53 protein-coding genes, 1 tRNA gene and 2 pseudogenes (2 of these 56 running past the window's edge) are annotated in these 56,944 nt (G+C 70.4%); 29 read left to right on the top strand and 27 right to left on the bottom strand.

Features of this window, described 5'->3' with window-relative positions; genetic code table 11:
- The 3 genes from ABZU25_RS10005 to ABZU25_RS10015 all read left to right on the top strand — a co-directional run.
- Positions 1–566: the 3' portion of a lysophospholipid acyltransferase family protein gene (locus tag ABZU25_RS10005; RefSeq protein ID WP_355028967.1), read on the top strand. The gene continues 190 nt to the left of window position 1, outside the view; only the last 566 of its 756 coding nucleotides appear in the window; its start codon lies beyond the left edge, outside the window; its stop codon occupies positions 564–566.
- Between the two features lie 81 nt (positions 567–647).
- The gene (locus ABZU25_RS10010) at positions 648–1,256 is read left to right on the top strand and encodes an isochorismatase family protein (RefSeq protein ID WP_355028968.1); all 609 of its coding nucleotides are present in this window, start codon (positions 648–650) and stop codon (positions 1,254–1,256) included.
- Between the two features lie 4 nt (positions 1,257–1,260).
- Positions 1,261–2,241 carry a DJ-1/PfpI family protein gene (locus tag ABZU25_RS10015; protein ID WP_355028969.1) on the top strand — a complete coding sequence of 327 codons (981 nt, stop codon included), beginning with the start codon at positions 1,261–1,263 and terminating at the stop codon, positions 2,239–2,241.
- Here ABZU25_RS10015 and ABZU25_RS10020 read toward each other — a convergent pair.
- The 5 genes from ABZU25_RS10020 to ABZU25_RS10040 form a co-directional block, all read right to left on the bottom strand.
- The gene (locus ABZU25_RS10020) at positions 2,123–2,845 is read right to left on the bottom strand and encodes a hypothetical protein (RefSeq protein ID WP_355028970.1); all 723 of its coding nucleotides are present in this window, start codon (positions 2,843–2,845) and stop codon (positions 2,123–2,125) included. The two genes, ABZU25_RS10015 and ABZU25_RS10020, sit on opposite strands and share 119 nt — an antisense overlap.
- 72 nt (positions 2,846–2,917) lie before the next feature.
- Positions 2,918–3,631 carry a response regulator transcription factor gene (locus tag ABZU25_RS10025; RefSeq protein ID WP_355028971.1) on the bottom strand — a complete coding sequence of 238 codons (714 nt, stop codon included), beginning with the start codon at positions 3,629–3,631 and terminating at the stop codon, positions 2,918–2,920.
- Positions 3,604–4,746 (bottom strand): hypothetical protein, encoded by a 1,143-nt coding sequence (locus tag ABZU25_RS10030; RefSeq protein ID WP_355029037.1) that lies wholly within the window; start codon positions 4,744–4,746, stop codon positions 3,604–3,606. The genes ABZU25_RS10025 and ABZU25_RS10030 overlap by 28 nt, the downstream gene beginning before the upstream one ends.
- Positions 4,747–4,801: 55 nt before the next feature.
- Positions 4,802–5,977 carry an ATP-binding protein gene (locus tag ABZU25_RS10035; RefSeq protein ID WP_355028972.1) on the bottom strand — a complete coding sequence of 392 codons (1,176 nt, stop codon included), beginning with the start codon at positions 5,975–5,977 and terminating at the stop codon, positions 4,802–4,804.
- Positions 5,978–6,176: 199 nt separating this feature from the next.
- Positions 6,177–6,647 (bottom strand): hypothetical protein, encoded by a 471-nt coding sequence (locus ABZU25_RS10040; protein ID WP_355028973.1) that lies wholly within the window; start codon positions 6,645–6,647, stop codon positions 6,177–6,179.
- Positions 6,648–6,746: 99 nt separating this feature from the next.
- Here ABZU25_RS10040 and ABZU25_RS10045 point away from each other — a divergent pair, with 99 nt between their 5' ends.
- The 4 genes from ABZU25_RS10045 to ABZU25_RS10060 all read left to right on the top strand — a co-directional run bounded on the left by ABZU25_RS10045 (position 6,747) and on the right by ABZU25_RS10060 (position 9,920).
- Positions 6,747–7,748 carry a hypothetical protein gene (locus tag ABZU25_RS10045; protein ID WP_355028974.1) on the top strand — a complete coding sequence of 334 codons (1,002 nt, stop codon included), beginning with the start codon at positions 6,747–6,749 and terminating at the stop codon, positions 7,746–7,748.
- Positions 7,749–7,895: 147 nt separating this feature from the next.
- Entirely contained in the window at positions 7,896–8,387 is a 492-nt protein-coding gene (locus tag ABZU25_RS10050) for an STAS domain-containing protein (RefSeq protein ID WP_355028975.1), read from the top strand.
- A gap of 78 nt (positions 8,388–8,465) precedes the next feature.
- The gene (locus tag ABZU25_RS10055; protein WP_355028976.1) at positions 8,466–8,864 is read left to right on the top strand and encodes a nuclear transport factor 2 family protein; all 399 of its coding nucleotides are present in this window, start codon (positions 8,466–8,468) and stop codon (positions 8,862–8,864) included.
- 753 nt (positions 8,865–9,617) lie between these two features.
- Entirely contained in the window at positions 9,618–9,920 is a 303-nt protein-coding gene (locus ABZU25_RS10060) for a MerR family transcriptional regulator (protein ID WP_355028977.1), read from the top strand.
- 57 nt (positions 9,921–9,977) lie between these two features.
- On the opposite strand, the gene ABZU25_RS10065 is transcribed toward ABZU25_RS10060, so the two are convergent.
- Entirely contained in the window at positions 9,978–10,499 is a 522-nt protein-coding gene (locus tag ABZU25_RS10065; RefSeq protein ID WP_355028978.1) for a hypothetical protein, read from the bottom strand.
- A gap of 174 nt (positions 10,500–10,673) precedes the next feature.
- Here ABZU25_RS10065 and ABZU25_RS10070 point away from each other — a divergent pair, with 174 nt between their 5' ends.
- Together ABZU25_RS10070 and ABZU25_RS10075 are read left to right on the top strand one after the other, a co-directional pair.
- Positions 10,674–10,907 carry a GntR family transcriptional regulator gene (locus tag ABZU25_RS10070; protein ID WP_247661853.1) on the top strand — a complete coding sequence of 78 codons (234 nt, stop codon included), beginning with the start codon at positions 10,674–10,676 and terminating at the stop codon, positions 10,905–10,907.
- Between the two features lie 140 nt (positions 10,908–11,047).
- Positions 11,048–11,629, top strand: coding sequence for a GIY-YIG nuclease family protein (locus ABZU25_RS10075; protein WP_355028979.1), 582 nt, complete (start codon positions 11,048–11,050; stop codon positions 11,627–11,629).
- 310 nt (positions 11,630–11,939) lie between these two features.
- Here ABZU25_RS10075 and ABZU25_RS10080 read toward each other — a convergent pair whose 3' ends face one another.
- Together ABZU25_RS10080 and ABZU25_RS10085 are read right to left on the bottom strand one after the other, a co-directional pair.
- Entirely contained in the window at positions 11,940–12,734 is a 795-nt protein-coding gene (locus ABZU25_RS10080; RefSeq protein ID WP_355028980.1) for a hypothetical protein, read from the bottom strand.
- Between the two features lie 21 nt (positions 12,735–12,755).
- The gene (locus ABZU25_RS10085; RefSeq protein WP_355028981.1) at positions 12,756–13,337 is read right to left on the bottom strand and encodes a hypothetical protein; all 582 of its coding nucleotides are present in this window, start codon (positions 13,335–13,337) and stop codon (positions 12,756–12,758) included.
- Between the two features lie 347 nt (positions 13,338–13,684).
- Here ABZU25_RS10085 and ABZU25_RS10090 point away from each other — a divergent pair, with 347 nt between their 5' ends.
- Entirely contained in the window at positions 13,685–14,227 is a 543-nt protein-coding gene (locus tag ABZU25_RS10090; RefSeq protein WP_355028982.1) for a hypothetical protein, read from the top strand.
- Between the two features lie 206 nt (positions 14,228–14,433).
- Here the strand turns inward: ABZU25_RS10090 and ABZU25_RS10095 are convergent, their stop codons facing one another.
- Complete coding sequence (locus ABZU25_RS10095) at positions 14,434–14,928, bottom strand: SAM-dependent methyltransferase (RefSeq protein ID WP_355028983.1); 495 nt, start codon at positions 14,926–14,928, stop codon at positions 14,434–14,436.
- 30 nt (positions 14,929–14,958) lie between these two features.
- Complete coding sequence (locus ABZU25_RS10100; protein WP_355028984.1) at positions 14,959–16,314, bottom strand: Tat pathway signal protein; 1,356 nt, start codon at positions 16,312–16,314, stop codon at positions 14,959–14,961.
- Positions 16,315–17,317: 1,003 nt separating this feature from the next.
- Between ABZU25_RS10100 and murC the strand changes: the two genes are divergently transcribed.
- Complete coding sequence (murC, locus tag ABZU25_RS10105; RefSeq protein ID WP_355028985.1) at positions 17,318–18,763, top strand: UDP-N-acetylmuramate--L-alanine ligase; 1,446 nt, start codon at positions 17,318–17,320, stop codon at positions 18,761–18,763.
- Positions 18,764–18,766: 3 nt separating this feature from the next.
- On the opposite strand, the gene murF is transcribed toward murC, so the two are convergent.
- The 5 genes and pseudogenes from murF to ABZU25_RS10130 form a co-directional block, all read right to left on the bottom strand.
- Positions 18,767–20,164 (bottom strand): UDP-N-acetylmuramoyl-tripeptide--D-alanyl-D-alanine ligase, encoded by a 1,398-nt coding sequence (murF, locus tag ABZU25_RS10110; protein ID WP_355028986.1) that lies wholly within the window; start codon positions 20,162–20,164, stop codon positions 18,767–18,769.
- A gap of 227 nt (positions 20,165–20,391) precedes the next feature.
- Positions 20,392–20,817 (bottom strand): hypothetical protein, encoded by a 426-nt coding sequence (locus ABZU25_RS10115; RefSeq protein ID WP_355028987.1) that lies wholly within the window; start codon positions 20,815–20,817, stop codon positions 20,392–20,394.
- 42 nt (positions 20,818–20,859) lie between these two features.
- Positions 20,860–21,444, bottom strand: coding sequence for a hypothetical protein (locus ABZU25_RS10120; RefSeq protein WP_355028988.1), 585 nt, complete (start codon positions 21,442–21,444; stop codon positions 20,860–20,862).
- Between the two features lie 247 nt (positions 21,445–21,691).
- Positions 21,692–22,658, bottom strand: a pseudogene (locus ABZU25_RS10125) (tyrosine-type recombinase/integrase); the annotation flags it as partial.
- 115 nt (positions 22,659–22,773) lie between these two features.
- Positions 22,774–22,846, bottom strand: a tRNA-Arg gene (locus ABZU25_RS10130).
- 160 nt (positions 22,847–23,006) lie between these two features.
- On the opposite strand from ABZU25_RS10130, the gene ABZU25_RS10135 reads away from it, so the two are divergent.
- Positions 23,007–23,702: a hypothetical protein gene (locus tag ABZU25_RS10135; protein ID WP_355028989.1), complete on the top strand. Its 696-nt coding sequence runs from the start codon at positions 23,007–23,009 to the stop codon at positions 23,700–23,702.
- Between the two features lie 335 nt (positions 23,703–24,037).
- Here the strand turns inward: ABZU25_RS10135 and ABZU25_RS10140 are convergent.
- Positions 24,038–24,976 (bottom strand): annotated as a pseudogene (locus tag ABZU25_RS10140) (alpha/beta hydrolase); the annotation flags it as partial.
- Between the two features lie 134 nt (positions 24,977–25,110).
- Entirely contained in the window at positions 25,111–25,551 is a 441-nt protein-coding gene (locus ABZU25_RS10145) for an HPF/RaiA family ribosome-associated protein (RefSeq protein ID WP_355028990.1), read from the bottom strand.
- 303 nt (positions 25,552–25,854) lie between these two features.
- Here ABZU25_RS10145 and ABZU25_RS10150 point away from each other — a divergent pair, with 303 nt between their 5' ends.
- The 3 genes from ABZU25_RS10150 (at position 25,855) to ABZU25_RS10160 (ending at position 29,722) form a co-directional block, all read left to right on the top strand.
- Entirely contained in the window at positions 25,855–26,688 is an 834-nt protein-coding gene (locus ABZU25_RS10150) for a single-stranded DNA-binding protein (RefSeq protein ID WP_355028991.1), read from the top strand.
- 326 nt (positions 26,689–27,014) lie between these two features.
- Positions 27,015–28,184, top strand: a complete 1,170-nt coding sequence (locus tag ABZU25_RS10155) for a cobalamin biosynthesis protein (RefSeq protein WP_355029038.1) — start codon at positions 27,015–27,017, stop codon at positions 28,182–28,184.
- A complete protein-coding gene (locus ABZU25_RS10160; protein ID WP_355028992.1) occupies positions 28,181–29,722 on the top strand; it encodes a cobyric acid synthase in 1,542 nt (513 codons plus the stop codon). The genes ABZU25_RS10155 and ABZU25_RS10160 overlap by 4 nt, the downstream gene beginning before the upstream one ends.
- A gap of 415 nt (positions 29,723–30,137) precedes the next feature.
- On the opposite strand, the gene ABZU25_RS10165 is transcribed toward ABZU25_RS10160, so the two are convergent.
- Positions 30,138–30,539 carry a rhodanese-like domain-containing protein gene (locus ABZU25_RS10165; protein WP_088949799.1) on the bottom strand — a complete coding sequence of 134 codons (402 nt, stop codon included), beginning with the start codon at positions 30,537–30,539 and terminating at the stop codon, positions 30,138–30,140.
- 294 nt (positions 30,540–30,833) lie between these two features.
- Between ABZU25_RS10165 and ABZU25_RS10170 the strand changes: the two genes are divergently transcribed.
- The 5 genes from ABZU25_RS10170 (at position 30,834) to ABZU25_RS10190 (ending at position 36,277) form a co-directional block, all read left to right on the top strand.
- Complete coding sequence (locus ABZU25_RS10170; RefSeq protein WP_355028993.1) at positions 30,834–31,562, top strand: hypothetical protein; 729 nt, start codon at positions 30,834–30,836, stop codon at positions 31,560–31,562.
- Between the two features lie 140 nt (positions 31,563–31,702).
- Positions 31,703–32,836, top strand: coding sequence for a M48 family metallopeptidase (locus tag ABZU25_RS10175; RefSeq protein WP_355028994.1), 1,134 nt, complete (start codon positions 31,703–31,705; stop codon positions 32,834–32,836).
- A 36-nt stretch (positions 32,837–32,872) separates the two neighbouring features.
- Entirely contained in the window at positions 32,873–34,216 is a 1,344-nt protein-coding gene (locus tag ABZU25_RS10180; protein WP_355029039.1) for a dipeptidase, read from the top strand.
- 78 nt (positions 34,217–34,294) lie between these two features.
- The gene (locus tag ABZU25_RS10185) at positions 34,295–34,501 is read left to right on the top strand and encodes a hypothetical protein (RefSeq protein ID WP_030333429.1); all 207 of its coding nucleotides are present in this window, start codon (positions 34,295–34,297) and stop codon (positions 34,499–34,501) included.
- A 183-nt stretch (positions 34,502–34,684) separates the two neighbouring features.
- Complete coding sequence (locus ABZU25_RS10190; protein WP_355029040.1) at positions 34,685–36,277, top strand: ATP-dependent DNA ligase; 1,593 nt, start codon at positions 34,685–34,687, stop codon at positions 36,275–36,277.
- A 43-nt stretch (positions 36,278–36,320) separates the two neighbouring features.
- On the opposite strand, the gene ABZU25_RS10195 is transcribed toward ABZU25_RS10190, so the two are convergent.
- Positions 36,321–37,142: an SURF1 family protein gene (locus ABZU25_RS10195; protein WP_355028995.1), complete on the bottom strand. Its 822-nt coding sequence runs from the start codon at positions 37,140–37,142 to the stop codon at positions 36,321–36,323.
- 171 nt (positions 37,143–37,313) lie between these two features.
- On the opposite strand from ABZU25_RS10195, the gene ABZU25_RS10200 reads away from it, so the two are divergent.
- On the top strand, positions 37,314–38,717 hold the full coding sequence (locus tag ABZU25_RS10200; protein ID WP_355028996.1) for a cobyrinate a,c-diamide synthase: 1,404 nt from the start codon (positions 37,314–37,316) through the stop codon (positions 38,715–38,717).
- Positions 38,718–38,751: 34 nt separating this feature from the next.
- Here the strand turns inward: ABZU25_RS10200 and ABZU25_RS10205 are convergent, their stop codons facing one another.
- Positions 38,752–40,881 carry a transglycosylase domain-containing protein gene (locus ABZU25_RS10205; RefSeq protein ID WP_355028997.1) on the bottom strand — a complete coding sequence of 710 codons (2,130 nt, stop codon included), beginning with the start codon at positions 40,879–40,881 and terminating at the stop codon, positions 38,752–38,754.
- 121 nt (positions 40,882–41,002) lie between these two features.
- Between ABZU25_RS10205 and cobC the strand changes: the two genes are divergently transcribed.
- From cobC to ABZU25_RS10225, 4 genes are all read left to right on the top strand, one after another.
- Positions 41,003–42,088, top strand: coding sequence for an Rv2231c family pyridoxal phosphate-dependent protein CobC (cobC, locus tag ABZU25_RS10210; protein ID WP_355028998.1), 1,086 nt, complete (start codon positions 41,003–41,005; stop codon positions 42,086–42,088).
- Entirely contained in the window at positions 42,088–43,233 is a 1,146-nt protein-coding gene (locus ABZU25_RS10215) for a nicotinate-nucleotide--dimethylbenzimidazole phosphoribosyltransferase (protein ID WP_355029041.1), read from the top strand. Before cobC ends, ABZU25_RS10215 begins: the two co-directional genes overlap by 1 nt.
- Positions 43,234–43,273: 40 nt before the next feature.
- The gene (gene cobA, locus ABZU25_RS10220; RefSeq protein WP_355028999.1) at positions 43,274–44,524 is read left to right on the top strand and encodes a uroporphyrinogen-III C-methyltransferase; all 1,251 of its coding nucleotides are present in this window, start codon (positions 43,274–43,276) and stop codon (positions 44,522–44,524) included.
- A gap of 86 nt (positions 44,525–44,610) precedes the next feature.
- On the top strand, positions 44,611–45,831 hold the full coding sequence (locus ABZU25_RS10225; protein ID WP_355029000.1) for an MFS transporter: 1,221 nt from the start codon (positions 44,611–44,613) through the stop codon (positions 45,829–45,831).
- Here the strand turns inward: ABZU25_RS10225 and ABZU25_RS10230 are convergent.
- From ABZU25_RS10230 to ABZU25_RS10250, 5 genes are all read right to left on the bottom strand, one after another.
- Complete coding sequence (locus ABZU25_RS10230; protein WP_355029001.1) at positions 45,828–46,025, bottom strand: hypothetical protein; 198 nt, start codon at positions 46,023–46,025, stop codon at positions 45,828–45,830. The two genes, ABZU25_RS10225 and ABZU25_RS10230, sit on opposite strands and share 4 nt — an antisense overlap.
- A 1,006-nt stretch (positions 46,026–47,031) precedes the next feature.
- Positions 47,032–49,593 (bottom strand): trehalose-phosphatase, encoded by a 2,562-nt coding sequence (gene otsB / locus ABZU25_RS10235; RefSeq protein WP_355029042.1) that lies wholly within the window; start codon positions 49,591–49,593, stop codon positions 47,032–47,034.
- 41 nt (positions 49,594–49,634) lie between these two features.
- Entirely contained in the window at positions 49,635–51,035 is a 1,401-nt protein-coding gene (locus ABZU25_RS10240; protein WP_355029002.1) for a trehalose-6-phosphate synthase, read from the bottom strand.
- A 141-nt stretch (positions 51,036–51,176) separates the two neighbouring features.
- A complete protein-coding gene (locus ABZU25_RS10245; RefSeq protein ID WP_355029003.1) occupies positions 51,177–51,569 on the bottom strand; it encodes a hypothetical protein in 393 nt (130 codons plus the stop codon).
- Positions 51,566–51,871, bottom strand: a complete 306-nt coding sequence (locus ABZU25_RS10250) for a hypothetical protein (protein ID WP_355029004.1) — start codon at positions 51,869–51,871, stop codon at positions 51,566–51,568. Before ABZU25_RS10250 ends, ABZU25_RS10245 begins: the two co-directional genes overlap by 4 nt.
- Before the next feature lie 209 nt (positions 51,872–52,080).
- On the opposite strand from ABZU25_RS10250, the gene ettA reads away from it, so the two are divergent.
- The 4 genes from ettA to ABZU25_RS10270 all read left to right on the top strand — a co-directional run bounded on the left by ettA (position 52,081) and on the right by ABZU25_RS10270 (position 55,663).
- A complete protein-coding gene (ettA, locus tag ABZU25_RS10255) occupies positions 52,081–53,757 on the top strand; it encodes an energy-dependent translational throttle protein EttA (protein WP_355029005.1) in 1,677 nt (558 codons plus the stop codon).
- A gap of 12 nt (positions 53,758–53,769) precedes the next feature.
- Positions 53,770–54,216 (top strand): thioesterase family protein, encoded by a 447-nt coding sequence (locus ABZU25_RS10260; RefSeq protein WP_355029006.1) that lies wholly within the window; start codon positions 53,770–53,772, stop codon positions 54,214–54,216.
- On the top strand, positions 54,213–54,947 hold the full coding sequence (locus ABZU25_RS10265; RefSeq protein ID WP_355029007.1) for a hypothetical protein: 735 nt from the start codon (positions 54,213–54,215) through the stop codon (positions 54,945–54,947). The genes ABZU25_RS10260 and ABZU25_RS10265 overlap by 4 nt, the downstream gene beginning before the upstream one ends.
- Before the next feature lie 131 nt (positions 54,948–55,078).
- A complete protein-coding gene (locus ABZU25_RS10270) occupies positions 55,079–55,663 on the top strand; it encodes a YbjN domain-containing protein (RefSeq protein WP_355029008.1) in 585 nt (194 codons plus the stop codon).
- Between the two features lie 19 nt (positions 55,664–55,682).
- On the opposite strand, the gene ABZU25_RS10275 is transcribed toward ABZU25_RS10270, so the two are convergent.
- Complete coding sequence (locus ABZU25_RS10275; protein WP_355029009.1) at positions 55,683–56,111, bottom strand: globin; 429 nt, start codon at positions 56,109–56,111, stop codon at positions 55,683–55,685.
- A 114-nt stretch (positions 56,112–56,225) separates the two neighbouring features.
- Positions 56,226–56,944: the 3' portion of an MFS transporter gene (locus tag ABZU25_RS10280; protein ID WP_355029010.1), read on the bottom strand. It continues 667 nt past the right edge of the window; only the last 719 of its 1,386 coding nucleotides appear in the window; its start codon lies off the right edge, out of view; it ends in the stop codon at positions 56,226–56,228.

A 56,944-nucleotide genomic window follows, 5' to 3' on the forward strand; every position in this document is an offset into this window, starting at 1 on the left:
TTCGGTTCATGGCCAAGAAGTCGGTCTTCACGCACAAGATCTCCGGCCCGCTGATGCGGGGGATGCGGCACATCGAGGTGGACCGGGACGCCGGCGCGGCCTCGTTCCGCACCGCCGTCGCCGCCCTCAAGCGCGGCGAGATCGTCGGCGTCTTCCCGGAGGCGACGATCAGCCAGTCGTTCACCGTCAAGGAGTTGAAGAGCGGCACGGTCCGGATGGCCCGCTCGGCGAAGGTCCCGGTGTTGCCTGTCGCGCTGTGGGGGACCCAGCGGCTCTGGACCAAGGGCCGCCCGCGCACCCTCACCCGCCGGCACACGCCGATCACCATCCTGATCGGTGAGCCGATCGACCCGGCGGATTTCCCGGACCCGAACCTGCTGGCCGCCGAGCTGAACACCAGGCTCAGCGCGCTCGTCGACAGGGCCCAGCGGGACTACCCGGACGCGCCGGCCGGCCCGGACGACACCTGGTGGCTGCCCGCGCACCTGGGCGGCAGCGCCCCCACGCCGGAGGAAGCCGCCGCCCTGGACGCCGCCGAGGAGCAGCAACGCGAGCCCAGCGTCTGACGTCGAGTTGACCGGATCGTTCCGCACCCGGGCATGATGGTGTCTGCCGGAGCGGACGCCGTCCGGTCAGGATCTTCAGACATGAGCAGAGCAGCCCTCGTCGTGATCGACGTCCAGGAATCCTTCCGGCAGCGCCCGATCTGGGCGTACGGCTCCAACCCCGACCTGGTCCGGCAGGTCGAACGGCTGGTCGCCGCCGCCCGCGAGCGCGGCGACCTGGTGGTCTGGGTGCTGCACTCCGAGCCCGGCACGGGCGGCTTGTTCGACCCCGCCGTCGGGCACGTGCGGCTGATCGACGGGCTGGCGCCGGCCGGGGACGAGCCGACGCTGGTCAAGACCGCGCACAACGCCTTCACCACCACCAATCTCCAACAGCTGCTCACCCGGGCCGGCATCCACGACATCACGGTCTGCGGCATCCGCACCGAACAGTGCGTGGAGACCACCACCCGGGTCGGCGCGGACCTCGGTTACCGGATGACCTTTGTCACCGACGCCACATTGACCTTCCCCATCCCACATTGGGACCTGCCGGAGACCGCCACGGTCGCGGAGATCCTCGCCGACCCGCGCACGCTGACCAACGAGGAGATCGTCATCCGCACCGAGTACGCGTTGGCCGGTCGCTTCGCGACCATCCGCACCGTCGACGAGGTGACCGGCGCAGCCTTCGCCGGCACCCGGAGCTGACCCGATGACCCGGGTCGTGTTCCTGCTGGTCCCACAGCTGCACCTGCTGGACCTCGCCGGGCCGGCCCAGGTCTTCTCCAGCGCCGCGGACCTCGGGTACGACTATCAGCTGCACTACGTCGCCGAGCGGGACCAGGTGCCCACCGTGCAGGGCGTACCGCTGGTCGCCGACACCCGGTGGCCCGAGCTGGCCCCGGACGACCTGGTGATCGTGCCGGGTTGGCGGCCGGCGGCGCACGGCCCCCAGGGGCCGGTGTCGCCCGTCGACCTGCGGCGACTGGCCGAGCAACACGTGGCGGGCGGCACGGTGGCCAGCGTCTGCGCCGGCGCGTACGCCCTCGGGCGTGCCGGGCTGCTCGACGGCAGACGGTGCACCACCCACCACGAGGTGCAGGACGACCTGGCCCGCCGTCATCCGAAGGCCCGGGTCATCCGCGACGTGCTGTACGTGGTCGACGATCGGGTGGTCACCTCGGCCGGCATCGCCAGTGGCATCGACGTGGCGCTGCACCTGGTGGCCACCCGGCACGGCCCGGCGGTCGCGGCGAAGATCGCCCGCACCCTTGTCGTCTACGCGCGCCGCAACGGGCACGAGCAGCAGGCCAGCGCGCTGATGCGGCACCGATCCCACCTGTCCGACTCCGTGCACCGGGTGCAGGATCTGATCGACGGTCGGTACGCCGAGCCACTGCCACTTGCCGAGCTGGCCGCCGCCGGGGGCGTGGCCGAACGCACGCTGACCCGGCTGTTCCGGGCGCTGACCGGGCTCACCCCACTCGGCTACCAGCAACAGCTGCGGGTGGAGCGGGCCGAGCACCTGATCGGGCACGGCGCGACGGTGGAAGCCGCGGCGCGGGCCGTCGGCTTCACCGATGCCCGGATGCTGCGCCGCCTGCGAGCCCGCCCCACGGGGTCGGCTCCGGCCCCGAGCGGTAGTAGTCATCCCGGGAGTGGAACTCCACCGGCAGCGAACCGGGCAGCGTGACCCGGGTGTCCCCGGCGAGCAGGCCGGGGCCGGCCCGCAGCAGCAGCACGTCGCGCTCCTGAGCCGAGAGGTCGACCAGTTGGGGGCGGGTGAGCCGGAACATGGCCACCGCCCGGCGGACCTGCCGGGCGAGCGTCGCCACCGCGGCGGACGACCCACCCAGGGCCAGCGCCGGCTGCTGGATGGTGCGCAACGCGTCGCAGACGATCAACAACTGCGTCGGCGCGTCCCGCTCGGCCGCCGGCAACTCCAACCGGGACGGCCACTGCCAGCGGATCTGCCCGCTCATCAGGCCGTTCAGCCGCGCGGGCGGCCGTGCCCGGGGCGTGCCGTCGACGACAAGCGACAGCTGCGCGCCGCCGCCCACCCAGCAGATCCGCTGGTCGGTGACCGTAACCGAGACCGGCCCGGGTAGCTGCCAGCGATGCCGTGCCTCGCTCGGCCCGAGCAGGTAGCCCGCGACCATCAGCCGGTGCCGCCCGAGCACCCGCTCACCGGGCGCCGGACGCAGGTTGTAGTGGCGATCCAGGGTTGGCCCCACGTCGTCATCCGGAGCATCGAACCGGTGGGGACCGATGAAGAAGGGGGACGTGTCGGCGTGCATCGTCACTACCTTCCGGTCAGCTGGCTTGTACGTGCAGCCTGGCGGATCGGAGGGGCGCTGTCATGACGCCTGTTAGGGGGTCGGCCGGTCGTGTGTCGCGTGTGACCGGTAGATGCCGATCTCCTCCGGGCGGACGAGGCCGTCCTCGATCGCGCGGGCGAGCAGTGCCGACTTCGTGGCGGCTGGCCGCCCCGCCCGGGTGTACTTGATCCGTGCCCGGTCGACGTACTGCTTGACGGTGTGCTCGCTGATCTGCATCCGGCGGGCCACCGACGCCTTGGACATCGACTGGAACCAGAGCAGCAGCGCCTCACGCTCCTTGTCGGACAGCATCGGCCGGTCCGGCCGTGGGTCGCCGACCATCGCCCCGGCCAGCGCGGGCGGCACGTACGGGCGGTCGCTCGCAGCGGCCAGCACTGTCGCCACGCAGTGCTCCCGGCCCTCGTGCTTGGCCAGGAACGCCACCGCCCCGGCGTCCAGGGCGGCGAGCATGGTCGGCGGGTCGGTGTGCTCCGAATAGACCACCACCCGCCGCCCGGCGGCGCTCAGCTCGGCCAGCTTGTCCAGCGCCATCCGTCCGTGCAGCCGTAGGTCGAGCAGGACGACGTCGGCATCCGGCGCCGTCCGCAGCACCTCGTCCGGGTCGTCCCCGGTGGCCAGTACGGTCAGCCGCGGCTCGGTGGCGAGCCAGGCGCGGACCCCCTCGACCACCACCGGGTGGTCGTCGACGATGGCCACCCCGATCGGCCGGTCACCGGTCACCGCCGCCACTGGGTCTGCGCCCATCTGATGCTTCCGTCCCGTTCGTAGAGGTGCTCCACCTGCCCGTCGTCGTGCTTCCCCGGGGGTGGGCCGGTGGCGTCCGGACCCTCCCGGTCCGGTGTGACCAGGCTGACCACCACCTCGTCCGGACCGGAGACCACTGTCAACCGGGCCCAGTCCCGGGCGTCGGCGAGGACGCCGGTGAGCGGGTCGGCCAGCCGACGTCGGATCTCCACCGGCAGCGGTGGAGGCGTGCCGATGGTGACCAGGTCGATCGGCAGGCCGCTGCGTTCGGCGAGGTCGGCGGCTGCCCGCAACTCGTGCAGCAGCGGGTCGGGCACGTCGTCGGACTCGGCGATCAGCCGGCGCAGCCGGGCGGCGGCCAACACGCAGCGCCGCTGCACCTCCGGGTCGTCCGGGTCGGCCTGGCCGGCGGCCAACTCCCCGAGCACGCGCCCGGCTGTGGAGCTGACCAGGGCGAGCCGGTCCCGGCGTTCCTGACGACCACGCTCGGCGGCATCGCGCTCCGCCGCCAACACGTGGCCGGCAGCGGAGACGGCGGCCCGCTCGCGAGCCAGGCTCACGACTGTCGCGCCGCCCACGAACACCGCCACCGGGAGGGAGAACGTGCCGTAGACGTACATCACGTAGCGGGCCACGTCGGCCGGATCGGGGCCGTGCCCGAGCACGGCGAGCAGCGCGATCGCCGCGTGCGTGCTCAGCAGCGCGATCAGCCCCACCACCCGCCGGCCCCAGAGCGCCAGCACGAAGAACCAGCCGAGCGTGCCCCACACCCAGTTGGCGGCGGTGAACAACTGCCCCTCGCCGACCGCGGCGAAGACGGCCACGTCGACGGTCAGCAGCAGCCCGGCCAGCGGCCACGGCGGCAGCGGCGAGCCGCGCAGCAGCCGCGCTCCGGCCACCGCGCCGGCCACCGCGACCACCGCCCAGGCACCGAGCACCACCGTCGGCGCGGTGAACTCCGCGCGGGCGGCCAGCACCGCCGGCAGCCCGATCGCGACGTGCCAGGCCAGTGCGATGGCCACGGCGGCGATCCGGGCACCCCGGTCGGACGCCTGCGCCACGGCAGCCGGCGCGGCGAGCCTCACCGTGGACGCCGGCTCCCGGGGTGCGGGCACACTGGTCCGGTCCGGGGACTCGGTCGTGACGGTGGGGGGCGCCGGAGCGCCGAGATCAGCCGACACCGGGCCACTCCAGTCGGATCCGGGTGCCAGCCCCGGGTGCCGATCGCACCTCGGCCCGTCCGCCGATCGAGGCCATCCGCCCGTGGATCGACTCGCGCAACCCGTACCGGTGGGGTGGGACGGTGGCCGGGTCGAAGCCGGGTCCGTCGTCGGCGACCTCGGCCGCGACGCCGATCGCGTCTCGGCTCAGCCGCAGCGTTACCCGCGCGCCCGGCGCGTGACGGACCACGTTGGACAGCGCCGCGTAGGCGCTCTCGCTGATCGCGTCCGCCACCCCGGCGGGAACCGCGCACGGCGTCAGGTCCAGGTGCGCGGGAAGCTCGGGCAGTCGGCCCGCCACCGCCCGCAACCGCTCGTCCAGCGGCACCGGGCCGTCGCCGGCCACCGGGCCGACGTCGCTGAGCGCCACGAGGGTACGCAGGTCCCCGCCGCACCGGTCGCGGAAGGTGGTCGAGGATCCGGCCACCGCGCCGAGCCCCACCATGGTGAGTGTGCCGAGCACTGTGTCGTGCAGGTCGCGGTTCTGCTGGCGTTCGGCGTCGCGGGCGGCGCGTGCGAGAAGTGTCTCCCGGGTCAGCCGCTGGTGCTCGACGAATGCCCGGTCGGCACGACCGATGCGTCGACGCATCACCGCCGCCATCATCGCCGTGCAGGCGGTCTGCACCAGCAGAGTGGCCGCGTGCGCCCGAGCCTCGGTGGGACTACCGGCCGCCTGCGCGCCCGTCGCGTAGGTGGCGGTGACGAGCAGCCCGGCCGGGATCGACAAGCGCGCCGGGGCGGTGGCCTGTGCGTTGATCACCGTGGTGCTGGCCAGCACGGCGATCCAACTGCCCTCGCCGGGCAGCACGTCGGGTGCGACAAGCACGGGAATCAGAAGGCAGGCCACCGCGGTGAGCGCGACGTCGGCGGCGACCAGGTTCGGGGTGATGCCGTGGCGTATCGCCCGGTAGGCGTACCAGAGGGACCAGCCGGTGAGCGTGGCCACCACGGGTAGCAACACGGCTGGCTCGACCGGCGGGGCCTGCACCGACAGCGCCACCGCCCCGCCGACCACACCGCAGGTCAGACGCAGCAACGCCGGGATGGTGGTGAAGATGAGGCCGAGTGCGCCACCAGCCGGATTGTCCAGCGTGGGCGGCACGGTGGGGGCGGCAACGGCCGGCATCGGGAAGTGTCCTTCCGACAACGACCCGGTGGGGGTCCGCGCGGCAGAAATCGACATCGGAGAATAGCATGGGCTACGGTGAGCGTAACCCACTGTACGTGCGATATCGCCGATGCGTCACGGCGTGCTGCGGGGTTGCAGCAGGTCCCACCGATTGCCGTGGAGATCTGCCAGTCACTCGCGTCATGCCGTCGCTCGCTCAGGCGAACGCGATCGGGGTGGACCGGATCAGCCAGTTGACGTGCCGCCCACCCTCGTCCACGGCGTTCCCGTAGTCGACCGCCGCGTACTGGCGCTCGGCCTCGGGCATCGTGAAGGTCTTTTGGATCTCGACTCCCGTGCCCGAGACGACGCGCACCACATGGCGACCCGGTGGGACCTGCACCGGAAACAGGACCCAGTTGTGCTGGTGCTCGACCGCGAAGTGCCGATCGACGATCTCGGTGCCGTCGATGCTGACAGTGAGAACGACCGGGTCGTCCGCGAACGACTGGTTGCTCACCCAGAGGTGCAGGTCGGCGCTGTCCTCCTCGACAAGGCGCACGGCGGGCGCCGCTGGGCTCAGCGGTGCGGTCCGGCCTGCCGTCGGAGACTTCGGCACCGGGCCGGTGCACCCCACCGTGGCGAGCAACGCGGTCATGCTGAGGATCGCGGCACGCAGTCTGTCCATCCCACTGTGACGCCCGACGGCGGGTGCCGGTTCCCGTCCTGCCGGAACCGAGGGTGGCCGTCGTCCGTCCCATCCTCGGGTGGAAAGGTGGTGAGCCGGATGCGCTCGTTTCGGACGGTACTGGCGTTCGCACTGCTCGGCGTGGCGCTGGGCGGCTGCGGTGGCACGACCATCGAGCCGGGAGGGGGCGACGAGCCCGGCCCGGCGCAGATCGTCGATTCGTGGACCTCCTGCGCCAAAGCGGCACCAGGGGCCGGCGCGGTGTTGTCGGTGCCGAACACGGCGACACCGACACCGACCCCGCCCGAGCCGACGATCGGGCGCATCGGCTCCGGGTTCACCCCGGTAGCCGCCCTGCTGTGCGGGCGGGAGATCCGGCCGGGCGCCAACGGAGGTCAGGAGCAGACCGCCACGGAACGACGAGCCGAGGAGATCGCACCGCTGCTCGCCGCACTGCGCCTGCCCAACGAACAGGCCGACGGGGAGATCGCCTGCACCCTCGACATGGTCATCCCGCCCTGGTTGGCCCTGCTCGATGACAAAGGGCGCTGGCTGCGGCCGTACCTGCCGAGGAACGTCTGCGGCAGGCCGCGCGCCGAGGTGAGCGCCGCACTGGCCGGGCTGTCCTGGACGACGGTGGCCACCCGTACCGTCGGGCAGGTCGAATCCCCGGCGGCCGAGGCGGCCGGATGCGCGCAACGGTGGACGGACCTGGTGTGGGTGGAGACCACCAACGGGCGCCCCGGGCCCCCCGCGCCGGCCACGTCTCCGGCCGCCGGGCCGCTGCGCCTCTGTGTCTACCAGGTGCCCCCGTCGCAACAGGGTGGCGGCAAACCGGCTGGCGATTTCGTGTACGGCGGGCCGCTGCCGCCCGAGCGTCAGGCGGGCGTGCTCCGGGGCCTGGCCAACCGTCGAGCGGTGGCCGACTGTAAGACCCCGGCGTCGCGCTTCGCGGTGCTGCGCCCGCTGGACGGCGCTGGCGGACCCGACAGGTACGTGGAACTCGACGGCTGCCGACGCTTCCTGGTCGCGCCACCGACGGGTGGAGCGCAGCTCGGCCAGGGCGATGACGCACTGGCCGCCCTGCTGGGGCCCGTCTGAGCCGGTGGCACGGCAGCGCACCTCCGGCTGAGTTCGGCGTGGGCGCACAGGTCGACTGGCGGTCGACGGCTGTTCCCATTACCGTTGGGAACGGGTCAAGACACGCGCCCATCCTGTTACGAATCTCAACAGGAGGCGTGCTCTCGTATGACTGAGCGTTCCTGGCTACTTCAGACCCACTCCGATCGTTCCCCGCCGGCAGTCACCCGTGCACAGGTCACGCCAGCGACGCTCGCCATCCGCCAGGCGGCTGGCTCCCCTGAGGTGGATCTTTCCGAGCTGTCGTTCCACGTGGTCCGCTTCACCGAGCCCACGGACCTGGCCGCGACCATCTCCGCCGACCGGATGGTCGTCGCCCCGGTGGGGTATGTCGACATGGACACCGCGCCGCGCCTGGCGACGGCACTGTTCAACGCGATCGACAGCCATCCCGAAGTCTGTTGCGACCTGACCGGCGTCGGCTTCTTCAGCGCCGCGGGTGTGCACGCCCTTCTGCTGGCGCGGGACCGGGCTGAGCAGGTCGGCTCTCGCTTCTCGGTCCGAGGCGCCAGCGGAGTCACACTGCGCGTGTTGCGGATCACCGGGGTGGAGCCTCTGCTCTTCGGCCGGAACGAGGTCGAGGCCCGCAGATCCGTGTGACCGGTCGCCCTGCCAGCTCGACATGTCTGAGGTTGTTGGTAGAAGAAGAGGGCAAGCATTCTCGTGAGGGGGGCGAGCGTGGATGTACGGTATGCGGCCAGACGGTGGGCGACCGTGTGGGCGCACGGTTGGCCCACCAAGGACATCGACGGGATCGCCGGGCTGCAAGCCGAGGACGGCGATCACTGGGCGTCGATGTTCCGCCCGTACCGGGGGCGTGTGGGGCTCCGCGCGTACCTGCGGGAGTGCTTCGACGAGGAAACCCGCCCAGCCGAGGTCTGGTTTGGCGACCCGCAGGTCGACGGCGACACGGCAAGCGTCGAATACTGGGCGGTCACCTACCCGAACGACCGGCCGTTCACCGTCTCCGGCTGCACCCTGTTGCGCTTCGATGACGAGGGCCTGGTGATCGAGGCCCGCGACTACTCCCATGCCAAGGAGGGGCGATTCCTGCCGCCCGCCAACCTGTTCGGGTGACACTCCACGGCCGCAGTCAGTTGGGCCCGGACGGTCAGCCAGCGCAGCCGTCCGCCGCGAGGCAGCGACCCGCCGGGTGCCGCGCCCTTCGGTCAGGGCCAGCACCCGTTCCCGCAGGTGGAGGGCTGCTGCCGTGCTCAGAGAAAATCTATGTGCGAAGTGCTAGACATCCTTGCCGACACCGGCTAACGTTCCTGGAGTCGAAACGGAGCAAGCAAAGACGCTGACGTGACCGCCCCGCACGAGGGCGAAGGAGTGGGGCCAGGATTTCGTGGGTCTCGCTCGGTTCGGCGGCAGCAATCTGCCGCAGTTGGGTAGTACGCACGAGAAGTTGTCAGTAGTAACCGGGCGTGATGCGCGACCGGGTGTGACAGCGGGTGGGGCCGACGCTGGTTCAGGGCTTCACCCGAGGTAAGCAGGTTTCGTCGTACGTGTCAGGGCCAAGAAGTCGCGTGGGGCTCGGACACCGACGGACAGCACGAGAACGGCAGAGGAAATCAGAGGCAAGGGAGGGCATTACACCGTTGGATCGCCCGCTGTCAGCCGCATTCGTGGGCTAGACGCGGACACCGCAGTTTCCATCGAACGAGAGGTGGTCTCCGGTCACGCATATGCGATCCTCGCACCCGATGCCGTCAATGACGGCCGGTGCGGACAAGAGAAACCGACGTTCTGTCGGTAGATGGTGTTCCTGACCCACAACCCTTGGGCCCCGGTGCTTTCGAGCACCGGGGCCCTCGTGATGGAGGTTTCATGACCCAATCCGACGACATGCTCGACGACGAGGACTACCCCGCCTACACGATGGGCCGCGCCGCCGAGATCCTCGGCTGCTCGCAGGACTTCCTGCGTCGGCTCGGCGACGCGAAACTGATCGACCCCCAGCGCTCCGGTGGCGGACACCGCCGCTACTCCCGCTATCAGCTGCGCCTTGCCGCGCGAGCCCGGGAGATGTGCGACCAGGGCACCGACATGGCCTCGGCCTGCCGGATCATCATTCTTGAGGACCAACTCGAAGAGGCCCTTCGACGCAATGAGCGCTACCAGCAGGGCTGAACCCACCCTCCGGGCCGAGGTGCCAAGGTAAGCGGCCTCGAATGCTGTGGGGGTGGGCTACGACCACCGACCGCCGTTGTTGCGGGCAGGGCTTGTCGCGTCGAGCAGGTTAGCCAGCCGGTACCGCAACACCCTCGTCTGCCTGAGCGACAGGACCAGGCAGGCTGCGGCGTTGCCCTCCACGCTGGTCAGGTTCACCATCGGCTCGCCGGCAGGGTTTGTGGCTTGCACCAGGCAAACGTCAACGATGAACGCCTCCGGCCGGTTGGTGTCCAGGTGGCTGGCCTCGGAGCGGTGCTGACCCCTGCGCTGGCAGTCGTCCCGGTCGCACCAGCGCGGGTGAGTCGGGTCGGCAAGGTTGCCAGTCGGGAAGACGTGCACGTACCCGCAGGGGCGTTCCACGTCGGCTGCCATGCCTCCCGGGTGGGCGCTCAGCCCTACCTTGACGACCTCGGCGGTCAGGTGTGGGACGTGGGTGGCGCAGGTGTACGCGCAGGCGTCCAGGGATCCTGATGTGCACAACTCGATGCGGACCGTCGCAGGCTCTCCGCAGACGGGCAGGGTGGGTAGGGTTCGCACGGGTCGCCTCCATAGGGCGATCAAGGCCCTCGGCCAGCGGCGCAATCGCTGGTCGGGGGCCGCCTTGATCTGGCCATGCCAAACGTACAGCTCCTAGACGTTCAGTGGCTAGACGTCTAGAGGCTGGACAACCCTGAACACGTACAGATCATGTGCGTGTCTACGCTCCCGCCCATGACGAGTCCGCTGTCCAATGTGCCGATCTACCGGCAGTTGGCGGACCTGCTCGCAAAGCAGATCGAGGAGGGCAAGCTGCGCCCCGGGCAGCCGTTGCCGAGCGAACTCCACTTACAACAGACCTACGGCGTAGCGCGGGGCACCGTGCGGATGGCCATGCGCGAGCTACGCGATCGAGGGCTGGTCGTCACCGTGCACGCGCGCGGCACCTTCGTTGCCGAACAGGGCTGACCACGGCTGACGCAGGTTTATCGCTGATCGGGCCCTGCCTCAGGCCGTCGGCGGTTGTCGGACTGTGTCGGCCTTGGCTGGGAGGCTTGGTGGTACGAATGGCTGTACGGCCACCGCAGCGGCATTGATGAGGAGTGCCAGTGGTCCCAGAGGAAGCCTTGCTTCATCCCCCTCGATTATTTTCGGCTGACGAGGTCCGTGGGCGCGACTGCCCAGTACCTGCGGCTCCTGGTGTCTACGCCTGGTACTTCACGTCACCGCCACCACTGGTACCGCTCGTCGGTTGCCACAAGCAGGACGCGGCGGTGCTGCTCTACGTGGGCATCTCGCCGAAGGCACCCCCGGGCAACGGGCGCCCTGCGAGTCGGCAGACGATCCGCAACCGAATCCGCTATCACTACCGGGGTAACGCAGCCGGCTCGACGCTCCGGCTGACACTTGGGGCGCTTCTTGCCGACGAACTCGGGATTGGCCTGAGGCGGGTCGGGAGCGGTACGCGGCTGACGTTCGGTCGAGAGGGTGAGAACCAGCTCACCGCTTGGATGGCAGAGCATGCCCAGGTCGTGTGGGTCGCGACGGATCAGCCGTGGAAGCTTGAGGAAAAGCTGATCCGATCCTGCGTGCTCCCACTCAACCTCGACCAGAACCGGCATGGCTCATTCCACGGCCAGCTCTCCGCGCTCCGTGCCGTACAACGGGCGCAGGCACGGTTGCTCCCGTGAAGCGTGGATGGGTTTCAGGCGGACGTTACTGTCCCAGGATCTTGACGATCCCGGCGACAATCCCAGAAACAATCCAGGAACCGGCACTCTTCAGTTTGTCCAACAGGCCCGTTGACGCTCTCGTGGCGATTACGCGGGCCTACCGCTTATTCAACTCGGCGCTACATGGCCTTTGAGAGCTTTACGTTCCATGGCTCGGCATTCAAGCAGGCAAAGTCAAGCACCAGCTTTAGCCGCTGGTCAGACCGCTGGCTGGATGACGGAATCCGACAAGGTTAAGAGCCTGAGTGCAGGAAGCGTTCAGTTGGACTCAGGTCACCTCGACAAGGCGGGCAATAAACCGAACGACCTGCTCTACCGAGAGCCTGCGAAGTTCGCCTAGTGACGACCTTGCCTCGCCAGTTTCCGTGAAGTCGACGACTTCATGCTTCTCGCCCGTCCAATAGAGGTTCAGGGAGAGGTCGGTCGCGCTTACGGGGTGGCGAGATTTGTGGAGAAGTTCGTTCGCCAGATCAACGGCGGTTGCTCCACCGAATGCGGGAACCCTCCGTCGTCTCAGGGTGTCGATTTGCGATTCCAGTTCGGACATATTGAGTGGCAAGACAGTCTTTCTAACGCAGGTCTTCAGCTTGCCCAGCCGCTCACAGATCGTGCGGTACCATACAAACACATCGGCGATATCCATCCAGAGCGATATCGTCAGATTGTAGTCTAGTGAACCGCGATATGGCCCAGACAGGAGGGTCATAACAGCCGGCGCTCCGTTGCTCTTGAACTTTTCCACACGGAGTGCGTTGAATTCCAGGATCTCATGCGCGCGCTCGAAAGCCGCCAACGCCCAGGCAACGTCCGTAAGGACAATCTTGACGTCGGGATGAAGTTCAGAATTCGCCACCTTGCCCCACAGCTCAACGAGCCTTTGCGCAGGATCGCGCTCGATCTTCCAACGATAAAGAGAATAATGCTCAAATGCAGTTTCGAAAGAGACCTGTTCTGAATCCACCACCAACCTCGATTCCTGGCCTGCTGCTGGCAACCCCGACCACGTATCTTCCCAGTTCGGTGGGGCCGTGGAAAAAATGGAGCAACCCTTCTCCGGGGCCACTGGTGCTTCCTCCGAGGCCGCTCATGACCGGCGAGGCGAGATAGAGGGGGGAGGATCCGACGGCTTTCTCTGCTCAATATCCGCAGCCGAATAGATCCTTGAAAGGAGCCAAGTCGAGGCATCCGGAGCTCTCGTGACGTCGATCGTGTGCGGGCCGATCGAGATTAGTGGGTGGCTTCCCGTGCCACGCAGCCGGGGCGCATAGAGTTCGGCGAGTTCTGCCTCGGAAAGATCATTCCTGTTGGAGGCGGCTTCTCTCCTCAAGCGCCTCTGTATGTTGCCATCGCCCAGGACGTACTCATCGAAATGCTCCACGACGTCACGAGCCTGAACCAGTCCCGGCAACGCCTTATCAAATTGCGCCACCGCATCGGCCAGATGCTTCCTGGCATTGGGGTTGCGCATGTGCCGGAGTGCCATGGTGGCAGCACGATGGACGTTGCGCAGAGCGACCAACAGCAGCAGGGCATCGGGGAGCCCGGAGCTTGGCCCGTTAAGGAGGCGTTCGGCCGGGACCATGGCGGCCTTCGTCCAAAGCCACGCCTGACCTAATGCCAGGTTTTCTGGCGGCGGCAGCTCGTTGAGGACCTTCTCTGGCTCCATGCACTCAAGCATGGCCCATCACCGCGATCGGTACTCAACTCGATGTCTGGCTGGCCGCATCCCCCTCCGCAAGAGATCCAGCGGCAGCTGGGGAGCAGTGAAAGTTGTTGGAAGCGTTTCCGCTGCTAGAGACCCATGCACGCAGGTCGACGGGTCGCTCGGTCTGATCTCAAATCTCTCGTTCACCACGTCAAACCTTGACTCCACCGTTGAGACTCGTGCCGTAGGGCGCTCCACCTCGCCCCCGCGCCCGGGGAGGCTGGACGTGGACAACCTCCGACTGCCCGACGAAGAAGTCCTACGTACTGGCGATTGGCCAACTGGCCTAGCAGCAGTAACCTGCCCCAATGGCCGAAACTCCGTGGTGGGGCGTTCCAGCGCTGTCGGGTGCATTTGCGTTCGCTGCCGTTGCAACGGCTCAAGTCGTGGTCGTCGCCATGGACCGCAGGCGTGTGCGCCGGGAGAGTCGGCAACGGTGGGACGATGAACGACGTCGCGCTTATGTGCAGTTCATACATCAGGTCCGACGGAGGGTATACGAGGACCGGGCAGAACACGATATGGACCACGAATTGGTGGGCGCCCTTGCTGAGGTCCAATTGTTGGCATCGGCCGATGTGCAAGTCGCTGCAAGTGACCTGTTCCAGGCCGCTATAAGCAAAGGGCATTCATCGGGAAACGATGTGACTGCAACTGCCGCCAAGCTGCATTCTGCATTTATCGAAGCCGTGCGTCGGGAGTTGGGGGTTGTGTCGTCCTCCCGAAAGATAGTCTTGGACGAGAACTCACCGTTCGGATTCTTTGGTGCTGCCATACGGGTCGCAGCTTCGGTCTTTCTTGACGGATTTACCTCACTCCTTGGCATCCGTATCCACCGCATTCAGCGCTAGACTCATGAAGGCTGACCGCTCAATCAGATGGCGAAGGCGCTTGACGATGGCTCCGGCCGCCGCGCCGCTCGGCCCTAGTTGCAGATCTTGACGGCGGCCGTCAGCACTGAAAGATCGGTCGCGTCCCAGAGATTCAGTCATGGCGATCAGTCACGGCGATCCCGTTAAGCGATGGGTGCGACAGGGGTGCGGGCGCGCGCCGCCCATCAGGCCGATTGATCGTCTTGTGCGGCGAAATAGCCTTCTAGCATATCGGTGCTCCACCTAGCTTGCTGCACCGAGCCCCGTGGCCCGAACTCTGAGAACCACGGCTTGATGTCGAGGACTGGAGTACCGTCCACCGCGTCCAGGTCCTCGACGTGCAGATCAAGCCCGTCGACCTTGACCAGGCGGCACCGACTTACGCCCAGCCAGTTGATCCGACGCATGTTGCGATGGCCAAAGATGCCGACTTCCGGCCACTCCGGGTTGTCCCTGGGGCGACGTGCACCAAGGTTCAGGTCAGTCGGATCGGTCAGGTGGAAGCGAAACACGACCTCAAGGTGGGAGAACTCCTCAAGCCCTTTGGTGGCTTCTGGAGTAAAGCGTTTTTCATCGACACGGATGACAGCTCTGGTTCCACCCCAGTAGTCGTCTGTTGGCTCGGTTCTTCCCCCTACGACGCGAGCAATGGACTCCACCGTGAATTCTTCGGCTGCCATTCGGGCCTCCCGGTCTGTAGCTGACTTCGTCTAGGCAGAAGTAGAGAGGTAGCTTTTGGCGCGTGCATCGATCTCCTCGACCCCTCGGATCCTGCGGTTTTGATAGGGGGAGAGGATGGCGCGCATCTCGGCGGCTACCTGACGCGTACGGCCCGAGCGAACGCCATCCATCGCGTCGAGGGCGCGGGACCACGTTGCGCAGGCTTCCTCAATCTCGCCCTGTCGGGCCTGCACTGCCCCGAGGTAACCAAGCGTGACGGCGTGGGTTCGGGTGAAGGATGCCGCTTTGCGTGTCCTGACACTGCGGCGGAAATGACTTGTCGCCCCCGCCAGGTCGCCGGTGTCACGCAATGCGCATGCGGTCTCGTGCGCGAGGCTGGCCTCAGCGAAGAAGAAGACTCGTCCGGGCTCGTCGTCCCCGTGGGTCGCGGCGGCAAGGTCGTCCTCTGCTCGGATCAGCGCGCGGGCCGAATCTTGGGTCTCGCCGTTCACTGCTAGGGCGCGAGCATGGACCACTCCGATGAGCGCGCGCTCCCGTGGCGCTGCCGTCTCGTAGCGGTCGCCGTGCACCGAGGCATTGGCAAGGCTGAGAGCGTGCTTGTGGTGCCCAAGGTCGATCGCCTGATGTGCCATTGCCCGCAAGACGTGGCCAGCCATTGCCGGGTTGTTGGCTTCGGCGGCCAACTTCACTGCAATGTTGAAGTAGTGCTGCGCGACGTTGTGTTCGCCATTGTCAAACGCCATCCAGCCCGCAAGGTAAGAAAGCTCGCTGGCGGCGGTGAACATGTCCCGTCTCAGCATCTCGTCGGCGTAGCTTCCGCGCAGGTAACCCGCCACGTCGGAGCTGAGGTACTGAACCACTGCTGACCTGGCGTGCCCGCCGCCCCGGCGCTGGTCCACGCGTGAAAACAGCGACACCATGTCATGGACGGCGTCAACGTCGCCTCTGCCTACGGTCCTGCCAGCGGGGGCGCCTCGCGCTTGGCCCAGCTCGGCCATGCGCCTCCACCAGGGTTCCGCTGGCAGGGCAAGCGCAGCGAGCGAGTAGGCGGCAGTGCCCAGAACACGCCTGCGCTCAGCGTCCACATCGACTCTCCCGAGTTCGGTCAGCGCAGCCAGCGTATCGACTCGCCACCCAAGCATGTCCGCTGAGGACAGCAGTGGAGTCGGTAGACCGATGTCCTCCAAGGTCAGCACACGTCCGAGCTTGCGTGACAACGCTTCGCAGAGCAGCACGGGTGCTCGCCCGGAGGGCTTCGAGCCGGCGATCCAGTGCGAGACGTGGGACCGGCCGACCCCAATGAATTCGTCCGCGTTGCTTTCCTGAGCGACGCGGACCAGTGCTCGTGCCACCTCGGCATGGGACATCCCAGCTTCCGCGATCACGGCTGCGAGCTTGGTGTTGCCGGGTCCCGCTTGCGGCACTGTGTACCCCCGCATAGAAGTCGATCTTTCACCACGTTCACCGCTTCGAGGTGCGTCACAGAGTACCGAACGGCGGTGGTTTGCGATTCGCTGTAGGTACGCAAGACGACGACGAATCGGCAAATACATTAACCCTGCGTCGCGTCGGTCTTGTGCGGCTGAAATCTGGACGGAATCCCCATTGCTACGAGCGGTGTGCGCCGTAGTGGTGGGTGACGGGCAGGGTGCGCCGCGTGGACGAAAGGTTGTTACTCATGCGGCGTGCCCTGCCCCTCGGGAGGCGAAATCGCTTTGACTACCTACTCCGGCGGCGGGCAGATCGACAGGGCGCAACTGGTATTGGATTGGCACACGGTTCTGAGCGCCAATGGTTGTTGCGCCGGCTGCGGAAAGCCGGGGTCGTGCCCGGAACGCGAAGAAGCCGTTCGAGTATTCCGCCGCTCGCTGCGTCTACCCAGGCGCAACCCGGGAGTGACACGCCCTGAGCTGATCAACGCGCGTCGGATCGGCGGCCCTGCGTTCTTCGGGGCATCGTCTCGTGCCGTCGTTGGGCGGCGTCGCGACCTCACCCTGCGGAAGCAGTGACGGCGCACATGGATGACGACGACGCGGATCTGGTCCGACCAAGGCATCGCCCGCACCGGTCACTCCGCTTCCCTGGTGGCCGCCCGTGTGCGTGTCCCTCGTGCCGCGCGGCGCGCAAGCGAGGGCGGAAGCAACAGGCGTTTGGTGCTGCGCCGCCGGCTACTGGCTATCTCCCGTTCTTCGGCGGTGGCGTGCCACCGTCTCCGGCCTCGCCCCACAGGCCGACGCATATCGGTTGGACCCGCGCGGCCGAGGAGGTGACCCGAGGACACCTCGGCCGTGCGCAAGCAATCGCACCCGTCGGAAGGAGCGGACCCCCTCGCACGTCAGCTCACGGCACGGAACCCGTCAGCTCTCACATCGAAGGAGACACGGCACCATGACCGACACGATCACTGGTAACCCGACGATCGAGGCTTACACCGGCCCGATTGACCTGTCCCGTCCGCACTTCGTGGGCGTCGGCGGGTCGGCAATGTCTGGCCTTGCCCGGCTGCTGGCCGAACTGGGCCACCAGGTCAGCGGCAGCGACCTGAACGACTCCGCCACACTCGCGGCCCTGGCCTCTGCGGGCGTGCGGGTGCACGTGGGGCACGACGCCTCCCACGTAGACGGCGCGAGCTGCGTCGTCTACACCACAGTTGCCCAGGATGCGCCGGAGATCGGAACGGCCCGTGCCGCTGGCATCCCGGTGGTCCACCGGGCGCAGGTCCTCGACACTCTCAGCGCCAACCGGCGGCTCGTCGCGGTCTCCGGCTCGCACGGCAAGAACACCACGACCGGCATTCTGGCCCACATCCTGCGCACCCTCGGCGAAGATCCGACCTACCTGATCGGGGCTGACCTGACCGGGCCGTGCTCTGGCGCCCGTCTCGGCGGCTCCCGGCTGCTGGTCGCTGAGGCGGACGAGTCGGACCGGTCGTTCCACTTCCTCAACCCGTCGATCGCGATCATCACCAACGTCACGGATGACCACCCGGAGAACTTCGTCAACCATGCCGCGGTGATGCGTGCCTACGTCGAGTTCGGCTGCCGGATCGCTCCTCGCGGGTTCCTGATCGCGAACGCCGACTGCGTGGGCGCGAACGTGGCCGCCGAGGTCATCGCCGACGAGCGACCTGATCTGACGGTGCTGCGCTACGGCCGGAGCCGCACGGCCGATATCTGCCTGCTCGACGTGCACGCCGAAGGCTGGAGCGTTTCGGCGACGGTCCGGATGCCGAACGGAACGACGGTGCGACTGACTCTGCCGACTCCGGCGGCGCACCACCTGGAGAACGCGGTTGCGGCCGTCGCGTGTGCGGTGGCCCTGGGCCTGGACCCCACCGACGTAGCGGGAGCGGCGTGCACCTTCACCGGGGTACGCCGTCGCTTCGAGCACGTCAACACTCGGGCCGGGGTGACGGTGATCGACTCCTACTCGGACCACCCGAAGGAGATCGCCGCCGATCTGGAGGCCGCGCGTACCTTGGCTCGCGGCCGGGTCATCGTGGTGTTCCAGCCGTCCGGGCATGCCCGGGTGCTGGCCTTCGGTAGGCGGATCGGCCGGCTCCTGGCGGACAAAGCCGATTACGTCCTGCTGCTTGACGTGCACGGCACCGTGCCCCAGGGACGGCCGGCGGCCGACGCCACAGTGATCGTGACTCACTTGCGCGACGGTCAATACTGCCTGCCGCTCGGTCCGGATCATGTGGCCCGGCTCGTCGGGCGGATGGCCGGTCGCGGTGACGTGGTCCTGACGATGGGCACCGGCGGCGTGACCGGCTACGGTGCGGCGGTCCTGGACGCCCTCAGCCAGCGCTCCGAGGTCGCGTTGTCCGCCTGACCCCTACGCCTGCGCGGTGACAGCGCCGGGTTCCTCAATCAGCTTGTCCGCGAGCGCGAGGAGCCCGGCGCCGTTCGATGCCTTCACCAACACAACATCGCGTGGCCGTAGCCCATCGCGGAGCAGTTCCCACGCCTGGGCCACGTCCGCCGCCCGATCAACCGCCGTGCCACTGCCGGCGGCCCCGGTCGCGTACTGATCGGCGTTCGTCCCGCCGATCGCCACCAGCCAGCCGGCCCCAATTTCGGCTGCCTGCTGGCCGATCTCGCGGTGCACCTGTGCGGCATGCTCGCCCAGCTCGTGCATTTCGCCCAACACCGCAACCGCCCGCTGACCGTCGGCGGTCATGGCGTGCAGGGCGCGTAGCGCGGCGCGCATTGCGTCAGGCGCGGCGTTGTAGGCGTCGTTGATGATCGTCACCCCGTCCGCGCGGGTGGTGACCTGCATCCGGCCCGGTGACACCGCCTCGGCGCGAGAAATCGCCTCGGCCACGGCCTCGATTGGGTGGCCCAGCCCGAGAGCGACGGTCGCGGCAGCAAGGGCGTTGGACGCCTGGTGCAGCCCGTAGAGGCGCAACCGCACTTCGGCGGTCTGGCCGTCGTGCACGAGCCGGAAGCCGGCGCGACCCACCTCGTCCAATGTCACATTCTCGGCCCGCACGTCCGCCGGGTTGTCGATGCCGTAGGTGAGCACTCGGGCGCTGGTGCGGCTCGCCATGGCGGCTACCAACTCGTCGTCGGCGTTGAGCACCGCTAGACCGCCGTCGTGCGCTGCGGGCAGCGCTTCCACGATCTCACCCTTGGCCTGGGCGATGTTCTCCACCGACCCGAACTCGCCAAGGTGCGCATGCCCGACGCGGGTGACGACGCTGACGGTGGGCGGGGCGATGTGAGTTAGGTAGGCCACGTGCCCGATGCCACGCGCGCCCATCTCCAACACGAGATAGCGGGTGCCGGTGGTGGCGCGGGTGACCGTGTAGGGCAACCCAAGTTCGTTGTTGTTCGATCCACGGTTGGCGACGGTCGGACCGAAGGCCGGAAGCACCTGCGCCAGGATGTCTTTGGTCGATGTCTTGCCTACCGAGCCAGTTATACCGATAACCCTGGTCTGCGGCAGCCGGTCGACCACCGCGCGAGCGAGGCGTCCGTATGCGGTGGGCACGTCCTCGACGACTACCGCCGGCACCCCGACTGGTCGTGATGCCAGTACCGCCACCGCGCCGGCCTCAATTGCCTGGGCGGCGTAGTCGTGTCCGTCGACGCGCTCACCCGGCAGCGCCACGAACATCCCGCCGGGCTCCACGCGCCGACTGTCGAACACCACCGGGGCCGTAACAATCACCGCGTCGGGGGCGTCGTGGACGGCTCCGCCGATCGAGGTTGTGATCTCTTCCAGGGTCATCGGGAGCACGGGATGAACCTATCGTGTCGAGCAGGTGCCGCGCCCGATCCATTGGTCGGTGTTGCTGAGGTCAAACCTGCTGCGTGAAGGTGCGCCCGGCAGGAGGGGAAGGGCCTCACCAGCCCAACGGCCCTGTCGCCATCAGGGGAGGCTGGACGGTCTGCGGCTGCCCGCCCAGGAGATCCCCAACACTTGGAGAGGCGAGCGCTTGTGATTGCCAGAGCCGTTCAGGCAGTGTCGTCCTCGGGCTTCCTCCTGCGCGGTGAGCGATAAGCAGAGATGGTTGCGCCCAGAAGCACAAGCACAAACAGTACGTCCGCCACCAGGAGAAGTACGGCCCACCAGTGATCTATGCGTGCCAGCCAATAGATCGGCAATGCGAAGAGCGCGGTGAAAAGTATGCCGACGAAGCCGCCGCCTGGGTCACGTTCCTTCTTGACACTACCGTCGCCGATCTCCAAGAGACGCCTCACTTGAAGATCGATTAACTCGGCCAGTTTCGTGCCTGCAGCGCTCAGTTCTTCGTGCGTCTTCATCTCAGAAAATAGCTTCACGTTGCCATCGATGGCATGCCGGAGGCGAGAAGCTCGGGACAGTCCGAAGATCGTTGCGATAGCAGTCGCAAAGCCTGTAAAGGCTCCACCGACGTCCATTGGTTCTCCTAGTTGGTGGTTCTAGGCAAGGGTAAGCGGCTGTCAGCAAGCCCAAGGCGGCGACCAGTTGGCCCGCCTGCACACTTCTTGAAACGGTTCCCTGACCACCCACCGGAGGCCGTCATCCTCATAGAGGTCGTTCACGCGCATCGCGAGGACCTCCTCAGCGGTTGTGGTCGTATCTGAGTGGCCAATGTCGCGACGGGCCGATAGGACGAATTCGCAGTAGAGGCGCAAGATGACTGGTGCCGGCGCGTCAGTATAAGAAGCCTGCATGAGGTCTCGGAACGCCCGCACGGCGTCGTCCGAAGCATAGATACTCGCCCAGGTAGCGAACTCATGGAGGCGGGTTGGTACGTTCTGCCCGCTCAGTACCTCCGCCGCCTTCTCCTTGTTCAGTATGTCGCCAAAGAGAGCGATCATCGGCTTGTACGTCTCGTATTTTCGATCGGAAATCCGCGACTCAAGGTCTCGGAGGCGCTGAGCCTCGTGCTCGCTTGACTTAGACGACTTGGCGTAGCGGCCGGCGATGAAGGCTGCGATGACGGCCGCAAGTGCTGGGATGGCAGTCACGGCCATCACCTGCCAGAGCGGCTGTCCCGCAGGCTCCGGCGCAGATAGAAGCATGGGCACACGGTAAGGGAGAGTCGCACCTGCGGCCGGCTATCAGGGCGGCATGGGCGATTGCGGGGCATCGGACCTCATCTAGCCCTCAACAGGCCGCACCGCGACAAGCGATGGTGAGAGATGCCGAGAGGCATCTCCGTGTCGCCGGTCGAGAACAAGTAGGCGCAGGGTGCCAACTTGATCTCGTAAAGGGTGTTCGCCCCGATTCAGTAACCGGCGTGGGGTGGCCCGAATGCAGGACGGCACCCTAAACCGGGTTGGCTTCAACGCCATCTTGTGCCAGTTCGACGCGAGGATCTGCGACGGCTGCTCGTGGACCCCTGGCAACGTTTACCAAGCCCTCGCTGGCGAGCAGAGCCACGGCCCGGTGCGCGGTTCCGACTGAGAGGCTATGCGTCGTAGACAGTTCGGCAACAGCGGGGAGTTGGTCGCCAGGCCGCAGCTGACCGGCCGCGATCTGCTCCCGCAGCTCGGCAGCAATGTTCTGGTACGGACTACTCGCTATGGTGCGCTGCGTCGGCGCGACCGGGCGCGGCGGCATCCGAGCGGCCAACGTCCCAGCGGCCCGCTGGTCGGACTCCGACAGCCGGGCGGCGTACACCCTGAGCGTCGTGGTCCCGCCACCGCCGTGACCGAGGCGACCGGCGACCGTCGGCACGTCGACGCCCGCGTTAATTAGTTCGGTTCGCCGAGTAGTGGCGTAGGGCGTCAATGTGGCTGGTGATGCCGAGCCGGGTTGCGAGCTGGCTATACCGCTGGGTGATGGTGTCGGGCCGGTAGCCACGGCTGTTGTCCGGCTCGGGGGAGAAGACGTAAACGGCAGTGTCGGCGTCGAGTTGCGCCAGACTGTCAAGGGACCGACCGTGCAGCTCACGCAGTACCTCGACGGTCTCCGGGTCGAGCGCCAACCGCCGCTGCTGGTGCGTCTTGGTGTCCTTCTCCCGCAGCTCGCCGTGCTCGTCCAGGTAGGAACTGCGCCACAGCGTCAACACCCCGGCGTCCAGGTCGAGATGCTGCCAGCGCAGCGCACACAGCTCACCGCGTCGGTCGCCCGTCGTCATGGCGAGCCAGGCCAGCGCGACCCAGTCCGGATCACGCCACGCCCCATTGATGATGCGCGCGGCTTCGGCCGGGTTTGGCGGCTGCGGCGGCGCAGGTGGTTCAGCCTGCCCGGCGGGGCTGACGGCGATCCAGCGCCACCGCTAGGCAGGGTTTCGATCTCGCCGCGCTGGCGCTTGGTGCGTCCGTTGGAGGCTGGCACGGGGCCACCGCAGCGCGCTCGCACCACGAGTAGCCTCACGCAAGGCGGTCAGATCAAGGGAGTACCTGTGCGCCCGGCAGGATTCGAACCTGCGGCCTTGGGATTAGAAGTCCCCTGCTCTATCCGCTGAGCTACGGGCGCGTGTGGCGTGGACGTCGCGCCCAGAGGGTACCGCCGCCCTGCTGCCCGGCGGCGAAAAGGGTGCCCGCGTCCGCGTTGCCGAGCAGGGTCTCACGTCGACCGCGCGGCGGGCATCCGGGTTCCCACGGACCGACCTGGCCTCGGACCGTACCTTTGGCTGGTGCTGCTGGATCCCGACGTCGAGAACGACGTCGCCTACGAGCTGTGCCAGATCGTCGGTCGCGCCATCCTGCCGTACCGCTCGGGCGACGACTTCGGCACCGCGTTCTTCTTCCGGGGCGGCGAGGACCCGGTGGGGGAGTCGCTGCTGACGGCGGCCGACCTGGTCGGCGCGCCGGGTGGTGAGCTGGGGCTGCGGGCGAGCGTCACCGAGCCGGCCGGGGTCGCCCCGGCCACCGTTCCCGCTGTCGAGATCGTGCCCGGCTGGTCCCGCTTCCCGGGCGACGGCGTCGCGGTGCTGCCGACCGCCGGCCTGCACCGGTACGCCGGGGACGGCGGCTGGCGGTGGCGGGTCCAGCCGGTGCCCGCGGGGATCGCCGCCGAGCCCGAGGTGGTCGCCCGCCTCACCGCCGACGCCGGTTCCGCTTTCGTGCTGGCCCACGGGGTACGCGAAGACGGGTCGCGTCCGCTGGAGGTCGCGATCGAGCGGGTGGTCCGCGACGGGGACGCCGTGCGGATCACCACCGAACTGCCGCAGGGGTACGTGGGCGCGCCGGTCTTCGTCGTCCAGGCCGACGCCACCGGGGAGTTGTCGCCGTACTGCCTGGGCCTGGTGTTGCCCGGCATCGGAGAGCACCCGGTGGTGACCTTCGACCGGATCCGTGCGGTCCTCCCGGCGGTGGCCGGCGACGTCTGAGCTGTGCCTGGTGTCGCCCGGTGAGGTCTCAGCAGCGCCCGCGACGCCCGGCGATGGCTGAGCCGCGTCGCCTTCCGTACTGGTCAGTTGCCCGCTGCCGCCGTATCTGCGGCGTCGACAGTGGAACGTCGGCTCTTCGGGAGCCCGGCCCCGCCGATGATCGAGTCCGTGCCGGTCGGGGCTTCGACGGTCGGCGGCGCGTCGGCGGGCGCAGGGTCGGCGGTTGCCGACGTGTCTGTCGGCGCAGGGTCGGCGGTGGCCGGGGCGACTGCCGACGTGTCTGTCGGCGCAGGGTCGGCGGTGACCCGGTCGGCCGGGGCGGTGGGGCCGGCGGCGAGGAACGCCTCGGCCCAGCGGCCAACCTCGTCGAAGACCTTCCTGCGGACGGCCGGGCCGGAGAGCGTGAGGTCGTGCAACCCGCCGTCGAAGCGGGCCACTGTGACGTGGCGGCCGAGGCGGGGCGCATACCGGACCATGTGCTCGACGTCCAGCACGGCGTCGGCCACTGTCGCGTTGTCGTGCCACCGGGTGCCCCGGAAGGAGCGGGTCGAGCAGGCCAGCAGCACCGGCACCTGGATGTCCAGACCGGCGCGCAGCCGGCGCTGGCCGCTGCGGATCGCGTTCAGCCAGCCGGCCCGGACCGGGAACCCGGCCAGGGGCTTCCATGCCAGGTCATAGGTCCACTCGCCGCGGTGGTCGGAGTGGATGCTCTCGCCGTACACCGTGCCCAGCCCGAACGGCAGGATGCGGTGCGGCGCCCTGCGGCCCAGCCGGGAGACGGCGGCCGCGAGGGGTCGGCGTACCGCCCAGGGGGCGTTCAGGTCGAAGAAGGGACTGTTGAGCACCAGGCCGTCGACGGTGCCGGTGTCGCGGCGGGCGTCCGCCCAGAGCGAGATGATCAGACCGCCGGTGGAGTGGCCCATCGCCAGCAGGGTGTCGTGTCCGTCGTCCTTACGGATGATCTCGGCGGCGGCGTCCAACTCGGGGAAGTAGTCGCTGATGTCGCGGCAGAAGTTCGGGGTCTGGCCCGGGAGCAGACTGCGACCGTATTTGCGCAGGTCGAGCGCGTAGAAATCCCAGCCGCGCGCGGCGAAGAAGTCGGCCAGGTGGGTCTGGAAGAAGTAGTCGACGAACCCGTGCACGTAGAGGACGGCCCGCCCGGTGGGACGCTCGGCCCGCCGCCGGACCACTGTCGCGACGACAGGTCCTTCGTCGTCGGTGCCCAGGTCGATCGTCTGCCGCTCGTACGGCGGCCCCAACACGTCCGGTTCCACGAACGCGACGCTACGCCGCCAACCTACCCAGCGGTAGCCCGCGCTCCCGCCCGCCCCGCGATCCTGCTCCTGTCGCAGCCTGTGACGGCCGTGCATGGCCGCGAGGGTGCAGGATCGCGGGGACGGGACGTGGGTCAGGCCGTTTCCGCGTCGGCGCGGCTCGGGTCGGCGGCGGGCAGCTTCTCCTGGTCGTCGGTGAGGTCCAGCTCGCCCTGAGGCTGTGGGATGTCACGCAGGTGCTTGTTGTGCCGGGGCTCCTGGCGGGTCTTGGCGTCGTTGAGCCGGCGGCGCAGATCGTCGCGGACGTCGTTGAGCGCGGCGTGCAGGTCCTCCTCCGCGGAGGTGGTGACGATCTTCTGCCGGCCAGCGATCCAGCACTCCAGGGTGACCTTCTGACCACGCGCCTCCCGGTCCTTCACCGACACCTCCAGCTCGGTGGCGTCGGCGTGGAAGCCGGCCAGCCGGGCGTCGAGCGTGGCGAACTGCTCGGCGATCCAGTTGCGGTCGCCCTGCGAGAACCCGGCGCCCACCCGCAGGCACTCGGCGACGGTGGCCGGGTTCGCCGCGGCGCTCATCGCCGCGCCTCGGGAGCGATCGCGGAGCCGATTCTGGTGATCATCATGGCGCTGACCTCTCGTCGACGTGGAGCTGTCGGTGGTGCTTGATCAAGTGCTTACCCACTGTGGTTGGTCTGGGAAACCGCCAACGCCCCGCGAGGTGGGTCGGGCCTACCACATCAGGGCGTGATCAGGGCGTTGTCCACAGGTGGGTTCGTCGTCCACAGGTTCGGGATGGGCGCTGGCGATGCTGGCCCGGAGCACCGAGGCTCGGTGTCGAGTCGACTCGCGCTGGTAGGCCCCGATCCCCCTGGAGGGACGATGTTCGACACTTACGTAACAATTGTCGGCAATGTGCTGACTGCGCCCGAATGGCGACGCACCACCCAGAGCAACACACTGGTGGCCAACTTCAAGGTCGCCTCCACCGCCCGCCGACTCGACCGGGACACCGGCCGGTGGGTCGACGGCAACTCGCTGCGCGTACGCGTCAACTGCTGGCGCAAGCTCGCCGAAGGCGTGGCGGCCTCCGTGATGGTCGGGGATCCGGTGGTGGTCTGCGGGCGGCTCTACACCCGCGACTGGACCGACGACGCCGGCAACCACCGCACCCTCTACGAGTTGGAGGCAGTTGCCGTCGGCCACGACCTGTCCCGGGGGCGGGCCCGCTTCCTGCGCAATCGGCCGAGCATGACCACCAGCACCACCGAGGACGCCGAGGCCGAGAGTCGGGTGCACGGGGAGCCCACCGAGCCGGTGCCGGCCGGGCACGAGCCCGTGCTGCCGGACGACCGCCCGCTGGATGACGACTTCGAGCTGCCCGACTACGCCGCGCTGCGAACCAGCCCGTTCGTTGACGACCCGATGGACGGCTACGGTCCCTCGATCGGCGAGGCCTCCTCGACCGACGCTGTTTCCTCGTCCGGCGAGCTTTCCTCGTCCGGCAGGGTCTCCCCGACCAGCGGGCAGATCGGGCCGGGCAGTGCTCCGGCCGGTTTCGATGACGAGTTGGGGCTTCCGCCCGAGGCGGATGACGACAGCGCCGACCGCGACTCGGACGACGAGTTGGGGCCGGTGCCGGACGAGGGGCAGCCGGAGCCGGCGCCGTCCGGCCGAGGGCGGCGTGGTCGGGGCCGGATCCCGCAGCCGGCCTGACCGATCGGTTCGACGATCGCGGCGGTCCGACGATCGCGGCGGTTTGACGATCGCGGCGGTTCGACGATCGCGGACCGGGCGGCAAGCGAGCGGTACGAGGCCCGGTGCTGATCGCCGCGCTGCGGCAGGACGGCGCACGTGGCCTGGCACGACGGGGGCGGGGTGGCGACGCGACAAGCGTCGTCACCCCGCGTGACGGCAGCGGTGAGGTCAGCGGGGGAGCGTCGGCCGCGGCCCGCCACGAGGCGCTGGCCGCCCGAACGCACCGTGGGTCGGGCTGGCTTCCGGGACGCTCGTCTAGGCTGGCCGGCCTGGAGGTGGTGCACGTGCGACGGACCGCACCGGTGGCGAACGCGGTGGGGCTGCTCGGCGGGTACGCGCTGGACCGGCTGCTCGGTGATCCACGCCGGTGGCACCCGGTGGCCGGCTTCGGGCAGGCCGCGGGTGCGTTGGAGCGCCGCCTCTACCGCCCGGACCGGACGGCGGGCGCTGCGTTCACCGCGCTGGCCGTGGGCGGGCCGGTGCTGCTCGGGGCGGTCGCCGCCGCGGCTACCCGGCACCGGCCGGTGACCCGGGCGGTGCTGGTGGCCGCCGGCACGTGGGGTGTGCTGGGTGGCCGCACGCTGCGCCACGAAGCCACCGCCATGGGTCGGACGCTGCGTGACGGTGACCTGCCCGCTGCCCGGCGACGCCTCGGCCATCTCTGTGGGCGGGACCCGTCGACGTTGGGCGAGTCGGAGTTGGCCCGCGCCACCGTCGAGTCGGTCGCCGAGAACACCTCCGACGCGGTCGTCGCCCCGCTCGTCTGGGGTGCGGTCGCCGGCCTGCCCGGCCTGCTGGGCTACCGGGCGGCGAACACCCTCGACGCGATGGTCGGGCACCGGTCGGCGCGCTACGCCCGGTTCGGCACACCGGCCGCGCGGTTGGACGACCTCCTCAACCTGGTGCCGTCGAGGATGACCGGGCTGCTCACCATCGCCGTCGCGCCGGTCGCCCATGGGGACCGGCAACGGGCCTGGCGGGTGTGGCGGCGTGACCGCAACGACCACCCGAGCCCCAACGCCGGCCAGTGCGAGGCGGCGATGGCCGGCGCGCTCGGTGTCCGCCTCGGTGGCCGCAACGTCTACTTCGGGCGCTCGGAGGTGCGGCCGTTCCTCGGCGACGGCCCCCGCCCGGAGGCGCGTCACCTCAAGCGGGCCGCCCGGATCTCCGGCGCGGTCGGGCTGGCCGCGGTTGGGCTGGCCGCCCTCTATCCGGTGACCGTTGGCCGTCTGGTCGGCGCCGTGAGTCGACGCGGGCTGTCTGCCGTGACCGGAGGGCGCGGGTTGTCTGCCGTGACCGGAGGCCGCGGGCTGCCTGCCGTGACCGGAGGGCGCGGGTTGGGCGCCTTGGTCGGTGGGCTCGGTCCCGTCGCCGCGGGCGGTGGGCGCAGGCTGGTTGGTGCCGGCGGGCGCGGGCTGCGAGCTGTCGGAGCGCGACGGGGGAGCGGGCGGTGAGTGGCGGGCTGCTGGTCGCCGGCACGACCTCCGACGCCGGCAAGAGCGTGCTCACCGCCGGCATCTGCCGCTGGCTGCACCGGCAGGGCGTGAAGGTGGCGCCGTACAAGGCACAGAACATGTCGAACAACTCGGCGGTGGTCGTCGGGCCGGACGGGCGCGGCGGCGAGATCGGACGGGCCCAGGCCATGCAGGCCGCCGCCTGCGGGCTCGCACCCGACCTGCGATTCAACCCGGTCCTGCTCAAGCCGGGCAGCGACCTGGCCAGTCAGGTGGTCCTGCTCGGCGAGGCGGTCGACACGATCACCGCGGGCACGTTCCGGCACCTGCGCCCCCGGCTCGCCGAGACCGCGTACGCGGCACTCGCCGAGCTGCGCGACACGTACGACGTGGTGATCTGCGAGGGCGCCGGCAGCCCCGCGGAGATCAACCTACGGGCCGGTGACTACGTCAACATGGGGTTGGCCCGGCACGCCAACCTGCCCACCATCGTGGTCGGCGACATCGATCGTGGCGGCGTCTTCGCCTCGATGTTCGGCACCGTGGCCCTCCTGGACCCGGCCGACCAGGCGCTGATCGCCGGCTTCGTGATCAATAAGTTCCGGGGTGACCTCGGGCTGCTCCAGCCGGGGCTGGACATGCTGCGTCACGTCACCGGTCGCCCCACGTACGGGGTGCTGCCCTGGGCACTGGACCTGTGGCTCGACGCGGAGGACTCCCTCGCCTACGGCCGGGTGCTCGGCCGCCCCGCGGCCCCGCACGGCACCGAGTGGTTGGACGTGGCGGTCGTCCGCCTACCCCGGATCAGCAACGCCACCGACGTGGAGGCACTGGCCACCGAGCCGGGCGTCCGCGTGCGCCTCACCATCGAGCCGGCCGAGTTGGCCGCCGCCGACCTGGTCGTACTGCCCGGCTCCAAGTCCACAGTCGCCGACCTGGCCTGGCTGCGCGAGACGGGCCTCGCCGACGAGGTGGCCACCCACGTGGCCGCCGGCAAGCCACTGCTCGGCCTCTGCGGCGGGTTCCAGATGCTCGGCCGCGCCATCCACGACCCGGTGGAGAGCCGGCGGGGCAGCGTACCGGGGCTTGGGTTGCTGCCCATCGAGATCACCTTCGATCCCCGCAAGACCGTCCGACAGTCGGTGGGCACCGCCCACGGCGACGTCGAGGTGCGCGGCTACGAGATCCACCACGGGTACGTCTCGCACACCGACCCCACCCTGACCCCGTTGCTGACCGGCGACGACGGTGTCGGCGAGGGAGCCGTGCTCGGCGCGGTGCACGGCACGCACTGGCACGGGGCGTTCGAGTCCGACGGGTTCCGCAGGTGGTTTCTCACCGAGGCGGCTCGCCTGGCCGGGCGCAGCGGGTTCCGGGTCGCGCCGACGACCAGCTTCGCCGCCGCCCGGGAGCGTTCCCTCGACCTGCTCGGCGACCTGGTCGAGGAGCACCTGGACACCGATGCCCTCTGGCGGCTCATCGAAGCCGGCCCACCCGTCGGCCTGCCTTTCATTCCACCCGGCCCCCCACCGGCCTGAGCACCCACCGTCCCGTGCTGGAGTTCCGGGGGTGGGCCGCGAGCCACCCGGCCCCCACCGTCCTGAGCATCCACCGTCCCGTCCGGAGTGCCGGGGGCGAGCGGGGCAGCGCGGCGTGATCGTGAGCGGACGACTGTCGCGGGTCACCACTTCCGCGATCGTGCACGATCGTGGTGGTCGTGGACCTCGTGGTGGTCGTGGACCTCGTGGTGGTCGTGGACCTCGTGGTGGTCCTGGACCTCGTGGTGGTCGTTGGCCTCGTGGCCTCGTGGCCTCGTGGCCTCGTGGCCTCGTGGCCTCGTGGCCTCGTGGCCTCGTGGTGGTCGTGGCCTCGTGGCCTCGGGAGGGGCCTGTTTCCTGGGTCGAGCGCGATCGGGAACCGGGCTCGGTGGCGAGGCCGGCAAGGCGGTGGGATTCAGGGGCGGATGTCGGCTGGGCGGTCGGTTGTGGGGAGGCCGGCGGCGAGCCAGGCGTCCACACCGCCGATCATGTCGGTCGCCCGGCGTAGACCGAGGGTCTGCAGGCTGGCGGCGGCAAGGCTGGAGCTGTAGCCCTGCCGGCACACCAGCACGATCTCCCGGTCGTACCCGGTGGCTTCCGGGATCCGCCAGGCGCTGGCTGGATCGAGCCGCCACTCCAGCACGGTCCGGTCGATGACGACTGCGCCCGGCAGGTCGCCCTGTTCACGGCGCTGCAGGTCGGTGCGGGTGTCGACAAGCAGCGCGCCGCCGCGGACCGCCTCGACGGTCTGCTGCGGAGTCAGTCGGTGCAGCCCGGCGCGGGCCTGTTCGAGTAGGGCGTCGATACCGGGGCTCATCACGTCTCGGAGCACCACCCGATCATGCCGATTTGGTAGCGCCGCGGGCGGCGAACGGGCCGCCCGTCACCCGTCACCGCCCCAATTCCCCCGGACGTGACGGCGCCCGGCCAGGGTGGTCAGCCGGACGTGTCAGCACGGCCAACGTCGACCGCTGTTGCGGCGTGATCCACTCGGCTTCAGGGATATCGCGGTGTCCTGCTCTCGGGGATGCCGCGACATCAATGAACTGGAGTCGATCATCTCTGGACTGCGGCCATGACGGCATACTTCGGTCATGCACCAGGCGAGGCTGTGCTGAGTCCCAACACCGGCCGGCCGGTGTCGAGCCGCGACGAGGCCGGGGACGTCGACCGGGCCGGGGAGGTCGGGGAGTTGTCTGGCCGTCGGGCTGGCGGGCTGGCCGTGGTGGTTGTCGAGGCGTACGCCGAACTGGCTCGTCGGGTGCTCGCGGGCCCGGCGCGGTTGGGGCGGACCCGGCTGGTCGCGGTCGACGGGCCGAGCGGCGCGGGCAAGAGCCGGTTTGCCGCGCGCCTCGCGGATGCCCTGGCGGCGCTGCTCGGCGGTGACCGCCCGCCCGTGGTGCACACCGACGACCTGCTTGACGGTTGGGGCGACCAGGTCACCTTCTGGCCCCGGCTCGACGAGGGGGTGCTCGCCCCGCAGCGCGCAGGGAAGCCGGGTGCCTACCGGCGCTACAGCTGGGTGCGGCGACGCTTCCTGGCCCGGCCGGTGCCGGTGCCGGTGGCGCCGGTGCTGGTGGTGGAGGGGGTCAGCGCCGCCCGTGCGGTGGTCCGGCCGGAGTTGACGCTGGCGGTGTTCGTCACCGCGCCTGCGTCGTTGCGGCTGGCCCGCGCGGTCGCCCGGGACGGGTCGGAGATCCTGCCCGAGCTGCGTCGCTGGCACGCCGGGGAGCGGGCGCACTTCGCCGCCGACGACACGGCCGCCCGCGCGGACCTGCTGGTGGATGGCGCGCCCACGCTGCCGTACGACGCGGACCGCTACTACGTGCGCATCCGCTGAGCGGGCAGTGGACGGCCGTCATCGGCTACGGCACGATGCGAGAGAGGCCGCGACGATGCGAGAGGGCCGCCATCGGTCACGGCACGCGGCGATCGGCTCAACGCGAAAGCGCTCAGAGCGCGGCGAACGGGGGACTCATCATGTCGGCGACGGACCAGCCCGCGCGGCGCCGGATCACGCTCACCGGGATCAGCTCGCGGGCCTGGGAGCATCCGGCCGACCGGGGTGCCCTGGTCGCGTTGCGAGAGCTGCGCGGGTTCGACGACGTGGTGCGGTCATTCTTCGGCATGTGGAACGAGCGCAGCTTCCGGCTGTCCGTGCTGGCGTCCGGGATCCGGGTCGACCACCGGCAGTACCCGGCCGTGTGGCAGCGCTACACCGAGGCGGCGGCGGTGCTCGACGTGGCCGAACTGCCCGAGTTGTACGTGACCCAGTCGCCCTGGCTGGGTGCCGAGGCGGTTGGCCTGGACCGGCCGTTCATCGTGCTGAACTCCGCGTGTGTGCAGCAGCTCGACGAGGACGAGCTGCGCTGCCTGCTCGGCCACGAGTTGGGGCACGTGGGCAGTGGGCACGCGGTCTACAAGACCATGCTCATGATCCTCACCCGGTGGGCGGCCAACCTGAGCTGGTTGCCGGTGGGCGCGATCGCGTTGCGGGCGATCATCGCGGCGATGCTGGAGTGGTGGCGCAAGGCGGAACTGTCCGCCGATCGGGCCGGTCTGCTCGCCGGGCAGGACCCGGCCGCCGCGCTGCGGCTGCTGATGAAGCTCGCCGGCGGCGGTGACCTGTCCCAGGTCGACACCACAGCGTTCCTGGAGCAGGCCGCCGAGTACGCCGGGGGCGGGGACCTGCGCGACAGCCTGCACAAGATCCGGATGACGGCGTGGAGCACCCATCCCGCGCCGGTGGCGCGAGCGGCGCAACTGCGCCAGTGGATCGACTCCGGGGCGTACGGGCGGGTGCTGGCCGGGGACTATCCGCGCCGCGACGACGACAGCTCGACAAGCGTCTCCGAGGAGATCAAGGCGGCTGCGGACTCGTACCGGGAGGAGTTCAGCCGCTCCACCGACCCGCTTGTCGGGTTGCTGCGCCGGTTCGGCGACGGCGCGAGCGACGTCGGCGAGTGGGTCGGCGGCACCGCTGGTCGGGCCCGCTCCTGGGTGGATGCCGCCACCGAGGCGGCGGGCCGCGCGCAGCGCGCCGGCCGGGCCGCCCCGGGTGCCGGACCGGCGGACGGCGGTGACGGTACGGGCTCCGCCGGCACGCCCCGGTAAGGCCGGCATACGATGCCGGTCATGACCTCACCGATCATGTCCGAGTCCGAGGTGCGGGCCGCCGTCGAGCGGGAGATGCCCGGCGTACGGGCCGACCTGGAACGCCTCGTCCGCATCCCCGGCATCGCCTTCGAGGGCTTCGACCACTCGCACGTGGAACGCTCCGCCGAGGCGGTCGCCGAGTTGCTGCGCGGCTGCGGCCTGGACGTCGACATCGTGCGTTCCGGCGGTCAGCCGGCGGTGATCGGCCGTCGGGCCGCCCCGCCCGGTGCGCCCACCGTGCTGCTCTACGCCCACCACGACGTGCAGCCGGTCGGCGACCGGTCGCTGTGGGAGTCCGATCCGTTCGAGCCGGTGGAACGGGACGGCCGGCTCTACGCCCGGGGTGCGGCCGACGACAAGGCCGGCATCATGGCGCACGTCGCGGCGTTGCGGGCGTACGGGGACGCGCTGCCGGTGGGTGTGGTGCTCTTCATCGAGGGTGAGGAGGAGTACGGCTCCGACTCGCTGGAGCGGCTGCTCGCCGAGCACCGTGACGAGATCGCCTCGGACGTCATCGTGATCGCCGACTCCGGCAACTGGGACATCGGCGTACCAGCGTTGACCACCTCGCTGCGCGGCATCGTCAACTGCTTCGTCGAGGTGCGCACGCTGGACCACGCGGTGCACAGCGGCATGTTCGGCGGCGCGGTGCCGGACGCGCTCACCGCGCTGGTCCGGTTGCTGGCGACGCTGCACGACGACGCCGGTGACGTGGCGGTGGCCGGGCTGGTCGGCCGGGAGGGCGCCACCGTCGACTATCCCGAGGACCGGGTCCGGGCCGAGTCCGGGTTGGCCGAGGGTGTGCGGTTCATCGGTACCGGCCGGATCACCGACCGGCTCTGGACCAAGCCGGCGCTGGCGGTGCTCGGCATCGACGCCCCGGCCACCGGCGAGGCACCGAACGCCCTGGTGCCGGCCGCGAAGGCGAAGCTCAGCATCCGGCTCGCCCCGGGCGACGACCCCAAGCGGGCGTACGCGGCGGTGCGCGCGCACCTGGAGCAGCACGCGCCGTGGGGCGCCCAGGTGACTGTCAGTTTCGAGCACGACGGCGACCCGTGCGTGATCGACGCGTCCGGGCCGATGTTCGACGCCGCCCGTTCGGCCTTCCGGGCCGCGTGGGACGGTACGGACCCGGTGGACATCGGCGTCGGCGGCTCGATCCCGTTCATCGCCACCTTCCAGGAGATGTTCCCGAAGGCGGCGATCCTGGTCACCGGCGTGGAGGATCCGCACGCCCGTGCGCACGGCCCGAACGAGAGTCTGCACCTGGGGGAGTTCGCCAGGGTCTGTCTCGCCGAGGCGCTGCTGCTGGGCAAGGTGGCCGCTGCGGGCAGTTAGGTGTCGGAACGGCGATTTTGGGGCCTGATCTGCGAGTTTACGGCGTGTCGGATGGTCAGCTGTTATAGCCTTTCGTACATGAGTACGAACGAGGTGATGGCCCGGTTGGGGGCCGCTGTCAGCGCACTGGGAGATGTCGACGTCTCCGCGTGGTCCGAGGACACGCTCAACGAACAGCTCGGTGAGCTCTCCGCCGCTCTGGTCGCCCTCGACTCGGTGCTCTCCCGGGTCGCTGGCGAGGTCCGCGCGCGGGGGTTGCGCATCGAGGAGCCCGTCTCCGCCTAGGGCCCGTTTCACGAGGACTGGCCGGCGGCGCCTTGCCGGATCGCCGCCCGGACTCCGCCTCGGCTCGACCGCCCTCATGAAACAGGCCCTGATCCGTCGTCCGCGTCCGCGTGAGCGGGCGGCACCCTGCCGACACCGCCCGGGCACGGCAATGCCCGGGCGGTGTCGGAGGTGACTGGCAGGATGGGCGGCGTGCGGTTCCTCGACCTGGCAGCGACGTCGGCGGCCGTCGGCGCCACCAGCGGCCGGCGGGCCAAGGTGGAGCTGCTCGCTGACGCGTTGCGCCGGCTCGACCCGGCCGAGGTCGAGCCCGGCGCCGGCTACCTCGCGGGTGAGCTGCGCCAACGGCAGACCGGGGTGGGCTATGCGAGCCTTCGTGACCTGCCGCCACCGGCCGCCGAGCCGACGCTGACCGTGGCCGCCGTCGACGCGGCCATCGAGCAGATCGCCGCGGTGCACGGCACAGGTTCGCAGGCTCGGCGTCGGGCGCTGCTCGGTGCCCTCTACGCGGCGGCGACGGCCGACGAGCAGCGTCTGCTCACCGGTCTGTTCAGCGGTGAGCTGCGGCAGGGTGCCCAGGCCGGGCTTCTCGCCGACGCGGTGGCGCGGGCCGCCGACGTGCCGGTGGCAGCGGTCCGCCGGGCGCTGCTGCTCGCCGGTGACCTGCGCGCCGTGGCGGTGGCCGCGCTGGCCGGAGGAGCGGCCGAGCTGGCCGGCTTCGGCCTGCGGGTCGGCCGACCGTTGGCGCCGATGCTGGCGCAGAGCGCGCCCTCGGTCGACGAGGCGCTCGCCGCGACGGGCACCCCGGCGGTGGTCGACGTGAAGCTCGACGGCATCCGCATCCAGGTGCACCGCTCCGGCGCGGACATCGCCGTCTTCACCCGCAGCCTCGACGAGATCACCAGCCGGGTGCCCGAGGTGGTGGCCGCGGTCCGGGCCCTGCCGGGGCGGGAGTTGGTGCTCGACGGCGAGGCGATCGGCCTCGACGAGACGGGGCGACCGCTGCCGTTCCAGCAGACGTCGAGCCGGGCCGCCCGACGCACCACCCCGAGCACCACCGGGCGCACACCTGTCGCCCCGGCGGTGCTCGCGGCGGCCGCCAGCACGGGCGCGACGGTGCTCACTCCGTACTTCTTCGACCTGCTGCACCTCGACGGTCAGGATCTGATCGACCTGCCCGGCCGGGAGCGGTGGGCCGCCCTCGCCGGTGCTGTGGATTCGTCGCTGCTGGTCGGGCGGATGGAGGTCGACGGCCCGGAGCAGGCCGCCGCCGCGTTCGCCGCCGCCCTCGACGCTGGGCAGGAAGGCGTGGTGGTCAAGGCGCCGGACGCACCCTACGACGCTGGTCGGCGCGGTGCCGCCTGGGTCAAGGTCAAGCCCCGGCACACCCTCGACCTGGTGGTGCTCGCCGTCGAGTGGGGCAGTGGCCGGCGCAAGGGCTGGCTGTCCAACCTGCACCTGGGGGCACGTGACCCGCACACGGGTGGCTTCGTCATGCTCGGCAAGACGTTCAAGGGGCTCACCGACGAGTTGCTGCGCTGGCAGACCGAGCGTTTCCTCGACCTCGCCGTGGAGCGCGGCGACTGGGTGGTGCGGGTCCGCCCCGAGCAGGTGGTGGAGATCGCCTTCGACGGGGTGCAGACCAGCTCGCGCTATCCCGGGGGGATGGCGCTGCGGTTCGCCCGGGTGGTGCGGTATCGCGACGACAAGTCCGCCGCCGAGGCGGACACCATCGACGCCGTGCGGGCCATCCACACCGGCCGACCGACCGGCTGACCGGTCAACCGGCCCGGGTCGGAGCCGGCCGGAGTGTCCCCGTTCAGGCGGTCGCGCTCGGCGTCGGCTCGGCGGCCCGGTCCAGCGGGGCCGCTGTGACGCCGATCCCGGCGGCGCGGCGGGCCTCCCGGCGCGCCACCCAGCCGTAGCCGAACAGGGACATCACCGCGAAGAGCCACCACTGCACGACGTAGCCGAAGTTCTGCCAGTTGTTGGCGTGCCCGACGGGCACCGCCTTGAACACCGGGTCGGCCGCCGGCGTCTGCTCGTCGAGCAGCAGGTAGGCGCCGTAGACGGGGTAGGGCAGCTCGCCGGCGAGTCGCGACACGCCGATCCGCCGGATCTCCAGTCGCCCGTCGCGTCGCGCCACCGCGCCGGCGCCGCTCTCGGTCTCGTGCACCCGGCCGACCACCGTCACGTCGCCGGTCGGCACGGCGGGCACCGTCGGCTGGGCGGTCGCCCCACCCGGCGCCGGCGGGATCCAACCCCGATCCACAAGCAGGGCCGCGCCGTCCGGGAGCACCAGTGGGGTGAGCACCTCGAAGCCGACCCGGCTGTCCACCGTCCGACCACGGACCAGCACGGTGTTCGTCGGGTCGTACCGGCCGGTGACGGTGACCCGGGTCCAGACCTTCTCCTCGGCCGGCGCGGGGCCGACCGTCCCCGCGCCGCCGGTGGGGGCACGCAGAGCACCGGCCAGCGGTGCCGGACCCATCCGCAGGCCCGCGTCGATCCGCTCGTTGACCTCGGTACGCCCCCGGTAGCGGTCCAGCTGCCAGTTGCCGAGGAACACCATCACGGCGGCGGCGACCAGGGTCAGCGCGAGAGCGCCCAGCCAGCGTGGGCTCAGCAGGAACCGGTACACAGCACGAGGCTACCCGTATGACCGGGGCCACTGACCTGGACCGGGCCAGGACCGTGCCGCCGACCCCGGTTGGCGGTGCTCGCGTCTCCCGCCGGACGGGTATCGTCACGCCGACGGATCGGCCCCGGTCGTCCCCGTCGCGTACCCGCCGCCGCTCGCGAGGAGTCGATGATGACCGTCGTGCCGCGCCTGGTGCTCAGCGCGCCGTCCTCCGGGCACGGTAAGAACGCGCTGGCGATCGGGCTGCTCGCCGCCCTGGCTGAGCGTGGGGTCGACGTCGCCGGGTTCAAGCTCGGGCCGGACCACGTCGACGCCGCGTACCTCGGCCTGGCCGCCGGTCGGCCAGGTCGGGTGATCGATCCCCGGCTGGTCGGCACCGACCGGCTCGCCCCGCTGGTGGCGCACGGCGCGGCCGGCGCCGGGCTCGCCGTGGTGCAGGGCAGCATGGGGCTGTACGACTCGGTCGGTGGCCACCCCGAGCAGGAGTCCACCGCCGCCGCGGCCGCCGCGCTGCGCAGCCCGGTGGTGCTCGTCGTCGATGTGGCCGCGATGGGTCAGTCGGTGGCGGCCCTGGTGCATGGTTTCCGCTCGTACGACGAGCAGTTGTGGCTCGGCGGGGTGATCCTCAACCGGGTGGCTTCCTCGCGGCACGAGGGCATGCTGCGCGAGGCGTTGGACGACGTGGGCGTGCCGGTCTACGGTGCGCTGCGTCGGCACGACCTGCCGGCGGTGCTGCCGTCGCGGCGGCACGGTGTGGCGCCGGTGGTCGACGGGTCAGCCGACGCCGTCCGAGCGGTTCGCCGGCTGGGCGAGGCCGTCGCCGCCACTGTCGATCTGGAGCGGCTGCTCGGGCTGGCCCGCTCGGCCCCGCCGCTGCCGGCCCCGGCCTGGTCCGCCGAGGAGGTCCTCGGCGGGTTCACCGCCCCGGCGGACCGCCCGCTGGTGGCACTGGCCGGTGGGCCGGGCGGCAGCTTCAGCCACCCGGAGACCGCCGAGCTGCTGCGGGCCGCCGGCGCCGAGGTCGTCACCGTCGATCCGCTGCGCGACGAGGCGCTGCCGGTCGGCACCCGCGCGCTGGTCGTCGGGGGCGCGTTGCCCGAGGCGTACGCCGAGCAGTTGTCGGCCAACCGGCGGCTCTGCATCGCGGTGGCCGAGTTGGCGCGGACCGGGCGTCCGGTGATCGCCGAGGGCACCGGGTTGCTCTGGTTGGCCCGCGAGTTGGACGGGCTGCCGATGTGCGGGGTCCTCGACGCGGTCGGGGTCAGTCGGGACGGCCTGGTGGCCGGTTACCGGGAGGCGACCGCCCAGACCGACAGCGTGGTCGCCGCCCACGGCACGGTGCTGGTCGGCCACAAGGCGCACCGGGCGGTGCTCACCCCCCGCGCTGGTCAGCGCCCGGCGTGGAGCTGGGAGGGCGGCACGCCGGAGGGCTTCGTCTGGCGCAACGTGCACGCCTCGCAGCTCACCCTGCACTGGGCCGGTCATCCGGCCACGGCCGCCCGGTTGGTCGCCGCGGCGGCGGCCGACCCGACGGTCGAGGCGGTGCCCGCGGAGTCCGGCGGGGTGCCCGCCTGACCCCCTCGGGTGGCGGTGCGTCACCCTCGCCGGGTCAGCCGACGATCGCGTCCGACGGTGGGGTGAACTGGCGGGTCGGTGTGCCCTTCAGGCCGTCCCGCAGGGTCTCGGCGACCGCCGCGATGGGAATCTGGGACTGCCCGTCGCCGACGGCGTTGAACGGGTTGTCCGGGTCGGAGATGAAGCTCGCCGCGGCCAGCTCCGGGGTGTAGCCGACGAACCAGGCGGACCGGGTGCTGTCGGTGGTGCCGGTCTTGCCGGCCACCGGGCGGCCGACAGTGCCCCGCACGCTGTCGGCGGTGGACCAGCCGCCGCAGCTGCCACGCGCCGGGGTGTCTCCGGTCGGGCAGCGGGCGGCGTCGGTGGCCGCCCGAGCGGCGTCCGCGCTGACCACCTGCCGACAGCGGGGCTTGGCCACCTCGCGATGGATGCCGGCCGCTGTGGCGTACGTGGCGGGCGTGCCGTCCCGGTTCATGATCGACTGCACCGGGATCGCCTCGCAGTAGCGGCCGTCGGCGGCGATGGCGGCGTAGGCGTTCGCCATCTCCAGCGGGGTGGCGTCGGAGACGCCAAGGGTGAACGCGCCCCACTTCTTCACCTTGGTCGGGGACGCCTGTTCCCGGTCGACGTCGGTGCGCCACCGCAGCCCGAGCTGCTCGGCCAACCGGACCGCCCGGTCCGCGCCGACCTTCTCCTCCAGCCACACGAAGTACGTGTTCACCGACTTGCCGAAGCCGGACCACATGGTCTGCTGGCCGGTCATCGCGGCGCTGGCGTTGGAGGGCGCCCAACCGTCGAAGACCGCCGACTTGTACCGGTAGGGGGCGTTGAACGAGGTGGACAGCGTCATCCCCGAGTCCAGCGCGGCGAGCATCGGGAACATCTTGAACGTCGACCCGGCCTGGTAGCCCGCCAGGTCACCGCCGCCGAGCAGCGGCGCCACAGTGTTCGGGTAGTTGGCCTTCACCTTCGGTCCGGCCTCGGGGTTGGAACTCTGCGGGTTCTCGCTGAGGTCCAGCGAGTACGTCCGGTTCACCGCCATCGCCTTCACCCGGCCGGTGCCGGGCTCGGAGACCACGATCCCGTTGGCGAACGGGCTGCCGGTGGCCTCCTTGCTGCCGACGTTCTTCTCCGCCGCCTCCTGGATCTTCGGGTCGAGGCTGAGCACGATCCGGTAGCCGCCCCGGCGCAGCTTGTCCATCCGTTCCAGCGGGTTCGCGCCGAAGGCCGGCTGCGCGCTCCACCAGTTCTTCAGGTAGTCGCAGGCGAAACCCCAGCTGTTGTACTTCTCCGCCACCGCGGCGCAGTCGTGCGGCGGGGTGGTCAGCTTCAGCCGGATCGGCTCGGACCTGGCGGCGGCGGCCGAGTCGGGGGAGAGGTAACCGAGCTGGCTCATCCGGTCCAGCACGTAGTCCCGCCGCCCGGTGGCGTCCTTCTGGTCGGAGTCGGCCGGGTCGTACTCCGACGGGGACTTGACCAGCCCGGCGAGGGTGGCGGCCTCGACCGGGGTGAGGTCCTTCGGGGTCTTGGAGAAGAAGATCTCGCTGGCCGCGTAGATGCCGTACGCCCGGTGCCCGAAGTACGCCGAGTTGAGGTAGCGCTCCAGGATCTGCTCCTTGCTCAGCTCCTTCTCCAGGTCCAGCGCCATCCGCATCTCCTTGACCTTGCGCAGGCTGGTCTGCTGGGTGGCTTCCTGGACCTCCTTGGGCGTTGTCGCGCTGTCCCGCAGGGCCATCCGGACGTACTGCATGGTCAGGGTCGACGCGCCCTGGGAGCCGCCGGAGCGGGCGTTGGACACGAAGGCGCGGGCCACGCCCTTCGGGTCGACGCCGTGGTGCTGGTAGAAGCGGGAGTCCTCGGCGGCGACGATCGCCTGCTGGATGTTCGGGGACATGTCCGACAGCTTGGTGTACTGCCGGTACTCCTCGTAGAACATGGTCAGCACGGTCTTGCCGTCCGGGGCGTAGACGTAGGAGGTCTCGGCGGGCAGGGCGGTGGTCAGGACTCTGGTTTTCTGCTCCACGGCGTGCGCGGTGGCCTTCGCGCCGAGCCCGGTGAGGGCGACCAGTGGGTACGCGGCGGCGGCGATCACGATTCCGGCGATCAGTCCGGCGCGAAGGAGAGGAACGAGGCGACCAGCGGCAGTAAGGGGTCGGTTACTCACATGGCCAAGTTATGACATTTCCGATTCGTACCTGAGAAGAACTCTTAAACCGGCGAGTGGTGACGCGGCTTACGCCGAGATCCGCTGTCCCACCGGCCACCTTCCCGGCAGGATCGCGGACATGTCAGATCAGCCGACCGGGATGGTCGCCGCCGCCGGGGTCGAGCCGGACCTCGCGCACCACGGCGACGCGGAGGTCGGCGACGGGCTGATCGACCTCGCCGTCAATGTCCGGCACGCAGCGGCTCCCGCCTGGCTGGCCGGCCCGATCGCCGCGACCCTGACCGAGCTGGCCCACTACCCGGACCCGACGCCGGCCCGGACGGCCGTCGCCGCCCGACACCGCCGTCACCCGAACGAGGTGCTGCTCACCGCCGGCGCCGCCGAGGGCTTCGTGCTGATCGCCCAGGCGCTGCGCGGGGTGCGCCGGCCGGTGGTGGTGCACCCCCAGTTCACCGAGCCGGAGGCGGCGCTGCGGGCCGCCGGGCACCAGGTCGAGCGGGTGCTGCTCGACCCCGCCGACGACTTCCGACTTGACCCGTCCCGGGTGCCCGCCGACGCTGACCTGGTGATGATCGGCAACCCCACGAACCCGACCTCGGTGCTGCACCCCGCGCGGACGCTGGCCGCGCTGGCCCGCCCCGGCCGGGTGCTGGTGGTCGACGAGGCGTTCGCCGACACCACCATCGCCCCCGGGCACCCCGGCGAACCGGAGTCGCTGGCCGAGCGGCGCGACCTGCCCGGTCTGCTCGTGCTGCGCAGCCTCACCAAGACGTGGGGCCTGGCCGGCCTCCGGATCGGCTACCTGCTCGGCGCTGCGGACCTGCTGACCCGGCTGGCCGCCGTCCAGCCGCTCTGGGCCGTCTCCACGCCCGCGCTGGCCGCCGCGTCGGCCTGCGCCACCGACGTCGCGGTCCAGGCCGAGCGCGCCATCGCCGCCGATCTCGCCGCCGACCGCGACCACCTGGTCGCCCGCCTCGCCGACCTGCCCGGTGTACGCGTCGTCGGCCGCCCGGCCAGCGCGTTCGTCCTGCTGCACCTGCCGGGCGCCACAGCGATCCGAGCCGCCCTGCGCGAGCGCGGCTGGGCGGTACGCCGGGGCGACACCTTCCCCGGCCTCGGGCCGGACTGGCTGCGGGTGGCGGTACGCGACCGAAGCACGACCGACGCGTTCATCGAGGCGCTGCGCGAGACCATGGAGGCATGATGCTGGAGACCACGATCGCGGCGATCCGACCGGCGGACGAAGCGGCAATGGCCGCCGCCCGCGAGCTGCACGGCCGGCTGACCAAGCCGGCGGGCTCGCTGGGCGCGTTGGAGGAGCTGTCGGTACGCCTCGCCGGCCTGGCCGGGGCCTGCCCGCCACCGCTGCCCGAGCCGGCCGCGGTGGCGATCTTCGCGGGCGACCACGGGGTGCACGCCCAGGGGGTGAGCCCCTGGCCGCAGGAGGTCACCGGGCAGATGATCGGCAACTTCCTGGCCGGCGGGGCGGTGGTCAACGCGTTCGCCCGGCAGGCCGGCGCGTCGGTCACCGTGGTCGACGTCGGGGTGGCCAACCCGCTGCCCGCCCAGCCCGCCGCCGATCCGGCGGTGCTCGATCCGGCGGTGCTCGATCCGGCGGTGCTCGATCCGACCGTCCTTGACCCGGCGGTGCTCGACCCGGCCGTGCCTCGGCTGGTTGTCGCGTCGGTCCGCCGGGGCACTCGCGACTTCACGGTCACCGCCGCACTCACCCGGGACGAGGCGCTGGCGGCGGTGCGGACCGGCATCCGGATCGCCAACGAGCTGATCGACGCCGGAGCCGGCATCCTGCTCACCGGTGACATGGGCATCGGCAACACCACCCCGGCCGCCGCGCTGATCGCCGCGTTCACCGGTGCCGATCCGCTCGACGCCACCGGTCGGGGCACCGGCATCGACGACCCCACCTACGCGCACAAGGTTGCCGTGGTGCGCACCGCGCTGACCCGGCACGCGCCCGACCCGGCCGACCCCCTCGGCGTGCTGGCCGCCGTCGGCGGCCTGGAGCACGCCGCCCTCGCAGGGCTGATCCTGGGTGCCGCCGCCCGCCGCACGCCGGTGCTGCTGGACGGCGTGATCGCGGTCTCGGCCGCGCTCGCCGCCGCCGCGTTCGCCCCGGACGCGGTCTGCGCCATGGTCGCCGGGCACCGTTCGGCCGAGCCCGGTGCGACGGTGGCACTGCGGCACCTCGGCCTCGACCCGCTGATCGACCTGGGGCTGCGCCTCGGCGAGGGCACCGGCGCGCTGCTGGCGCTGCCCGTGGTCAGCGGCGCGGTCCGGGTGCTGCACGAGGTGGCCACCTTCGACTCCGCCGGGGTGGCCGAGAAGTGACAAGGCGCAGCGAGCGAGCCGTCCGCCCCGGTGGTGCGGCGTGACCTCCAATCCGTACCCCCTCGGTTTGCGGCTCGCCGGCCGGCGGGTGGTCGTGGTGGGCGGCGGCGCGGTCGCCACCCGGCGGGTGCCCGCGCTGCTGGACGCTGGCGCGGACGTCCTGCTGGTGGCCCCGGAGCTGACCCCGGCGCTGCGCGCCCGGGTCGACGCGGGTCGGCTGCACTGGGTGCCGCGCCGATTCGCCCCGGAGGACCTGGACGGCGCGTGGCTGGTCCAGGTGGCGATCGACGACCCGATAGCGGCGGCTTCGGTGAGCGCCGTCGCCGCCGAGCGGCGGATCTTCTGTGTCCGGGCCGACGACCGGACGGCCGCCACCGCCTGGACCCCGGCGGTGACCCGGCACGGCCCGGTCACCGTGGCGGTGCTCGGCGGCGGCGACCCCCGCCGGGCGATGACCGTCCGCGACGCGATCCGCGACCTCCTCGCCGTCCGCCTGGCATCGGACGGAATCGCTCCGACGCAGAGCCGGCCCGACGCCGCGACCGAGCCGACCGGCGGGCGGCAGACCGGGCGGGTGGCACTGGTCGGGGCGGGGCCGGGTGACCCGGAGCTGATCACCGTGCGGGGTTGGCGGCTGCTCACCGAGGCCGACGTGGTGGTCGCCGACCGGCTGGTGCCCGGCCTGCTCCTGGACGAGTTGCGCCCCGACGTCGAGCTGGTGGACGCTTCGAAGATCCCCTATGGACCGTCCCGGGCGCAGGAGGAGATCAACCAGATCCTGGTCGACCGCGCGCTGGCCGGTGCGTTCGTCGTGCGGCTCAAGGGCGGCGACCCGTACGTCTTCGGTCGAGGCGGTGAGGAGTTGCTGGCGTGTGCGGAGGCCGGCGTACCGGTGACAGTCGTGCCGGGGGTGACCAGCTCGATCGCCGCGCCGGCCGCGGCCGGGATACCGGTGACCCACCGGGGGGTGGCGCACGAGTTCACAGTGGTCTCCGGGCACGTGGCACCCGACTCGCCAACCTCGCTGGTGCGCTGGGAGGCCCTCGCCGGCCTGCGCGGCACCCTGGTGATCCTGATGGGGCTCAAGAACCTCGCCGCCATCACGGCCACCCTCATCGCGCACGGCCGGTCGCCGCAGACGCCGGCCGCCGTCGTCCAGGAGGGCACGACGGGCGCCCAGCGGGTGCTGCGCTCCACGCTCGACGCGGTGGCCGCCGACGTGCTCGCGGCCGACCTGCGCCCACCCGCAGTCGTGGTGGTGGGCGACGTGGTGGGGGCACTCGACGGGTGAGAGCTCGGCGTGGGGGCTCCGGCGCTACCAGAGAGGCACTCATCGAGCCATGATCACGATCCGGCTGGAGTAACTAGACTCGGGGGATGTCCGAGCACCGCCCCTTTCCGCTGTGGGCGGGACGCACGGCCGCGCTGCTGGGCATCGTGCTCGTCGCACTCACCCTGCGCCAGGCAGTTGCGGCGATATCGCCGATCCTCGGCGACATCCGGGTGGACATCCCGATATCGAACATCGGCGTCGGGCTGCTCGGCACGTTGCCACCGATCTTGTTAGCGGCATCCGGGTTCATGGCGCCGCGCGTCGCCCGCGGCTTCGGCCTCGACGGCGGCATCGTGCTCGCGCTGCTGCTCATGACCCTCGGCCATCTCGTGCGCGCGTTCGCCCCGGGCTTCGCGGTGCTGCTCGTCGGCAGTGTCGTCGCGCTCGCCGGTACGGGCATCGGCAATGTGCTGCTGCCGCCGATCGTGCGGCGCTACTTCCCCGACCGGGTAGCGTTGCTGACCGCCGTCTACGTCTGCATCGTGGGCGTGAGCACGGCCGTGCCCGCCGCGGTCGCCGCTCCGGTCGCCGAGCAGATCGGCTGGCGGTTCTCGCTCGGCATCTGGTCGGTGACCTCGGTAGTCGCGCTCGTTCCGTGGCTCGTCATCATCGCGCGGGAGCGCCGCCAGCGACTCTCGGATGCCGTCGCTGTTGAGTCCCCGCCTCCCGCCCTCGTCACGCGACTGTGGCGGTCGCGCGTGGCCCTGTCGATCACCGTCGTATTCTCGACCAGCACGATCTGCACCTACGCGGCTTTCGCGTGGCTGCCCGAGATCCTCGGCGACATCGCCGGCTCGACGCGGACCGAGGCCGGTGTGCTGCTCGCCGTCACCGGCATCATCAGCGTGCCCGGCGCACTCATCGCGCCCCTACTCGTCGCGCGGCTGCGCAATGTCGGCTGGCTGATCGCCGCCGGTATCGCGAGCTTCGTGCTTGGCTACCTCGGCCTGCTGCTCGCGCCCGCGACACTCACACTGCTCTGGGTGCTGCTCATCGGCTCGGGGTCGATCCTGTTCCCGGTCTGCCTCGTGCTCATCAACGTTCGCACCCGAACCCACGGCGGCACCGTCGCGCTGAGCGGCTTCGCCCAGGGGGTCGCGTACGCGCTCGGCGCGCTCGGTCCGCTGCTCGTCGGGCTGCTGCACGACGTGAGCGGCGGATGGACCCTGCCGCTGCTGTTTCTGCTCGCTGTCGCCCTCGTGGCGACCATCCCGGCGATCACGCTTGCAAGGCCCGCGTTCGTCGAGGACGAGCTCGCCCGCTAGCGCACCGCTGGACCATCCTGGCGATCCTCGCCCACGCCTTCCTCGCCGCCGCCCACCGCGATCAGCCCGACCCGGCCGGGCTGATCGCGCTGACCGTCAACGAGCCACGCCACCTGTTCAACATCCTGATCATCGAACCCGCTCGCCGCCACACCGACGCCCTGCTCTGGTCCATCCGCCGACGCCGCCACCAAGCCCGAACGATGAACAGCCATTACGCCAGACAGGCACTCATCGAGCCATGATCACGATCCCCCGGCTTGAGAGTGCACCTGCGCGCCCCGCGGCGAATGTCCTGTGATCGATCTCGCAGCGCCATCTGCCTTGGCAACCGCACCTGAATAAATGGCGTGGTCGACCCCCATTAGGGGCGGACAATATGTACGGGTCGCGGGATAATAAATGGATGCGGCAGCTTCAATTGTTCAGCACCTCTGAACTGGCCGCTATGCGTGACCGGGCTGCACGGCGCAACCATTCACCCGCCGCTGAGACGTTTCGCCGGGATCATGAGCGTCATCGCGCATGGGGGCTGCGACGACGTCACGCCCAGCGTCGGGGTCCCGCGAGTGCGCGGGCAGCCGGCCGTTCAGCTGACCATTCGCCAGCCGCTGTAGACGCCCGCCGAGCGCAGCACGCGACACGCCGGGCCCGATCCGTACCGGTCGAGACGGTCGTGCGGTCCACGCCAGGATCACCGCATCCATCCCGCCACCTGTCCGCGACCGTGCACCTGTCCGCGACCGTGCACCTGTCCGCGACCGTGCACCTGTCCGCGACCGTGCACCTGTCCGCGACCGTGCACCTGCCACGAGCGGCTTCCGTCGTCACGTCGGCCGGGACGACCAGCCGAGAAACGGTAGATCCTTGCCGCGTCCGAGGAGTGGCAATCACTTGTCACCCTCATTTCGGCGGAAGGTGGACGCTCATCCCAGTAGCCTCAACAGCTTCACCGACATCGGCGGATTCCGGTGCTGGCGTTAACCTGTTCCGGCCATGGACCGTGGTTCGCGGCGGCGGCTGGCGCGCCGAGAAAGACCCTGCCCCGAACGAATACGCGAATCTGCCGGTCGCAACGTTACGGTGGTGCTCGGGTGACCGGAACCAGCCGAGGCGGCTCGATCGACTGGGCCAGGGCGGAGCGACGTCGGGGCCGGAAGCGCAAGCGCCTCCGGCCCCGTCGTCGTACGTGCTGTCGAGCTACTGCTTGAGCATGTTGTCCAGCAGCAGGGCGCAGCGGATCAGACCGAGGTGGCTGTACGCCTGCGGGTGGTTGCCCAGCCCGCGCTCGGCGAGCGGATCGTACTGCTCGGGGAGCAGCCCGGTCGGACCGGCGGTGAGCACCATCTGTGCGAACAGCTCCTCGGCGTCGGTGCGGCGGCCGGTGCGCAGGTACGCCTCGATCAGCCACGCCGTGCAGATGTGGAAGCCGCCCTCGCGGCCGGGCAGGCCGTCGTCCCAGTGGTAGCGGTAGACGACCGGGCCGCTGCGCAGGTCCGCCTCGATGCGCAGGACTGTGGACAGGAAGCGCGGGTCGTCACCCGGGAGCAGGCCGGAGAGCCCGATCCAGAGTGACGAGGCGTCCATGTCCTCGTCCCCGTACGCGACGCTGTACGCCTCGACGTCGGAGTGCCAACCCTGCTCCAGGACGTTGGCGCCGATCCGGTCGCGCAGGTCCTTCCACTCGGGCCGGTCCTCGCCGCCGTGCTCGCGCATCACGTGCAGCGCCCGGTCGACGGTCATCCAGCACATCACCTTGGAGAAGACGTGGTGCCGTGGTGGCAGCCGCGCCTCCCAGATGCCGTGGTCGGGCTCGTGCCAACGGCGGCGGACCGCCTCGACCATGTTTTCCAGGACCCGCCACTCGTCGTCGCGGACCGAGCCGCGAGCGTCGGCGACGGCCGCGATCAGGTCGGCGATCGGGCCGAAGACGTCGAGCTGGAGCTGGTGGTTGGCGAGGTTGCCGACCCGGACCGGCCGGGAGCCGGCGTACCCGGGCAGCGTGTCGATGACCGCCTCGGCGCCCAGTTCGTACCCGTCGATGGTGTAGAGCGGGTGCAGACGCTCGGGGTGGCCGCCGGTGCGCTCGATGCAGCCGTCCACCCAGCGCAGCAGCGCCTCGGCCTCCTCGATGGAACCCAGGTCGACGAGCGAGCGGGCGGTCAGCGCGGCGTCGCGCAGCCAGCAGTAGCGGTAGTCCCAGTTGCGGACGCCGCCCAGCTCCTCGGGGAGCGAGGTGGTCGCCGCGGCCAGGATCGAGCCGGTGGCCTCGTGGCAGAGCCCACGCAGGGTGAGCGCGCTGCGGGCGACCAGGTCCCGGGCGGTGGACGGCAGCCGCAGCGAGGCCACCCAGTCCTTCCACGGCTGCTCGGCCGCGGCCTGCCGCTCGTGGATCGGCACCCGGTGGTGTTCCAGGCTGTGCGTGCCGAAGCGCAGCTCCAGCACGACCTGCCCACCGGCGGCGGACAGGTCGACGATCGCCTTGGCGGTCTCGTACCCGCCGTCGTTGCCGACCTCCCACTGCAGACCGGGGGCGTAGAGCGCGATCGGCTCGTTGGAGCCGAGCACCAGCAGGCCGTCGCCGAGTGGCTGCAACTGCACGGCGACCTGACCGAACTCGGGCCTCGGTGCGAACTCCACCCGGGCCTTGCCGCTGCCGGTGAGCACCCGGATCAGAGTCGAGTCGCCGGTGACGACAGTGGGGCCGTCCGGGGTGGTCTCCCGGGCCGGCTTGTCCAGCCAGTCGGTGACGGTGAGCCCGGACCACCGGGTCTCCACGGTCATCGTGCCGGAGCGGTAGCGCTGGCCCAGTGGGATGCCGCCGCGTTCCGGGGCGACGCTGAAGTGACCGGCCGGGCTGCCACCCACCAGGTCGGCGAAGATCGCCGCCGAGTCCGGCTTGGGGTGGCAGAGCCAGCTCACCTTGGCTTCGGGGGTGAGCAGAGCGACGGTACGACCGTTGGCCAGCATGGAGTGCCGCTCGATCGGCACCGCCCGCTCGCCGAACAGCCAGTGCCGCCGGGTCTCCAGCAGCAGCGCCAGCGCGCGGGCGGCCTCCAACGGGTCGGCTACCCGGTAGCTGGCCTGGGTGTCCCCGGGGCCGATCTTGATGCCGAGGTCGGGACCGTGCAGGTGGCCGAACGCGTTCTCGTCGGTGACGTCGTCGCCGATGAACAGCACCGCGCTGGAGGCGAGCTGGGTCCGCAGTTGGTCGAGTGCGGTGCCCTTGTGGGTGGCCACGACGGAAAGCTCGATGACCTCCTTGCCCTGGGTCACTGTGACACCGTCGAAGGTGGCCGGGCCGTTGCGGACCGCCTCGATGGCGGCGGCGGCGACCTGCGGGTCGACCCCTCGGGTGTGCATGGCCACGCTTGCCGGTTTGCGTTCCAGCCGGATGCCCTGGTGCTCGGCGGCGATCTCGCGCAGCGCGTTGCGGACCCGGGTGCGCACCGCCACCAACTCGGGGGAGAGCCGCTCGACGAAGCCGATGTCGAACTCGGAGCCGTGGCTGCCGACGAGGTGCACCTCGCTGGGCAGCCGGGACAGTGCGGCCAGGTCGCGCAGCGCCCGGCCGGAGACGACCGCCACTGTGGTCTGGGGTAGCGCGGCGAGCGCGCGGACCGCGGCAACCGACTCGGGCAGCGGTACGGCTGTGCTCGGGTCCTCCACGATCGGCGCCAGTGTGCCGTCGTAGTCGCAGGCGACCAGGAGTTGGGGGACCCGGGCGATCCGGCCGATGGCGGAGCGCAGCTCGGGGTCCATCACCCCGGTGGCGATCGCGGCTCCATCGTTGACTGTCGTGTTCACTCGGCCTCCGCCTCGGGAACTCCGAGTTCGGAGAGGAAAGACTTGGCCCAGTGGCCCACGTCGTGGGTACGCAGGTGACGTTGCATTGTCCGCATCCGGCGGCGTGCCTCGGTTTTCTCCACGTGCACTGACCGGAGCAGGGCGTCCTTGACCGCGTCCGGGTCGTGCGGGTTACACAGAAATGCCTGACGCAGCTCCGTTGCGGCGCCAGCGAACTCACTGAGCACGAGCGCGCCACCCTGGTCGGCGCGCGACGCCACGTACTCCTTGGCTACCAGGTTCATGCCGTCGCGTAGCGGTGTCACCATCATCACGTCGGCGGCAACGTACATCGCGGCCAGTTCACTGCGACTGTACGACTGATGCAGGTAATGCACGGCCGGCACGCCGACCCGGCCGAATTCACCATTAATCCGGCCAACCTCGCGCTCGACCTTGACCCGAAGTGCCTGGTAGTGCTCGACTCGCTCGCGGCTGGGCGTGGCCACCTGCACCATAACCGCGTCGGGAACTGTCAACTTTCCGTCAGCCAGCAGTTCGCGGAAGGCCTTGAGTCGCAACTCGATGCCCTTGGTGTAATCCAGCCGGTCCACGCCCAGGATTATCGTCTTCGGGTCGCCCAACTCGGCGCGGATCTGCTTGGCCCGAGCCTGGATCGCCGGGTCGGCGGCCATCCGCTCCATCTCCTGGGTGTCGATCGAGATGGGGAAGGCGCCCGCCTTCACCTGCCGACCGTCGACCTGGATCATCTGCCCCTCGTAGCGCAGCCCGAGCAGGTGCCGGGCCAGCCGGACGAAGTTCTGTGCGGCCAGCCGCTGCTGGAAGCCGACCAGGTCGGCACCGAGCAGGCCGCGCAGGATCTCGGTGCGGAACGGCATCTGCATGAACAGCTCGATCGGCGGGAACGGGATGTGCAGGAAGAACCCGATCCGCAGGTCCGGGCGCAGCTCACGGAGCATCGCCGGGACCAACTGAAGCTGGTAGTCCTGCACCCAGACCGTCGCGCCCTCGGCCGCCACGTCCGCAGCGGCCTCCGCGAACCGTGCGTTGACCAGGCGGTACGCCTCGCGCCAGCGGCGCTTGTAGGCCGGTGTCTCGACCGCGTCGTGGTAGAGCGGCCAGATCGTCGCGTTGGACTGGCCCTCGTAGTAGCGCTCCAGCTCCTCGGCGCTCAGCGGGACCGGGTGCAGCCGGATCCCCTCCAGGTCGAACGGCTCGGGGGCGGCACCGGTGCCACCGGCCCAGCCGACCCAGGTGCCCTGGTGTTCGGCGAGCACTGGGTGCAGCGCGGTGACCAGCCCGCCAGGGCTGCGTCGCCACTGTCGGCCCTCGGGAGTGCTCACCTCGTCGACCGGCAGACGGTTCGCCACTACGACAAAGGAGCTACGGACGGTCACGATCGGCCACCTCCGGGTACTGACGGGTCCACCGCCATGAGCGTACTGAGCGTAGCTGCGGCGTCTGGTGCCCCGCGCCGGAGTCTCCTACCCGCCTCGTACTCCTCGAAATCCTGAAGGTGATCTTGTCGACAGGTCAGCTCAGAGGTCGATGATCGGCCATTCCTTGGGCAACACCTCACCGAGCAACTCCCGCCGATCCGTCATGATCGGTACGACGGGGTGGGTAGCGGCGTCGATGGCGAGCTGGGCCAGGTCCATCCGGCCCTCCATGCGACGCGACCAGCCGCCGAGATGGCCGCACATGTCCCCCTCGACGGGGGTGACCTGAATATGCGGAAGTGCGCCGAGTAGCTCGAGCATCTCCCACTGCGCGGGGGTCGCCCGTTGATGTGCGTTTGCGAGGCACAAGGCTGGGACAAGCACCTGCCGGCCGCGGTCGGCGGCCTTCGCGATCCGGTGCCCGACGTCCAGCTCTGTCGAGGAGTAAGCGAGCAGCGCGGTGGTGTCCAGCGCGAGGCCGAAAGCGATCACCGGCGAGCCTTGGCGCGTGCTGCGCGAAACTTGTCGCGTGCTGCCAGGACCTCACCCTGCAGCCGGGCAGCCTCGATGCGCAGCTCCGGCGTGATGCTCGCCTCTAGCTGGTCCATCTCGACCTGCGCCCGCGCCAACCCCTCGTCAGTGAGCTTGAAGCCGACGCTCCGCAGGATCTCCCGGGTCCTTTCTCCGGCCACCCGGCGTCGCAGTGATTCCGCCACATAGGCGGAAGCGTTCGGTTCCTGAGTGAGCCGTTCAGCGAGATCATCAGGCAGGCTGATGGTGATCTTCTTGGTCATACCAAAACCGTAATTTGCCTTACCGGCTCTGGCAAGGAGGCTCGCCCGCGTACTCCTGGGGCGGGGTGATGTGGGCGAAGCGCGGCGTACCTGTCAGGATTGACGATGGCGTGCGCGCGGCCGGCTCCCGGCCGGCGGCGGCGGGCGGTCCTCGCAGCCCGCGCCGCGCCGCCGATCAGCGACAGCAACCGACGGAGGTAGCCCGCACCGTGGCCCAGTACATCTACGTCCTGGAAAAGGCCCGCAAGGCGCACGGCGACAAGGTCGTGCTCGACAACGTGACGTTGAGCTTCCTGCCGGGAGCCAAGATCGGTGTCCTCGGTCCGAACGGCGCCGGTAAGTCCAGCCTCCTCAAGATCATGGCAGGACTGGACAAGCCGAGCAACGGCGAGGCGCGGCTCATGCCCGGCTACACCGTCGGCATGCTCGCCCAGGAACCCCCGCTCAACGAGGCCAAGACCGTGCTCGGCAACGTCGAGGAGGCGGTCGCCGAGACCAAGGCCAAGCTGGAGCGGTTCAACAAGATCGCCGAGCAGATGGCGACGGACTACTCCGACGAGCTGATGGAGGAGATGGGCAAGCTCCAGGAGGAGCTGGACCACCTCGACGCCTGGGACGTCGACTCCAAGCTCGAACTGGCCATGGACGCCCTGCGCTGCCCGCCGCCGGACGCCGACGTGACCCAGCTCTCCGGTGGTGAGCGCCGCCGGGTGGCGCTCTGCAAGCTGCTGCTGGAGGCCCCCGACCTGCTGCTGCTCGACGAGCCCACCAACCACCTGGACGCGGAGAGCGTCTCCTGGCTGGAGCAGCACCTCGCCAAGTACGCCGGCACCGTCATGGCGATCACCCACGACAGGTACTTCCTGGACAAGGTGGCCGGCTGGATCCTGGAGCTGGACCGCGGCCGGGCCATCGGCTACGAGGGCAACTACTCCACCTACCTGGAGAAGAAGGCCGCCCGGCTCGCCATCGAGGGTCGCCGCGACGCCAAGATGAAGAAGCGGCTCACCGAGGAACTGGAGTGGGTCCGCTCCAACGCCAAGGCCCGCCAGACCAAGTCCAAGGCCCGCCTGGACCGGTACGACGAGATGGCCAACGAGGCGGAGAAGACCCGCAAGCTCGACTTCGAGGAGATCCAGATCCCGCCGGGCCCGCGCCTGGGCAGCACGGTGATCGAGGCGAACAAGCTCAGCAAGGGCTTCGGCGACCGGCTGCTGATCGACAACCTGTCGTTCTCGCTGCCGCGCAACGGCATCGTCGGCATCATCGGCCCCAACGGCGTCGGCAAGACCACGCTGTTCAAGACCATCGTCGGGCTGGAGCAGCCGACCGACGGGGCGGTCCGGGTCGGCGAGACGGTCTCGCTGTCGTACGTCGACCAGAACCGCGAGGGCCTCGACGGCGACAAGACCGTCTGGGAGGTCGTCTCCGACGGGCTGGACTACCTGATGGTGGGCAAGGTCGAGATGCCGTCCCGGGCGTACATCGCCGCGTTCGGCTTCAAGGGACCGGACCAGCAGAAGCCGACGAAGGTGCTCTCCGGTGGTGAGCGCAACCGGCTCAACCTGGCGCTGACCCTGAAGATCGGCGGCAACGTCATCCTGCTCGACGAGCCGACCAACGACCTGGACGTGGAGACGCTCTCCAGCCTGGAGAACGCGCTGCTGGAGTTCCCCGGCTGCGCCGTGGTCATCTCGCACGACCGGATGTTCCTGGACCGGGTCGCCACGCACATCCTCGCCTGGGAGGGCGACGACCAGGACCCGTCCCGGTGGTTCTGGTTCGAGGGCAACTTCGAGGCGTACGAGAAGAACAAGATCGACCGCCTCGGCGCGGAGGCTGCCCGGCCGCACCGGGTGACGTACCGCAAGCTGACCCGCGACTGACCGGCCGAGAAGGTGTCTGACCGCTTCGTCTACCACTGCACGCTGCGCTGGTCCGACCTGGACGCGTACGGGCACATCAACAACTCGCGCTTCCTCACCCTGTACGAGGAGGCGCGGGTGGCGTTGATGTTCGCCGGTGGCCGGGCGTGGGGGGTCGGCTCGTTCGCCGACGGGGTGGTGATCCGTCGACACGAGGTCGACTACCTGCGCCCGGTCGACTACGCGCTGGGTCGGGCCACCGCGGAGGCGGCGCCCACCGTCCGCATCGAGCTGTGGGTGGAGGAGATCCGGGCCTCCCGGTTCACCGTCGCCTACGAGCTGTACGACGGCGAGGTGCTGGCCAGCCGGGCCCGCTCGGTGCTGGTGCCGTTCGACCTGACCCGCCAGGTGCCCCGCCGGATCACCCCGGAGGAACGGGACTTCCTGCTCACCTACGCGCCGCAGGGCGGCCTGGCATGACCCGGCCGGGCACGGGACGGGCGGCGGCGTCGACAGCGGCACACGGTGTGGCCGGGGTGGCCGACGCGGGTGCCTTCCTGGCTCGGCTGGTCCGGCTGGATCCGGTCGCGCCGGTCCGGTTGCGGCCGGCTGGTGTGCCCGGTCGGATCGCTCTCTGGGCCCGTCTGCCGTGGCAGGTCCTGGTGGTCCGGACGGTGGCCGGTGAGCCGGCCGACGGCAGCGCGGAGGACGTCACTGTGGCTGCCGCGGAGCTGCTCGCCGAGCTGGAACGCGGTGGTACGGCCCGGCCGGTCCGCCGGGACGCGCAGTGGCGGTGGCCGCTGCCCCCGGCGGGTAGCCGGAGGGTGGAGGCGCTGCCCGTCGTCGAGCTGCGGCGGATCGCGGACGCGGCGGCGGGCACCCTGCGTACGGCGAGCGAGCAGGGCGTGGCCGGCCGCGCGGTGGGCCAGCGGGCGCTGCGGGACGCGTTGCTCGACCACGTGGCGGTGCTTGTCACGCCGGACGGGCCGGCCGCCCCGCCGGTCGAGGTGTCGCAGCGGCTGGTGCAGGGGGTGGTCCGGATGGGCTTCCTCGGCGCCGCCGACGGCCCGGCCCCCGGCCACGACGAGGCGACCGTTCAGGTCCGGGTGGCCGGACGTTGGGTTGGCCTGGCGGGACCATACGGAGCGGCCTGGTTGCAGACGGCCACGGATCTTGCGGTGACACCCCTCAGCACTCGTCCGAACGGATGACCCCTGCTCATTCTTCTGGGCCGGGGCGGTCGTTGGGGGGGTGCTTCAACTCGGCTGTCCGGGTACCGTCCATGCTCGGATCCAACGCACCGTAGGCGACTGGATCCGCTGGGGAGTGAGGTGCGCGAGCGATGCCGTGGTGGTCATGGCGCCCCGGTCCCGCCGACGGCGGCGATCCGGAAACCCGAAGCGGGATCACAGTGGAGAGCGCGGTCCGGGTCGGACCGCCCAACCCTCGCCAGCCGGGGGACGACTGCCCGGCCAACGAGCGACCGGTGCTGACCGAGATGCTGGCCACCGTGGAGCCGGTGAGTCTGCGCCGCGTCTGCGACGCACTCGACCTGCTCGACGTGCGCTACCTGGCCGATGGCGACGGCAACCTGCTGGCCATGTGGGAGCGGCACGCCGTGTTGGTCACCCTCGAAGGGCCAGAGGACGAGATCCTGGTCATGCGGGCACGCCCGCACGCCACGGTCCCGCCGGACTGGGCCGACCGGGCCTATCGGGTGGTCAACGAGTGGAACCACACCCGCCGGTTCTGCAAGGCGTACATCGGCGACCCGACGGAGCGCGGGCAGCTGCCGATCTACGCCGAGCTTCAGGTGCCACTCGGCGCCGGCACCCACGACGCGCTGCTTGTGGAGATGCTCGACTGCGGCGCGGCGGTCGCCACCAGCTTCGTGGACTGGCTGCACGACGAGGGTGCGCTGCTCTGACGCTGCCGCGGCCCGGTGCTCAGCCGCCGTTGGCCGGGTCCTCCTCGGCGTTGACCATGAAGTACGCGGCCCGCTCCAGGTAGTCCCAGAGCGTGGCGGCGATCTCCGGTTCGAGGTCGAGCCGGTCCACGGCGCGGCGCATGTTCCGGAGCCAGGCGTCCCGCTCGGCAGCGCCGATCCGGAACGGCGCGTGCCGCATCCGCAGTCGCGGGTGGCCACGCTGGGCGGAGTACGTGTTCGGCCCACCCCAGTACTGCATCAGGAACAGGGTCATCCGATCCGCGGCCGGCCCCAGGTCCTCCTCCGGGTACATCGGCCGCAGCAGAGGATCGGTGGCGACGCCGGCATAGAACTCGTCGACCAGCCTGCGGAAGGTGGGCTCGCCGCCGACCGCTTCGAAGAGGGTCGTCGAAGCACCGGGACGCTCGGATTCACCTGCGGGGTTCACCGTTCCATCCTGCCAGGTGCGCCGGACCCCAGACCGACCCGCGCACCGTGCGTCGGATCACGCCGGACCGACGCCGTGCGCCCAGCCCGCCCGGGTCCGAACGGGTGGGTCGGGTCAGGTGACGGCGTGCCGGCGGTGACCGTCACCGGTACGCGGCTCGGGCGGCCCAGCGGCCGTGCCGTCGTTGGGGGGGTCGTCCGGGTGGTCGGGCGGCTCGGCATTGGCCGCCGTGGCTGCCGCGATCGCCTGGTTGAACGCCTGCCGATCCGGCCAGCGCAGCGCGGCCACCGCCATCAGCACCACGCCGGCCGCGCTCCACAGCCCCACCACGAGGGGGATGTTGTCGAAGTGGTCGGCGATCAACCCGGTGGCCAGCACCGCGAAACCTTGAATGACCTGGACACCTGTCGCCATCACCCCGAAGGCGCGGGCCCGGAAGCCGTTGGGCAGGGCCTGGACGAAGAGCCCGTTGGCCATCGGCAGCATGCCGGCGACCGCGAACCCACAGAGAGCGGCCAGCAGCGCCACCGCCAGCGGGGGCGGATCGAACAACGTCGGCACCAGCACCAGTGGGGCGAGCACCGCGAGCGGTCGCATCAGTTTCAGCCGGCGTGCCGGCCCGAACAGGCGGCTCACCAGCAGGCCGCCGAGAATGAAACCGACAGGGCTGGCCACCATGATCACTGCTTGGGCCGTGCTCGCGCTCATGGCGCCGCGGCCCTCCTCGTTGGCCCAGCCGACGGCCAGCCCCTCGGGGAGGATCGAGAAGAGCATCGCGCTGAACACCAGCACCGCTATCGCCCGCAGCACCGGCGTGCCGAACACGATGGTGA

The sequence above is a fragment of the Micromonospora sp. NPDC005215 genome, assembly GCF_040607915.1.
Taxonomy (GTDB): Bacteria; Actinomycetota; Actinomycetes; order Mycobacteriales; family Micromonosporaceae; genus Micromonospora.

Coding starts and splice junctions, on each gene's coding strand:
- ABZU25_RS10010 (WP_355028968.1), top strand. CDS start 648: ATGAGCAGAGCAGCCCTCGTCGTGATCGACGTCCAGGAATCCTTCCGG.
- ABZU25_RS10015 (WP_355028969.1), top strand. CDS start 1,261: ATGACCCGGGTCGTGTTCCTGCTGGTCCCACAGCTGCACCTGCTGGAC.
- ABZU25_RS10020 (WP_355028970.1), bottom strand. CDS start 2,845: ATGCACGCCGACACGTCCCCCTTCTTCATCGGTCCCCACCGGTTCGAT.
- ABZU25_RS10025 (WP_355028971.1), bottom strand. CDS start 3,631: ATGGGCGCAGACCCAGTGGCGGCGGTGACCGGTGACCGGCCGATCGGG.
- ABZU25_RS10035 (WP_355028972.1), bottom strand. CDS start 5,977: ATGCCGGCCGTTGCCGCCCCCACCGTGCCGCCCACGCTGGACAATCCG.
- ABZU25_RS10040 (WP_355028973.1), bottom strand. CDS start 6,647: ATGGACAGACTGCGTGCCGCGATCCTCAGCATGACCGCGTTGCTCGCC.
- ABZU25_RS10045 (WP_355028974.1), top strand. CDS start 6,747: ATGCGCTCGTTTCGGACGGTACTGGCGTTCGCACTGCTCGGCGTGGCG.
- ABZU25_RS10050 (WP_355028975.1), top strand. CDS start 7,896: ATGACTGAGCGTTCCTGGCTACTTCAGACCCACTCCGATCGTTCCCCG.
- ABZU25_RS10060 (WP_355028977.1), top strand. CDS start 9,618: ATGACCCAATCCGACGACATGCTCGACGACGAGGACTACCCCGCCTAC.
- ABZU25_RS10070 (WP_247661853.1), top strand. CDS start 10,674: ATGACGAGTCCGCTGTCCAATGTGCCGATCTACCGGCAGTTGGCGGAC.
- ABZU25_RS10085 (WP_355028981.1), bottom strand. CDS start 13,337: ATGGAGCCAGAGAAGGTCCTCAACGAGCTGCCGCCGCCAGAAAACCTG.
- ABZU25_RS10090 (WP_355028982.1), top strand. CDS start 13,685: ATGGCCGAAACTCCGTGGTGGGGCGTTCCAGCGCTGTCGGGTGCATTT.
- ABZU25_RS10095 (WP_355028983.1), bottom strand. CDS start 14,928: ATGGCAGCCGAAGAATTCACGGTGGAGTCCATTGCTCGCGTCGTAGGG.
- murC (WP_355028985.1), top strand. CDS start 17,318: ATGACCGACACGATCACTGGTAACCCGACGATCGAGGCTTACACCGGC.
- murF (WP_355028986.1), bottom strand. CDS start 20,164: ATGACCCTGGAAGAGATCACAACCTCGATCGGCGGAGCCGTCCACGAC.
- ABZU25_RS10115 (WP_355028987.1), bottom strand. CDS start 20,817: ATGGACGTCGGTGGAGCCTTTACAGGCTTTGCGACTGCTATCGCAACG.
- ABZU25_RS10120 (WP_355028988.1), bottom strand. CDS start 21,444: ATGCTTCTATCTGCGCCGGAGCCTGCGGGACAGCCGCTCTGGCAGGTG.
- ABZU25_RS10145 (WP_355028990.1), bottom strand. CDS start 25,551: ATGAGCGCCGCGGCGAACCCGGCCACCGTCGCCGAGTGCCTGCGGGTG.
- ABZU25_RS10150 (WP_355028991.1), top strand. CDS start 25,855: ATGTTCGACACTTACGTAACAATTGTCGGCAATGTGCTGACTGCGCCC.
- ABZU25_RS10165 (WP_088949799.1), bottom strand. CDS start 30,539: ATGAGCCCCGGTATCGACGCCCTACTCGAACAGGCCCGCGCCGGGCTG.
- ABZU25_RS10175 (WP_355028994.1), top strand. CDS start 31,703: ATGTCGGCGACGGACCAGCCCGCGCGGCGCCGGATCACGCTCACCGGG.
- ABZU25_RS10180 (WP_355029039.1), top strand. CDS start 32,873: ATGTCCGAGTCCGAGGTGCGGGCCGCCGTCGAGCGGGAGATGCCCGGC.
- ABZU25_RS10185 (WP_030333429.1), top strand. CDS start 34,295: ATGAGTACGAACGAGGTGATGGCCCGGTTGGGGGCCGCTGTCAGCGCA.
- ABZU25_RS10190 (WP_355029040.1), top strand. CDS start 34,685: ATGGGCGGCGTGCGGTTCCTCGACCTGGCAGCGACGTCGGCGGCCGTC.
- ABZU25_RS10200 (WP_355028996.1), top strand. CDS start 37,314: ATGACCGTCGTGCCGCGCCTGGTGCTCAGCGCGCCGTCCTCCGGGCAC.
- cobC (WP_355028998.1), top strand. CDS start 41,003: ATGTCAGATCAGCCGACCGGGATGGTCGCCGCCGCCGGGGTCGAGCCG.
- ABZU25_RS10215 (WP_355029041.1), top strand. CDS start 42,088: ATGCTGGAGACCACGATCGCGGCGATCCGACCGGCGGACGAAGCGGCA.
- ABZU25_RS10225 (WP_355029000.1), top strand. CDS start 44,611: ATGTCCGAGCACCGCCCCTTTCCGCTGTGGGCGGGACGCACGGCCGCG.
- otsB (WP_355029042.1), bottom strand. CDS start 49,593: ATGGACCCCGAGCTGCGCTCCGCCATCGGCCGGATCGCCCGGGTCCCC.
- ABZU25_RS10250 (WP_355029004.1), bottom strand. CDS start 51,871: ATGACCAAGAAGATCACCATCAGCCTGCCTGATGATCTCGCTGAACGG.
- ABZU25_RS10265 (WP_355029007.1), top strand. CDS start 54,213: ATGACCCGGCCGGGCACGGGACGGGCGGCGGCGTCGACAGCGGCACAC.
- ABZU25_RS10270 (WP_355029008.1), top strand. CDS start 55,079: ATGCCGTGGTGGTCATGGCGCCCCGGTCCCGCCGACGGCGGCGATCCG.